This window comes from Luteibacter sahnii (assembly GCF_034063545.1).
Classification (GTDB): Bacteria; Pseudomonadota; Gammaproteobacteria; order Xanthomonadales; family Rhodanobacteraceae; genus Luteibacter; species Luteibacter sahnii.
This window is the reverse complement of the sequence record NZ_JAQLOK010000008.1, coordinates 1-57,671: the sequence shown is the minus strand read 5'-3', so window position 1 is coordinate 57,671 and position 57,671 is coordinate 1. Positions and strand designations below refer to the sequence as shown.

Below are 57,671 nucleotides of genomic sequence, written 5' to 3'. Positions count from 1 at the left end.
ATGCCCTGGGTGCGACGGCACGCTATCGACCGCTCGACGTCGGCGATCGTGCCGCCGTGTTGGCCTGCGTGCGCGATACGGCCGACGCGTTCGGGCTGAGCGGCATCGTGCACAGCGCGGGCGTCTTGCGCGACGGCTTCATCCTGCGCAAGAGCCAGGACGACCTGGCCGCCGTGCTGCGCGCCAAGGTCGCCGGCACGGTGTACCTGGACGAGGCCAGCCGTGACCTGCCGTTGGACGCCTTCGTCTGCTTCTCGTCGCTGGCCGCCACGCGCGGCAACGTTGGCCAGGCCGACTACGCGGCGGCCAACGGCTTCATGGATGCGTTCGCCCACCATCGGGCACGACGCGTCGCCCAGGGCGAGCGTTACGGACAGACGCTGTCGGTCAACTGGCCGTTGTGGGACGAAGGCGGCATGCGCGTCGACGATGCCACCCGACGTTACCTCGCACGGGAGATCGGCATGACGCCCCTGCGCAGCGACGTAGGCCTCGACGCGCTCGCCCAGGCCCTGACGCTCGGGGCGTCGCAGGTGCTGGTGGCCGAAGGCGACCTCACGGCGTTACGCCAGTCGTTGCTCGGTGCGCCGACGCCAGCGCCGGTCACGGCGGTCGCGCCGGCCGCGCCAAGGCCCACGCCGATGCCGGACGACCTGCGCGAACGCACGGTGCGCCACCTCGTGGCCCTGCTCGCCGGCACGCTGAAGCTGCCGCCCGAGCGCATCGATCCGAATGCCCGGCTGGAGGCCTACGGCATCGACTCGGTCATGACACTGGATCTGACGGCACGGCTCGAAGAGACATTCGGCCCGTTGCCGAAGACCCTGTTCTTCGAATACCAGAGCGTGGCCGCCCTCGCGGGCTACGTCATGCAGGCACACCGCGCCGCGCTCGCTACGCTGTTCGGCACATCGCCGTCGCCGTCGCCGTTGCCGCAGCCGGTGCCGTCCCGCGTCACGATGGCGCGCCATGCCTCGCGCTTGGCGACGCGCAGCGCGCCTGTGGCCGATGAGGGCATCGCGATCATCGGTCTTGCGGGCCGCTATCCGCAGGCGGAGAACCTGGCCCAGTTCTGGGCCAACCTCAGCGCGGGTCGCGACAGCATCACCGAGATTCCCGGCGATCGCTGGGACCACACGCTGTACTTCGACGCGGATCGCAACGCGCCTGGCAAGACCTACAGCAAATGGGGTGGCTTCCTCGATGGGGTGGATCGCTTCGATCCGCGCTTCTTCAACATCTCGCCGCGCGAGGCGGAGCTGATGGATCCGCAGGAGCGGTTGTTCCTCGAATGCGTGCACGCCACGCTCGAGGACGCCGGCTACACCCGCGAGAACGTGGCCGAAGACGGCAACGTCGGCGTGTTCGCCGGGGTGATGTACGAGGAATACCAGCTCTACGGCGCGCAGCAGCAGGCCCTGGGTGACGCCATCGCGGCGCCCGGCAGCCCCGCCTCGATCGCCAACCGGGTGTCGTACGTCTGCGATTTCCACGGCCCGAGCATGGCGTTGGACACCATGTGCTCATCGTCGCTGACCGCGATCCACCTGGCCTGCGAGAGCCTCGCGCGCGGTGGGTGCGCCGTAGCGATCGCCGGCGGCGTCAACGTGTCGATCCACCCCAACAAGTATCTGGTACTGGCACAGGGTCGCTTCATCTCCGCCAAGGGCCGTTGCGAGAGCTTCGGCGAGGGCGGGGAAGGCTACGTGCCCGGCGAGGGCGTGGGCGCGGTGCTGCTCAAACCCCTGGCCCAGGCGCAGGCCGACGGCGATCACATCTATGGCGTGATCCGGGGCACCGCGATCAACCACGGCGGCAAGACCAACGGGTATACCGTGCCCAATCCCAACGCCCAGGCGAAGGTGGTGGAGCGGGCCCTGCGCGGCGCGGGCGTTGACGCCCGGCAGGTGAGCTACATCGAAGCCCATGGCACGGGCACGAGCCTGGGTGATCCGATCGAGATCGCGGGCCTGTCGAAGGCGTTCGCCGGCTGGACGACCGACACGGGTTTCTGCGCGATCGGTTCGGCCAAGTCGAACATCGGCCACTGCGAAAGCGCGGCGGGCATCGCAGGCGTCACCAAGGTGTTGATGCAACTTCGCCACGGCCAGATCGCGCCGAGCCTGCATTCGCAGGTGCTCAATCCGAACATCGATTTCACCGCCACGCCATTCGTGGTGCAGCAGACGTTGGCGAACTGGGAGCGTCCGGTCATCGACGGAAAGGCGCGTTCGCGCCTGGCGGGCATCTCGTCGTTCGGCGCCGGCGGCGCCAACGCGCACGTGGTGATCGAGGAGTACGTCGCGCCCGCGCCGGTGGCTGCGGACGGCCCGGCTCTGATCGTGCTGTCGGCCCGTGACGAAGAACGGCTGCGCGAGCGTGTGCGCCAACTGGTGGACCATCTCGCCGTTCTACCGCCCACGGTCACGCTCCACGACCTCGCGTACACCCTTCAGGTGGGCCGCGAGGCCATGGACGAGCGTCTCGGCCTGCTTGTCCATTCGCTCGACCAGCTGCGCGACACGCTCGCCGCGTGGCTTGAGGACAAGCCGGTCGCGGAGGGTGTCTACCGGGGGCAGGCCCGTCGTGGCAAGGAGGCCCTGGCGACGCTCGCCGCCGACGATGACATGGCCGCCACCGTCGACGCCTGGCTGGACAAGGGCAAGTACGGCCGGGTGCTCGACCTGTGGACGAAGGGGCTGGGGTTCGACTGGCATCGTCTGCATGCGCCGGGCGAACGCCAGCGGGTGAGCCTGCCGACCTATCCGTTTGCCCGCGAACGCTACTGGCTGCCGATCGAGACGCACGATACCCCGCCGTCGTTGCCACCCCGGCCGACACCAGGCGACGAACCCACGAGCGAACCGTCGGCGGTACTCGCGTTCGAGCCGCTCTGGACGGCGCAACCGGTGCAGGTCGTCAGCGAGACGCGTGCGTTCGCCTCCCGCCACGTGTGTCTGTCGGGATGGCCCGTGCACGTCGGGGAGAACCTCCGGATCGCTGGCGCGATCCTGTCGTCGTCGCCGGACGATGCCGACCACGCGCGCGCGTACGAAGCGGCCGCCTTGCATCTGCTGGATCGTCTCCAGCAGGTGGCCGCGCAGCCGGGCCATCACCTCGTGCAGGTCGTGGTGCCGACGGACCATCGTTTCATGGCCGGCCTCGCGGGCATGCTCCGCACGGCCGCGCTCGAAAATACGCGGCTGACCACGCAATGGATCGCCGTGACGCGGGCGGACGAGATAGCGCTTGCGTGCGAGGAGAACGCCGGGGAGGGGAACATCGTCGTCCGCTACGCCGGTGCGGGGCGTCACGTGGCGGGATGGACCGAGCAACGTGATCCGGTGACAGGCGTCACGCCCTGGAAGGATCACGGCGTCTACCTCATCACGGGCGGGGCCGGTGGGCTGGGTCTTATCGTGGCCCGCGCCATCGCCGGTGCGGTGCGGCACCCGGTGCTCATCCTCACCGGTCGGTCGGCGATGAACGACGCCATCAAGGGGCATGTCCGCCAGCTCGAGGCCTTGGGCGCCGTCGTGCGGTATCACGCGCTTGACGTCGCCGATACGGCGGCGGTGAACCATCTGGTGGGCAGCATCCCGGAGGAGTTCGAAAGCCTCGACGGCATCGTGCACAGCGCCGGCGTGGTGCGGGACAGCTTCCTCGCCGCAAAGACCCCCGACCAGTTACGGGACGTCTTCCGGGCCAAGGTGGCCGGCACGCTGCACCTGGACGAGGCAAGCCGAGATATCCCGCTCGATGTGTTCGTGTGCTTCGCTTCCATCGCGGGCGCGCTCGGCAGCGTCGGCCAGGCCGACTACGCGGCGGCCAACGCCTTCATGGATGCCTTCGCCCACGACCGCGCGCAGCGCGTCGCCCGCGGTGAGCGGCACGGCCGCACGCTGAGCATCGACTGGCCGCTGTGGGCCGAGGGTGGCATGCAGGTGGACGACGCCACGCGCACGATGATGCGGCAACACCTGGGCATGCATCCGCTGTCGACCGACGACGGCTTGCGCGCGCTGGATCAGGCGTTGTCGACCGCGGCGGCGCAGGTGCTGGTGGTGGCCGGCGAGGCGAGCCGCATCCGTGACAACGTCAAGGGTGTGTCGGGCCCGTCGGCCGCGGCGGTGGGAGCGACGCCGCCGACCGCATCGCCGGGCGAGCCCGTCGACGCACACGTCCGGCAGACGCTGGCGGAGCTGGTCTGCGCGCTGATCAAGGTGAGGCCGGAGGATCTCGACGGCGACACCACGTTCAACGAATACGGTTTCGATTCCGTCTCGCTCACGGAGTTCGGCAACGCCCTTAACCAGCGCTATGGCTTGCGCCTGACACCCACGGTGTTTTTCGAGTACCCATCGCTCGATCGCCTGGCCGCGTACCTGGTACAGACCCACGCGAGCGCCGTCCTCCCGTCTGTTGCCGTGGTGGAGGCGACGCCACCACCGATGGTGCGCGTGGCGCTCGGCCGCCCCGTCGACGAACCGATCGCCGTGATCGGCATGAGCGGGCAGTTTCCGCAGGCGCCCGACCTGGACGCCTTCTGGGACAACCTGCGCGAGGGTCGCGACTGCATCGGCGATGTGCCGGCCTCGCGCTGGGACTGGCGCGGCGAACCCGGCGACCATGCGCGGTGGGGCGGTTTCATCGATGGCATCGACACGTTCGACCCGTTGTTCTTCGGCATCTCGACGCGAGAAGCCGAATTGCTCGATCCCCAGCAGCGCCTGATGATGGTCCATGTCTGGAAAGCGCTCGAAGATGCAGGCTACGCGGCGAGCGCGCTGGCCGGGAGCGACACGGCGATCTACGTCGGCACGGGCGCGACCGGCTACGGCACGCTGGTGCAACGCGCCGGGCTCGCCGGCGAGGCGCACGCCTCCACCGGTGCCGTGCCCTCCGTGGGCCCCAACCGCATCAGTTTTCTGTTCGACTGGCACGGCCCCAGCGAGCCGGTGGAAACCGCCTGCTCGAGTTCGCTGGTGGCGTTGCGTCGAGGTGTCGAGGCCTTGCGTCGCGGCGATGCCAGCCTCGCCGTGGTCGGCGGGGTCAACACCATCGTCACGCCCGACGCGCACGCCAGCTTCGGCAAGGCGGGCATGCTCAGCCCGGACGGTCGCTGCAAGACGTTCTCCGCCGACGCCAACGGTTACGTGCGCGGTGAAGGCGTGGCGATGCTCGTGCTCAAGCCGCTGTCGGCTGCCGAGCGCGACGACGACCTGATCCACGGGCTTGTGCGCGCCGTGGCCGAAAACCATGGTGGCCACGCCAATTCGCTCACTGCGCCGAACCCGACCGCGCAGGCCGACGTCATCCGCAAGGCGCTCGCCGAGGCCGGCGTCGATCCGGCCACGATCGGCTACGTGGAAGCCCACGGCACGGGCACCCGGCTGGGTGACCCGGTCGAGGTGCAGGGACTCAAGGCGGCGTTCGGGCCATCGCAGGCCACGGGCTACTGCGGCCTGGGGTCGGTCAAGACCCAGATCGGCCACCTGGAACTCGCCGCCGGCGTCGCCGGGGTGGTGAAAGTGCTGCTGCAGATGAAACACCGCACGCTGGTGAAGAGCCTGCACGGCGAGCGTATCAATCCGTACGTCGACATCGAGGGCAGCCCGTTCTACCTGCTCGGTGAGTCGCGTGAGTGGACGCCGCTGCGCGATGCGGCGGGCAGGGCGTTGCCGCGCCGCGCGGGTGTCAGTTCGTTCGGTTTCGGCGGCGTGAACGCGCACGCGGTGCTCGAGGAATACGTGCCCGCACCGGTCGCCGCGACGGTCTTTAACGCGCCCGCGCTGGTCGTCCTGTCGGCACGCCACGAGGCACGCCTGCGCGACCAGGCGCGCGCGTTGCTCGCTTTCGTCAGCGATCGCGAGGTCGCGCTGCATGATCTCGCCTACACCTTGCAGGTGGGGCGCGAAGCGATGACACATCGCCTCGGTTTTGTCGCGCAGACGATCGACGACCTGCGCCAGACCCTGTCCCGGCTCGTCGAGACCGAAGATACGGCCGGCGTGATCCGTGGCGTCGCCCCTCGCACGCCGGCCGGCGCGACAGACGAGACGCCGCAGACGCCGACGCAGTGGCTCGAACGGTGGGTGAACGGCGGATCGGTGGACTGGGTGGCGCGGTATGGCGCGACGCGACCGCGTCGCATCCGCCTGCCGACCTATCCCTTTGCCCGCGATCGCTACTGGGTGCCGACGCCCGCCGCGGCGCCGGGCGAGTCGCCGGTGTCGCCCGGCGAGACATGGACGTTGACGCCGACCTGGGAGGTGGCGCCGATCGGTTCGCTCGATCCGCTGCCGTCCGGACGCATCGCCGTGATCGGCGGCACGCCGGCCCGGCGCGAGGCGATGTCGCGCGCGATGCCGAACGCATCGATCCTCAACCTGCCCAGGGATGCGGACATCGAGGACATCCAGGCGCGCCTGCGCGCGCACGGCACGATCGACCATCTCGTCTGGATCGTGGATGAGGCGACGGCGTCGGACGACGACGCATGGCCGGCGGCGCAGCGGGACGGTGTGCTGCGTGCGTTCCGTCTCGCCAAGGCCCTGCTCGCGCTCGGCGCCGGCGAAAGTGCGCTGGGCTGGACGGTGGTCACGACACAGGCGCAGGCGGTGCACGCCAGTGACGCGGTGTGGCCGGGTCACGCCGGCGTGCACGGCTTTCTCGGCGCGATGGCGCGCGAAATCCCGGCGTGGCGGATACGCCTGATCGACATGCCCGTGGCAGGGGACTGGCCGGTCGCCAGCCTGCTGCGCCTGCCCGCGCGCTCGGGCGAAACGACGGCATGGCGCGGTGGCCAGTGGTTCCGCCCCGGCCTGTCGCACGTGGGCAGCCATGATGGCGCCACGCCGCCGCCCTATCGGGAGGGTGGTGTCTGCGTGGTGATCGGGGGCGCGGGTGGCATCGGCCAGGCCTGGAGCGCGCACCTGATCCGCACGCGACAGGCCCAGGTGGTCTGGATCGGTCGACGTCCCGAAGACCAGGCGATCGCGCAGGCGAGGGCGTCGCTCGGCCAGCTCGGCCCGATGCCTCACTACATCGTGGCCGATGCGAGCGACCGCCAGGCCCTGACGCGGGCACGCGACGAGGTGCTGGCCCGATTCGGGCCGATTCACGGCGTGGTGCATGCGGCGTTGTCGCTGCTGGACCGCGGCGTGGTTCAGATGGACGAAGCGCGGCTGCTCGCCGGGTTGTCGGCCAAGGTCGACGCCAGCATGTGCATGGGGCAGGTGTTCGGTGACCTGCCGCTGGATTTCATGCTGTTCTTCTCCTCGCTGGTGAGCGTCATGCGCTCGGCGGGGCAGGCTGCCTATGCGGCCGGATGCTGCTTCAAGGATGCCTACGCCCGACAGCTCGGCCAGCGCCTGCCTTATCCGGTCAAACTCATGCAGTGGGGGTACTGGGGCAACGTGGGCGCCGTCGCGTCGGCGGATTACCGCGAGCGCATGGCGCGCCAGGGTATCGGGTCGATCGAGCCGGTCGAAGGTATGCAGGCCGTCGAGCGCCTCCTGGCGTCGCCGCTGCCGCAGATGGCGTTCCTGAAAACTCTCGCGTCCGACGTGAAGGCCGACGTGTTCGACCGCGTCGGCGACGTCACGGTGGAGGCCCTTCCCGCGAGCAGGCCGGCGTGCATCCTGCCCGAGCGGCGCATCGCTTTCGCGGGCGACGCGCAGCGGCTCGCGATCGAGGCCGATGAGATCGATCGCCTCGCGCTGGCCATCCTGCGTGGCGAGTTGCAGGCGTTGGGCCTGCATGACGCCGACACGGCGGCCGCATGGCATCCCAGGCACGCGCGCTGGCTGCGCCACAGCATGCAGCGGATCGCCGGCATGCCGACGTCCCCGCCGCTGGAGCGCGCGTGGGCCGACTGGCGGGCACGCAAGGTCGAATGGACGGCCGAAGGCCACGTACGACGGGCGCAGGTCACGCTGGTGGACACGATGTTGTCCGCCCTGCCGGCGATCCTCCAGGGCCACGTCGACGCGACCGCCGTCATGTTCCCGGCGTCGTCGATGCACCTGGTGGAGGGGGTCTACCGGGGCAACGCCGTCGCCGACCACTTCAACGACGTGCTGTGCGGGGCCGTGATCGATGCCGTGGCGGCGCGCCTGCGTCGCGATCCGACCGCGCGCTTGCGCATCGTGGAGATCGGCGCGGGTACGGGCGGCACTGCCGCGCACCTGCTGGAGCGCCTCAAACCGTACGCGGCGCATATCGACGAGTACGCGTACACCGACCTGTCGCGGGCGTTCCTGCACCATGCCGAGCAGCGCTTCGGCGCGGACCATCCGTTCCTCGCCTGTCGCCTGCTCGACATCGGTCGTCCGCTGGCGGAGCAGGGCATGGCGCCGGGCCGCTACGACCTCGCCGTCGCCACGAACGTGTTGCATGCCACGCGCGACATCCGCGAGAGCCTGCGCAACGCCAAGGCCTTGCTGGGCACCCATGGCCTGCTCGTGCTCAACGAACTGAGCCGGTGCGACCTGTGGGCGCATCTCACCTTTGGCCTGCTCGACGGCTGGTGGCTTTACGAAGACGAGGCGCTGCGCATCCCGGGATGCCCGAGCCTCGCACCGGAGCGTTGGGCCGCCGTGCTCGGCGAAGAAGGGTATCGCCGTATCCGCTTCCCCGCGGCGGCGGCCCACGACCTGGGCCAGCAGGTGATCGTGGCCGAAAGCGATGGCGTGATCCGGCAGCGTCGCCCTGTCGCTGCCGTGGCATCGGTGCCGCCCCCCGCGGCACCCGTGGTATTCGCGCCCGCGCCCGTGTCGGCCTCGCTGCGCGACGCCTGCCGCGCGCGCCTGGGCATGCTGATCGCACGCTCGCTGAAGATGGCGCCCTCGGCGATCGATACCGCCACCGGGCTGGATCGCTACGGCCTGGATTCCATCCTGGTGCAGGAACTGACGGCCGCCTTACGAACTGCGCTGGCGGACGTCGGCATCGGCGACGTCGTGAGCGCGACGCTGTTCTTCGAGTACCCGACCATCGACGCGCTGGCGGATCACCTCATCGAGACGGCGCCCTCCGCCATCGCCCGCTGGCTCGGCGTCGACGCGGGCGCGGCCGTGCCGCGCCCGCCGCATCCGCTGCTCCATCGCGAGCGTTCTCCCGGCGTGTTCGAAAGCGCCCTTCGGGGCGATGTGTTCGTTCTCGCCGATCATCGCGTGCAGGGGCGCCGGGTGCTGCCCGGCGTGGCCCAGCTGGAGATGGCGTTGGCGGCCGCCCCCGATGGCCAGGCGGTATCGCTGGCCCAGGTCGCCTGGCTGCGGCCCGTCGTGGCCGGCGACGACGGGGTGACCCTGCGACTGGTCGTGGGCGAGGGCGCTTACACGCTGCGTGGCGTGGATGACGTCGTCCACAGCCAGGGACGGATGATCCCGGCGGCGGTTCGTCCTGTCGTGGCGCGGCACGACATCGCCGGGCTGCGTGCGCGATGCGCCGTGGCGCACGCCAGTCATGAACGCTGCTACGACCTGTTCGCGCGCAAGGGCCTGCACTACGGCCCGACGTTCCGCGGGCTCGACGAGCTCTTCATCGGCACGGGGCAGGTGCTGGCGAGGATCGTGTTGCCCGCTACCGCGCCGCTGGACGGTTACACGCTGCCGCCCAGCCTCCTCGACGCCGCGCTACAGGCCTCGCTGGGGCTCTACCTGCGCGTCGCGGACGACGACGTGCCGTTGGCCCTCCCATTCGCGGTCGACGCCGTGGACGTGTTCGCACCCTGCCAGCCGCGCATGTGGGCCGTGGTGCGCGACAGCGACGGCCGCCCGGCCGACGGCGGCATCCGCACCGTCGACATCGACCTCTGCGACGACGGCGGGCAGGTCTGCGTGTGCCTGCGGCAACTCAGCCTCCGCCGATTCGATCCTCCTCCGACACGTGACACGCCGACCGACAGGGACCACGACGACATGAACGATTCCACGGGCATCCATGCCGAGGGCCACGAACGCGCCACGCCGTCGTCGTTCGCGACGAACGCGTTGCGCGACAAGGGCATCCTCCACGTGAGGAAGCTGATGAGCCGCACGCTGTCGCTGCCGCTGGAGGCGATCGAGCCCGGCATCGGCTTCGACGAATACGGCATCGACTCGATCGCCGCGATGGACCTGACCCAGGCCTTGCGCGGCGTGTTCGGCAGCGAGCGCATCGGCACCACGCTGTTCTTCGAGCACAGCGACATCGAGGGCCTCGTCGACCACCTCGCCCAGCTCGACGCCGAGGCGCTCGCGCGCTGGGCCGGCGCCGTTGCCGAGACGCCGACCGCGGTCCCCGCCGACACGCCGCCGCCGGTGCGTGTGACCGCACCGGTCGAGCCCGCCGTGCAGCGGGTGGCGTCGACCGTCGCCAGCGCGCCGGCCGCACCGGTGACGTTTGAGGTCGCCGTCGTCGGCGTGTCGGGCCGTTATCCGGGCGCGAACGACGTGCGGGGCTTCTGGGACAACCTCGCCGCGGGACGCGCCAGCGTGCGCGAGGTACCCGCCGACCGCTGGGACCACGCGTCGTTCTTCGATGCGCGCAAGGGCGAGCCCGGCAAGACCTACACCCGCTGGGCGGGCCTGCTCGACGACGTGCAGGGCTTCGACCGGCTGTTCTTCCACATCGCGCCCCGCGAGGCGCAGCTGATGAGCCCCCAGGAGCGGCTCTTCATGCAGGAGGTCTACGCCGGCATCGAGGATGCGGGCTACACGCCCGGCAACCTCTGCGCGAGCCGCAAGGTCGGCGTGTTCGTCGGCGTCACCAACGAACACTACGCCACCGGCACGCGGTTCTGGTCGATCGCGAACCGCATCTCGCACTTCTGCCATTTCCAGGGGCCCAGCATGGCGGTGGACACCGCCTGCTCGTCGTCGCTGACCGCCATCCACCTCGCCGTGGAGAGCCTTCGCGGCGGTGACAGCGAAGTCGCCATCGCCGGCGGCGTGAACCTCATCGTGGCACCGACGCAGCTCATCGATCTTGCGTCGATGGGCATGCTCTCCGAAGGCGATCGCTGCCGTTCGTTCGGCGCGGGCGGCGATGGCTTCGTCGATGCCGAAGCCGTGGGCGCGCTGGTGCTCAAGCCGCTGCACCGGGCCGTCGCCGATGGCGATCACATCTACGGCGTGATCAAGGGCAGCGCCATCAACGCGGGCGGCAAGACCAACGCCTACCTGGTGCCCAACCCCCACATGCAGGCGCAACTCGTCGGCGACGCACTGCGCCGCGCGGGCATCGACGCCCGCACGGTGAGCTACGTGGAGGCCCAGGGCACCGGCAGCCTGCTCGGCGATCCGATCGAAGTGGCCGGTCTGTCACGGGCGTTCCGCCAGTCGACAAAGGACCGGCAGTTCTGCGCCCTGGGGTCGGCCAAGTCCAACGTGGGCCATAGCGAGAGCGCGAGCGGCTTCGTCGCGGTCAGCAAGGTGCTCATGCAGATGAAGCACGGGATGCTCGCGCCGAGCCTGCACGCGGAGACGCCGCATCCGGAGATCCGCTTCGCCGATACGCCGTTCTTCGTGCAGACCACGCTGTCGCCCTGGCGGCGGCCGGTGCTGGAGTTCGACGGGCAGCGCCAGGAGTACCCGCGTCGCGCGGGCATTTCGTCGTTCGGCGCCGGCGGCGCCAACGCGCACCTGGTGATCGAGGAATACGTGGCGCCCGAACGGGAGGCGCGGGAGGGCGCGGCGCTCATCGTGCTCTCCGCCCGCGACGAGGACCGCCTGCGCGAGCGGGCCCGCCAACTCGCCGGGTACCTCGCCGCGGAAACGCAGGCCGATGCCGTGACACCGCTGCACGATCTGGCGTACACGTTGCAGGTCGGTCGCGAACCGATGGAAGAACGCCTCGCGCTGCGCGTCGAGTCCGCCGACGAACTTCGCGTGGCACTGGACGCCTTCGTGCAGGGCCACACCGACATCGACGGGCTCTATCGCGGCCAGGCCAAACGCACGACCTACGCGATGCTCAACGACGACGAGGACATGCAGGTGGCCGTGCAGGCCTGGGTGGCGAAGGGCAAGTTCGGCAAGCTGCTCGACCTATGGGTGAAGGGCTTCGCGTTCGACTGGAACGTACTCTACGCCGGCACCGCCCGACCGCACCGCGTGAGCCTGCCCACGTACCCGTTCGCACGGGAACGCTGCTGGACCGACGTGCGCTATCCGGACGCGGCCGCTCCACCGCCGCCCGTCGCCGCCGAGGATACCTCCGACGAGGCCATCATGATCGGCCTTTGGAAGGCCCTGCTGGGCCGCCCGTCGGTATCGCTGGACGACGACTTCTTCGACCTCGGCGGTCACTCGCTTTTGGCGACCCAACTGGCGGCACGTATCCGTGATGCCTTCGGTGTCGACGTGGCCGTGGGCGCGATGCTCGAAGCGCCCACCGTGGCCCGACTCGTCGCCCACGTGCGCGCGCTGCAGGCCGCCGCGCCCGCGCCGGTCATGCCCACGGAAGCGGCGCCGGCCACCGGCGAGGTGTTTCCGCTCTCGTTCGCGCAACAACGGCTGTGGTTCCTCGACCAGTTGGAGGGGCAGAGCCCCACGTACAACATCCCGGCCGCCGTGCGCCTGAAGGGGCGGGTCGACGTCGCCGCGCTGCAGGCCGCGCTCGACGATGTCGTGCGGCGCCACGACGCGCTACGCGCCCGCTTCGACAGCGTGGATGGCTCGCCGGTGCAGCGCATCGTCGACGAGGTGAGGTTGCCCCTGGTCCTGCACGACCTCAGCGGTTTCGCGCCGAAGGAACGCGACGCGAAGACACGCTGGCTGATGCTCGACGAAGCGCGCACGCCGTTCGACCTCAAGCACGGCACGCTGATCCGCAGCAGCCTGCTGAAGCTTTCGGCCGAGGAGCACCTGTTGCTGCTCACCATGCACCACATCGCGTCGGACGGCTGGTCGATGGGGCTGCTCGTGCGCGACCTCGGCGCCCTCTACGCCGCCCACGGCTTCGGGGCGCCGGTGTCGCTGCCCACGTTGCCCATGCGCTATGTGGACTTCGCCCGCTGGCAGCGCGAGTGGCTCGGCGACGGCGTGCTCGACCGCCAACTGGCTTACTGGACGAAGCAGCTCGCGGGGAGCCCGGGCCTGCTGGCCCTGCCCACCGACCGACCGCGGCCGGCGGTCCAGGGGCAGGACGGTGCCATGCTGCATTACGCGGTGCCCGCCGAGCTGACGGCGAAGCTCCAGGCCTTCAGCCGTCGCTCGCAGTGCACGCTGTTCATGACGCTCTGCGCCGCGTTCAACGTGCTCCTGGCCCGGTACGCCGGGCAGGACGATATCTGCATCGGCACGCCCATCGCGAACCGCAACCGCAGCGAGATCGAAGACCTGATCGGGTTCTTCGTCAACACGCTGGTGCTGCGGACCCGGGTCGACCTGCGCGCCAGTTTCGACGACCTGCTCAGGCAGGTGCGCGCCACGACGCTCGATGCCTACGCGCACCAGGACGTTCCGTTCGAGCAACTGGTCAACGCCGTGCAACCCGAGCGTCACGCGAGCCATACCCCGTTGTTCCAGGTGATGCTGGTGTTGCAGAACGCGCCGCTCGACCTGGCGCTGCCGGGGCTGGAGCTCGAACTGCTGCCGCATGAGACGGTGACCGCGAAGTTCGACATCACGCTCAGCCTGATGGAATCGCCCCAGGGCGGCCTGAAGGGCTATTTCGAGTACAACACCGACCTGTTCGACCTGGCGACCGTGCAGCGCATGGCCGATCATTTCACCCGCCTGCTCGAGGCCGCGGTCAGCGAGCCGGGCAGGGCGATCGGCGAGCTGCCCATGCTCGGCGAGGCCGAGCGTCGGCAGCTGCTCTACGACTTCAACGATACCGCCCGCACCTACCCCCGCGTGGGGCCGCACACGAACACGTTGCACACGCTGTTCGAGGCCCAGGTGTCGCGCTCCCCGCACCACACGGCGGTGGTCTACGGGGACACCTCGCTTACCTATGCCCAGTTGAACGCGCAGGCCAACCGGCTCGCACGCCACCTGCGCACGCTTGGCGTCGGCCCGGATGGGCTCGTCGGCCTGTGCGCGGAGCGTTCGCTGGCGATGATCGTGGGCCTGTATGCGATCCTCAAGGCGGGCGGCGCGTACGTGCCGCTGGATCCCACGTATCCCTCCGACCGCCTGGCGACCATCGTGGCGGATGCGGCCCCCGCCGCGATCCTGACCCAGCGTCACCTGCGCGAGGTCGCACCGGTGATGGCGGGCGTGCCGGTGGTGGACCTTGACGACGACGCCGCCCTCTGGGCGGCGCAGGACGACGGCGACCTGGCCAACGCGACCGGCCCCGGGCACCTGGCCTATGTGATTTACACGTCCGGCTCCACGGGCAAGCCCAAGGGCGTGGGCATCGAACACCGTGGCATCGTCAATCGCCTGCAATGGATGCAGGAGGCGTATCCGCTCGGTGCCGACGACCGTGTGCTGCAGAAAACCCCCTTCAGCTTCGACGTGTCGGTGTGGGAGTTCTTCTGGCCGTTGCTGGAAGGCGCCACGCTCGTGGTCGCGCGCCCGGGCGGCCACCAGGACGTGTCCTACCTCGCCGACCTCATCGATGCCCAGGCGATCACGACGCTGCATTTCGTGCCGCCGATGCTCGACGTCTTCCTCAACGAGGTCGAACCCGGCTGCGGCCGTTCGCTGCGCCAGGTGATGTGCAGCGGGCAGGCCCTGCCCATGGAACTGCAGCAGCGCTTCTTCGCCACGTGGGATCACGTGGCGCTGCATAACCTCTATGGTCCGACCGAAGCGTCGGTCGACGTGACCTACTGGCCGTGCCGCAAGGACAGCGGGCTGCACTGCGTGCCGATCGGCCTGCCCATCGCGAACATCCAGATCCACATCCTGGACGATGCGCTGCAACCGGTGCCGGTCGGCGTCGTGGGCCACCTGTACATCGCGGGTGTCGGCCTGGCCCGGGGCTATGTCAATCGCCCCGAGCTGACCGAGCAGGTGTTCGTGCCCAACCCGTTCAGCGCCGAACCCGGCGCCCGCATGTACCGCTCCGGCGACCTGGCCCGCTACCTGCCCGGCGGCGTCATCGAGTACCTGGGCCGCAGCGACCACCAGGTGAAGATCCGCGGCCTGCGCATCGAACTGGGCGAGATCGAGTCGACCCTGGCCGCGATCGACGGCGTCCGCGACGTCGTGGTGCTGGCCCGTCCCGACGAGCGCACCATCCCGCGCCTGGTGGCCTACCTCGTGCCGGACGACGGGCGGACGCTGCCCGAGTCATCGGCGTTGCGCCGCACGCTGGCCCAGACGTTGCCCGATTACATGGTGCCCGAACACATCGTGGCGCTGTCAGCGATGCCGCTGACCGCCAACGGCAAGGTCGACCGCAAGGCGTTGCCGGCCCCCGAGACGACGCACGACGCGCCTGGGCAGGTCGTCGCGCCGCGTACAACGACCGAACGGACCATCGCGGCGGTGTGGAGCGACCTGCTGAAGGTCGAGCGCATCGGCGTGACCGACGATTTCTTCGAGCTGGGCGGGCACTCGCTGCTCGCGACGCAGTTGGTCTCCCAACTGCGCAAGCGGAACCTTCCCGACGTCGAGCTGCGCGATCTGTTCGCCTACCCGACGCTCGAGGCGCTGGCCGCTTATGTCGACGGCAGGTCGGCCCCGGCCACCTCTGCGCCCACGTCCGCGGCATCGGCGCCGATACCGGAGGAGGTGTTTCCGCTGTCGTTCGCACAGCAGCGGCTGTGGGTGCTCGATCAGCTCGAAGGGCAGAGCCCGACCTATAACATCCCGTCCGCGGTACGTTTGAAAGGCCACCTGGATACCGCCGCGCTCCAGGCCGCGTTGCACGGCATTACCCGTCGGCACGACGCCCTGCGCGCCCGCTTCGACAGCGTGGACGGTTCGCCGGTGCAGCGCATCGCGGCCGACGTGCCGTTGCCGCTGGTACCGCACGACCTGACGGGCTTTTCGCCGAAGGAGCGCGAGGCTAAGACGCGCTGGCTCATGTCGGAAGAAGCCCGCACGCCCTTCGACCTGCGCCAGGGCCCGTTGGTCCGCGCGCGGTTGCTCATGCTCTCGGCGCACGAGCACCTGCTCCTGCTGACCATGCACCACATCGTCTCCGACGGCTGGTCGATGGGTCTGGTGGTGCGCGACCTCGGCGCCATGTACGCGGGGCTGCGCGCCGGCACGCCCCCGGGCTTGCCCGAGCTGCCGATGCGCTACGTCGATTACGCCCGTCGGCAGCGCGACGCGCTGGAGGGTGAGGCGCTCGATGCCCAGCTGGCGTATTGGACGCGCCAGCTCGCCGGCATTCCCAGCCTCCTGACCCTTCCCACCGATCGCCCGCGCCCGGCGGTGCAGCGGCAGGAGGGCGCGGCGCGGGCCTTCGCGCTTCCGGTGGAGCTCAGCGCCGCGCTGCAGTCGTTGAGCCGCCGCTCGCAATGCACGCTGTTCATGACGCTTTGCGCCGCGTTCAACGTGCTCCTGGCCCGGTACGCGGGACAGGACGACATCTGCATCGGCACGCCCATCGCCGGGCGCAACCAAGCGGAAATCGAAGACCTGGTCGGGTTCTTCATCAACACTCTCGTGCTGCGTACCCAGGTCGACCGGCGCGGCAGTTTCGACGACCTGCTCAAGCAGGTGCGCGCCACGACGCTCGATGCCTACGCGCACCAGGACGTGCCGTTCGAGCAACTGGTCAACGCCGTGCAGCCGGAGCGCCACGCGAGCCACACGCCGCTGTTCCAGGTGATGCTGGTGTTGCAGAACGCGCCGCTCGACCTGGCCCTGCCGGGGCTGGAACTGGAACTGGTGCCGCACGAGACGGTCACGGCCAAGTTCGACCTCACCCTGAGCCTGAAGGAGGGCCCGCACGGCCTGCACGGCTACTTCGAGTACAACACCGACCTCTTCGACCCCGCGACGATCGAACGCATGGCCGGGCACTTTACCCAGTTGCTGAAAGGCATCGCGGCCGATCCCGGACGCCCCGTGGGCGAACTGCCGATGCTCGGCGACGTCGAGCGCAGGCGGCTGCTGCATGGCTTCAACGATACCGCGCGAACCTTCCCGCGCGTCGGACCGCGGACGCCTACCGTCCACCAGCTTTTCGAAGATCAGGTACGGCGTAGCGCCGACCGTACCGCCATCGTTTTCGGCGATGCCTCGCTGACCTACGCCGAACTCAACGCGCAGGCGAACCGGCTCGCCCGGCACCTGCGCGTGCTGGGCGTGGGACCGGACGTGCTGGTCGGGCTATGCGCCGAACGTTCGCTCGAGATGGTCGTGGGCCTGTATGGGATCCTCAAGGCCGGCGGCGCCTACGTGCCGCTGGATCCGTCGTACCCGCGCGACCGTTTGACCGCCATCGTGGAGGACGCGGCACCCGTCGCCATCCTCACCCAGCGCCACCTGCGCCACGTCGCGCCGACATTGCCCGGCGTCCCGGTGGTCGATCTCGATGAACCGGGTCGTTGGGCGGGGCAGGGAGACCACGATCTCGACCACGCGACCGGGCCGGATCACCTGGCCTATGTGATCTACACCTCGGGTTCCACCGGCAAACCCAAGGGGGTGGCCATCGAACACCGGGGCATCGTCAATCGCCTGCAATGGATGCAGGAGACCTATCCGTTGCACGCCGACGACCGCGTGCTGCAGAAAACGCCTTTCAGCTTCGACGTGTCGGTGGGCGAGTTCTTCGGCGCGCCGCTCGAAGGCGCCACGTTGGTCATGGCCCGGCCGGGCGGCCACCAGGACGTGGCGTATCTGGCCGACGTCATCGACGCGCAGCGCGTCACCGTGGCGCACTTCGTGCCGCCGATGCTGGACGTGTTCCTCAACGAACTGGACGCGGGCCGGGCGCGCACGTTGCGCCGGGTGCTGTGCAGCGGGCAGGCGCTGTCGATGGAGCTCCAGCAGCGGGTGTTCGACGCCTGGGACCACGTCGAACTGCTCAATCTCTACGGACCGACCGAAGCTTCGGTCGAGGTCACCCACTGGCCCTGCCGTCGGGACAGTGGCCTGGCCAGCGTGCCGATCGGCATGCCGATCGCCAATATCCAGATCCACATCCTCGACGACGTGCTGCAACCGGTGCCGGTCGGCGTGGTGGGTCACCTCTACATCGCCGGCGTCGGCCTGGCCCGCGGCTACGTCAACCGGCCGGACCTCACCGAGCAGGCATTCGTGCCCAACCCCTTCAGCACGGTGCCCGGCGCGCGCATGTATCGCTCCGGCGACCTGGCCCGCTACCTGCCGGACGGCGCCATCGAGTACCTCGGTCGCAGCGACCACCAGGTGAAGATTCGCGGCCTGCGCATCGAACTGGGCGAGATCGATTCGACGCTGGCCGCCATCGACGCCGTGCGCGACGCCGTGGTGCTGGCCGTGCCCGACGAACGTCGCGTGCCGCGCCTGGTCGCCTACCTCGTGCCCCACGACGGGCAGGCCTTGCCGGACGGCGCGGCCTTGCGGCACACGCTGTCGCAGACCCTGCCGGACTACATGCTGCCCGAGCACGTGGTGGTCCTGCCGGCGATGCCGCTCACCGCGAACGGCAAGGTCGACCGCAAGGCCCTGCCGGCGCCGGACACCACCGGCCCAGCGGCCGAACACGTGGCGCCCCGCACGCCGACGGAACGCGCGCTGGCGACCCTGTGGACTGAACTGTTGCACGTGGCGCGTGTCGGCGCGAACGACGACTTCTTCCACCTCGGCGGCCACTCGCTGCTCGCCACGCAGCTGGTGTCGCAGCTGCGCAAGCGGCAGATCGCCGACATCGAACTGCGCGATCTGTTCACTCACGCCACGCTGGCGTCCCTGGCCTCGTTCATCGACGCCAAGCAGGGCACCGTCGCACACCCCAACCTCGTGCCGATCCGGCCGAAGGGACGCCTCGCGCCGTTGTTTCTCATCCACCCGATCGGCGGCGGCGTGCAGTACGCGTTCGACCTCGCGCCGTACCTCGACCCGGAGCAACCGGTGTATGGCCTGGCCATCGGCGAGAGCGTGCCGGTTAGCATCGGTGCGATGGCGCGCACCTACCTGGAGGCGATGCGACAGGTGCAGCCCAGTGGCCCCTACGCGGTGGCCGGGTGGTCGCTCGGCGGCATGGTGGCCTACGACATCGCCCACCGCCTGCAGGCGGCCGGCGAATCCGTGCGCTTCGTGGGCCTGATCGATACGAGCAGCCCGGCGGTGCGGACGCGGTTGACCGCCGAACATCCGGTGCGCTCGGACGACTGCCGCGCCTTGCTCAACTGGCTGCTCGACATCAACGCGGGTGCCGCCGATCACGCCCTGCATCCGGATTACCCGGAGCTCTCGCGGCTCGCGGGGAACGGCGATCTTGACGCGCTGATCGCCGGTTGCCGCCACGCGGGCTTCCTGCCGGAGCACTTCGACACCACCGACGTGAAGCGTTTCGTGGACATCTACCGCTCGAGCGGCAAGGCCGGCGACGACTACCTGCCGCCGGCGGCCCGGGTGCCGGTGACGTATTTCGCCGCCGAACGCCGCGAGGGTGAGGACGTGAGCCTCGGTTGGCACGACCTCGTCGGCGCGCACCTGGACGTGGTGCGCATCGGCGGCACGCATACCTCCATCGTACGACCGCCGCTCGCCGACCGACTCGCCCGCGAACTGTCGCGGCGCCTGCGCCACGACGCCGCCACCGCCCATCGCACGGCGATCACGCCATGAGCCACGAGGACACCATGAACGACACCCTCGCCGTCGACGCGCCGTCCGCGCTGCGGTACGCACGCACCATCGCCGACCTGCCCAGCCCGAAGGGCCACCCTTTCGTCGGCAACGCGCTACAGCTGGCCGGACGCCAGATGCACCAGAAGTTCACCGGGTGGGTGCGCGAATACGGGCCGATGTTCCGGCTCGACGTGCTGGGCCATCCCGTGGTCATCGTCTCGGACGCGGCCACGGTGCACGCACTGCTGCGCGACCGCCCGGAGGGATTCCGTCGCGCCGGCGGCCTCAAGCAGGTGATGAGCGAGCTGAACATCGGCGGGGTGTTCATCGCCGAGGGCGAGGCCTGGCGCAAGCAGCGCAAGCTGGTGATGAGCGGGCTCAACGTGGAGGTGATCCGGCACTTCTTCCCGACCATGGCGGCCATGACGCAAGGCTTGCACGACCGCTGGACGACCCGTTTGGCGCAAGGCCAGCCGATCGACCTCAAGCGCGATCTCAAGGCGATGGCCCTGGACATCATCGTCGGGCTCGCCATGGGGCACCGGATCGATGCGGTCAACCACGACGGCGACCCGTTGCAGAAGGACATCGACCGCCTTTTCGACCGGCTCGGGCAGCGCACCACCGCCGCGTTCCCCTATTGGCGGCACGTGAAGCTGCCGGCGGATCGCGCGGCGGAACGGGCGTCGGCGGAGATCGAGACGAAAGTGGTGGCGTTCATCCGCGACACCCGCGAACGGATGGACCGCGAACGCAAGCCGTCCACGATGCTCGAAGCCATGATCGTCGCGGCGGAGGATCCCGACTCCGGCTTCACCGATGAGGAACTGGTCAGCAACGCCATCCTCAGCGTGGTCGGCGGCGAGGACACCACCGCCAACTCGATCGGCTGGATGGTCTATCTGCTGGCCCGGCATCCCGAAGCGGCCGCCGCCTTGCGTGCCGAGGTCGATGCCGTGCTGGGTGACGCCACGCTGCCACGGGAGTGGGAGCAACTGAAGCTGTTCACCTACCTCGACGCCGCGCACAGCGAAACACAGCGGTTACGCACCGTGGCGCCTTACATCGGACTGACCAGCAACGCCGATTGCGTCGTCGCCGACACGTTCATCCCGAAGAATACGGCGGTGATCGTCGCCACGGCGGGCGAGGGCTTCGACGACACCCTGTTCCCCGAGGCGGCCGCTTTCCGGCCGGAGCGCTGGATCGCCGAGCACCGCCCCAAACGCGAGGAGGACCCCGCGCGCCGGGTATTTCCGTTCGGCGGCGGCTCGCGGCTTTGCCCCGGGCGATTCCTCGCGCTGACCGAGATCAAGATGGTGGTCGCCATGATCGTGCGCAACTTCGACCTCACGCTGGAGCCTGGCGCGCCCGAACCCACGGAACTGCTGAATTTCTTCATGGCACCGAGTGCCGTCCCCGTGCGCCTGGCACCGCGCGCGCTGAACCGGGAGGCCTCCCGGTGAGCCGTGCCGATGCGACCTCGAACCTCGTCCTGGCCCGGCGCATCCTCGACGTGTCGTTGCCGCTGATGGGCTCGATGATCGGCAACCTCGTGCTGATGCTCGTGGACCGCATCTGCCTGGCCCGGTATTCGAGCGACACGCTGGCGGCCTCCGGTCCCGCGGTCTACACGGCGATGGCGATCGTCGGCTTCTTCGTGGCGGTGGTCGGCTTCTCGCGTTCGTGCGTCGCCCAGGCGTTCGGCCGTTCCGGGCACGACGAAGCGGCTCACCAGGCGGCGCTGGGCATCGCGGTGGGGCTCGTCCTTGCCGCGGTGCTGATGCTGACCGCACCGCTGCTGGCGATGATCCCCTCGTTGAGCAGCCGTCCGCCCGCGTTGACCCGGCTGGAATCGCAGTTCCTGTTCGGGTCGGCGTTCTTCGGCGCCGGCATGACCTTCAACATGGCGCTGTCGTCGTACTTCAACGGCATCGGGCGCACGCGCATCACCCTCATCGCCGGGCTGGTCGGGCAGGCGGTGGGCGTGTTCATGACCATCGGTCTGGTGTTCGGCCGCTTCGGGCTGCCCGAACTGGGCATGCGCGGTTCCGCGCTGGGCACGCTGGCCGGTACGCTGGCGATCACGGCCTGCTACCTCGCCTACGTGCCCGCCACGGTCTGGGCGAGCTTTCGCCGCCTCGTGTTCCACACCGGGATCCGTGTGTCCGAACTGGCGCCGCGCCTGCGCAAGGGCTTCGCGTTGGGCGTGACCGCGGGCGTGGCCAACTTCGGCAATGCGATCTTCATCTGGGTCATGGCCGGGCTGGGCGCCACGGCGCTGGCGGCGAACAACGTCAACCTCACGGTGAGCTACCTGGGCGTGATTCCGTTGCTGGGCCTGGGCATCGGTTGCAGCGTGCTGTGCGGCAACGCGCTGGGCCGTGGCGACTTCGACCAGGTGCCGCGCATTATCGGCGTGTCGCTGGCGATCGAACTGGCCTACGTCGTGGTGACCGCGTTCGTGCAGATCGCGATGCCGGACGTGTTGCTGGGACCGTTCGGTCTTGCAGGCAAGCCGCCGGAGATCCACCATGCGTCGGTCGCCACGGCACGGGTGCTGTGGACGTATTCGCTGGCATTCACTTTTTCGATGACGGGGCAGGCCGTGCTGGAAAGTTTCGGGATCACGCGCTTTGTCTTCGGTGTGCGTTTCGCCCTGATGTGGCTGCTCAGCATCCCCACCATCTACGTGATGAACCAGGCGCACGTGGGCGAGCCGGACTACCTCCCGACAGCGTGGGTCATCGGCTCCAGCTTCGAGGCGGCCATCGGCGTGCTGTACTTCTGGCGCATCGCGCGGGCCGTGCGGCATCGGCAGAACGAGATCGTGCTGGCCCGGGCCGTGGCCTGATGTCCGGCGAGGGCGACGTGCGGCGGATGCCGCTGGCGGGGCATCCGGGCCATCCGCCGGATGCCTTCCTCATGGCGTTCGATCCCAGCAGTGGCGACGACCACGCGTTCGTCCGGCACGGCATCGCCTGTCCGCCCTCGGTACGTCGCAGCGTCGCGAAGCGCCGTGCGGAATACCTGGCGGGGCGCCGAGTGGCGGCCGCCGCGTTGCGCGACGCCGGCAGCGAGGTCGGCGACCTCATGATCGGCCCCGACCGGGCGCCCGTCTGGCCTCCGGCGTTCACCGGCAGCATCACGCACGCCACGGGACTCGCGGCCGCGGTGGCGATGCCTTCGCGCCCAGGTTGGGGCATCGGCATCGACCTGGAACACGTGGCGACGGACAGCGCGCTGGAGGCGATCGCCCAATCGGTGGTCGACGCCAATGAGCGGCGGGCGCTGGACGGGCTGGCGAGGATGCTGGGTGAGGCGACGGCCCTGACCATCGCGTTCTCGGCCAAGGAAAGCTTCTACAAGGCCACCGCGGCCACCGTGGGACGCATCTTCGACTTCAGCGCGCTGAAGGTCGTGGCGGCGTTGGTCGGCGAAGGGCAGCTGACAGCGGAGGTGGCCGAGCCGTTGGCAGTGTCCTTGCCGGCCGGCTTGCGCTTCACGCTGGGCTTCACGACGATCGCGCCGTCCACGGTCATCACCAGTTGCCTGTGGCGTCCCGCATGACGACCGGGGCGTCCAGGCGCAATCCCTACGTCGACGTGTTGCGCGGCCTGTGCATCCTGGTCGTGATGCTGCTTCACTATGCGCTGGCCTACCGGCTACACGACAGCCCGCTCAACCGGTGGGTGTCGGTGGATACGCTGAAGACGATCTTCTTCAACGGCAACTATGGCGTGTCTGTGTTTTTCGTGATCTCGGGGTTCCTGATCACGCTGAACACGATGAGGCGCTATGGCGATCCCCGCGACACCGACATCGGCCATTTCTACAAGCTGCGCTTGTTCCGGCTTTACCCGTCGGTGGTGCTGGCCCTGGCGATCATCACCTCGCTTGGGCTGGCCGGCTGGACACGCTTCGTCAACGCGAACCCGCATACCGATTTCGGCGACGGCTTCTTCGTCCTCGGCAACCTGTCCGTGCTGACGTTCTGGCACAACCTGCTCATGCAGCGGGTGGGCTATTTCAACTACGCGATGAACGTCTATTGGTCGCTTTCGGTGGAAGAGGTGTTCTACCTGGTGTATCCGCTGCTGCTGGTGTTCGTGCGCAGGCGTGGGATGCTCATCGCGCTGGCGTTGGCCGGCGTGGTCGCGGCGCCGGTCTATCGGGCGATCCATCGCGACGACGAGCTGTTTTTCATGTACGGCAACCTGGCCTGCCTCGACATGCTCATCTACGGCTGCGCGGCCGCCGTGGTGGCGGAGCGGGCGCGACTGTCGCCCAAGGTGCGGCAAGGCATCGCTCTGTTGGGGTTGATCGCGATGGGCTGGGTGTACATGCGCGGCATCGGCGGTCACGAGGCATGGGGCGCCACGCAGATCGGCCTCGCGGCGGCGGTGTTTCTCGTGGCGGTTCATCATCTGCCCGCGCGTCGCTGGGCACGACGGGCCATGGCACCGCTGGCGTGGCTCGGCTCACACAGCTACGAGCTCTATCTGTTCCACATCATCGTGCTAGGAGCGATCCAGCAGGCGCTGCCGAAGGCGGCGATGACCACGACGCTGAAGCTTCCCGTGCTTATCTTGTTCCTGGCGTTGTCGGCGCTTGCTGCGTGGGCGGTGGCACGTTTCTATGGCGACCCGCTCAACCGCTTGCTACGACGGCGTTATGCGCGGCGGACGCGCGGTACCGCGCAACGCGCCGTGCCGGCTGGGGAGGACGTGCTCGCGCGGCAGGACCCCGGGTGACCCGGGGTGGGCCAGGTGCACCGCACGCGGTGCACCTGGCCCCGCCGGATCACGCGTCCAGGCCTTTCCAGGCGTGGCGTTCGGCCATCGCCAGGGCGAGCTTGGGGCTGCGGCGGGCGACGCGCTCCCGGACTTCGCGTTCGGCACGGATCGTCGGCCACGCGGCGAGGTAGTCTTTCAGCACGTCAGCGTCGCAGGCGTAGCGCGCGAAGGCATCGGCAGTGGCCGAGCGCAGCGCCACCGCGCCGTTGTAACCGCCGAAGCCCTGCGTGGCGCAGATCGCACCGCCGTCGGCCATCCCTTCGGACGGCTCGGCCTGGAGGGTGAAGTGGCCGGCGACGTCGGCGAGATCGGGGTCGAGCCGACGCAACGTCGGCACGCCCGGCGCCTTGCGGCCCAGCACGAACTGCAGCGCCTGCGCCACGGCCTTCAGGCCCGTTTCGCCCATGGTGTGGCCGTCGCCGACCGCCTTGGGGGTGCCGACGAAGAGCTTCGGCAGGTCGCCCTCCAGGCCCTGGCGCTGGGCGGCACCGCGCAGGCCGGCCAGCGCCGTGCCCAGGTCGGTCTTGGAGTTGGTGCGGGTGCCGGTGGCGTGCGCGGCGAGGTAGTGGAAATCGTGCACGCCGTAGCCGTGCCCTTCGTAGGCCATGTCGAGCGCCTGCACCAGGGCGTTTTCGCCGCCGAAACCGACACCGGCGAAATGCGCCTTGCCGCCGGCCTCCGCGCTCTGGCCCCAGCCGACGATGATCGAGGTGATGTCCAGGTGGTGGCGCAGGGCGAAGTCGAGCGTGGTGACCAGCAGGCCCGAGCCGCCGTGGCCCACGACGGTGCCGTCGGCGTCGATGTCGAAGGGCGCCAGCGAGTCGTGCACGCTGCGCACGACGCCGTCGGCATGCGCGGCGTTCTTCGCGGCGAGCTTGTCGCCGGTCATGAGGGCGCCGCCGCCGAACGCCTCGAGGATGCCGTAGGCGGGTTGCAGCGCGGCATCCGCCGCGGTCCACAGCACCATCTTCGGCTTCTGGAAACCGGGGTAATCGAACAGCAACTGCGGCGCGACGTCGGCCAGCGCCACGAGGCTGGACGCGCACGCGCCCACCGCGGTCAACGGCGTCTGCGGCACGCGCATGAAGCCGACGTTTTCCGAGCGCAGGGACTCGCGCAGTTCGGGGTTCTTCAGCACGCGACTGATGCCATACGCGGGCGAGAGCATGGTGGAAACGAGCGCGGGGCCATGCGAACCCAGCGAGTGCGCGAGGCGCACGGCGAAGGTGTCCTTGGGGAAACCGCCTTCGGGCAGCGGCGCGTCCGGACGCAACCACTGGCCCAGGCCGTCGAGGCCGCCGAACGCCGTGGCCGAGGCCACGCGGAACGCGAACGGATCGCTGACGATCTCCGGCAGCGGACGCGGCAGGCCAGCCAGCGCGCCGAGCGCGCCATACGCGAAAAGTTGCGATTGCAGCGACGGGCTCAGCAGGGGGTCGTTCTGGAACAGGCCGTGCATTTCTTTCAGCCGCGACGCGCGGATGTCTTCGAAACGCAGGCCGGCGAGGCGGCGCAGGCCGACGGTTTCCAGGTCGTGCGGCAGGGGCGCGGCGATGTCGGTCACGACGCGCGGCGCGCGTTCGCGCACGCCGGGCACATGACGAATGCCGCTGTTTTCGCGCAGGGCATCGCCGTGCAGGCGTTCGAGTTCGTCGAGCGACACCGGCTGACCGGCGTGGTCGCCGTCGGCCCAGCGCATGCCGTCGCCCGCGTGCGCGGCGTTTGGATCGAGTTCGACCAGCCCGGCGTCGAACGCCGCGAGCGGCAGCCATTCGTCCGATCCGGCCACCCTGGCCTGGTAGGTTTCGGTAGAACCGACGGCCGACATGCTGCATGCCGTGCCGACGGTGACGAGGACCTGATCGCTTCTCAACATAGTGGGGCGGTACCTTGATGCCTGACCCCTCAGTATAGGCGCTTATCCGCCCGGACGCGTGGCTGCGGGCTTTTGCCGCGTCAGCGCGTCGAGCTCGACGACCTCGGCGATGGCCTTCATGCCTTGGGCATTCGGATGGAGATGATCGCCGGCGTCGTACGCCGTGCGCAGCCGCTGCGGATCGGCCGGGTCGCGCAACGCCTGGTCGATGTCCAGCACGCCGTCGAACGCGCCCGCGTCGCGGATCCACCGGTTGACCGCTTGGCGGATGCCTTCTCCCTTGTCGCTGAAATAACCGGCGCCCTTGTACGGCAACAGGGTGGCGCCGAGGATGCGCAGGTGCGCCGCGTGCGCGCGGGCGATCAAATGGCGGTATCCCTCGATGAGATCGTCCGCCGTAAGCGGGCGCCCGCCGGGCCCGGCGTCGTTGCCGATGTCGTTGATGCCTTCGAAGAGGATGACCGTGCGCACCCGGGGCAGCGAGAGCACGTCGTGATCGAAACGGTGCAGGGCGCTGAGCCCTTGTGTGGGGTTGGGGGCGTCGGTCAGCACGCGGTTGCCGCCGATGCCCGCGTCGATCACCGCGAGCGGGATGCCTGCGGCGGCAAGGCGCCGGGCCAGCGCATCCGGCCAGCGCGCGTTGGCGCCGATCGGCGTGTCGTACCCGTCGGTGATCGAATCGCCGAAGGCCACCACCGTGTCGTGGCCGGGCGCGACAACCGTCAACGCCGACAGCTGGTACCACGAGGTGCTTTGGGCGGTGAACGCGGCCGCGTCGAGGTCGCCCGCGTGATCGCCGGCGTCCGACGCGCTGGCGTATGTCGTGTCGAACGCATCGTGGTGGAAGGTCGAACTGTCCACCGCGTCGGGCAGGTAGAGGCTCACCAGCAGGTTGCGTTGCGTGGTGACGGTCATCCGCACCGGATCGGTCCATACCTCGCCACCGGGCGGCAGGGTGAAGCCGGTCTTGCCGTGCACCGTCAGCGGATGCAGGGAGCCGGGCGCGACAGCCGCCTGCGACGATTGTTCGCCGAGCGTCGCGTGCCCCACGTGGAGCGGGGCGGTGCCGCGGAGGTTGGACAACCGCACGCGCGGCGCGGCGCCGTCCGCCGAGGGATGCACCACCATGCGCAGCGTCTGCGCGCGCAAGGCCGGCCCGCCGGCGGTCACCGACGGGGCCCAGACGGCGACGCGCCCGGAGGCGTCGTCGGCCAGGGCGGCGTGGCACGGCCACAGGCCCAGAAGAAGCAGTGCGATCCGTTTCATAGCAGCACCTTGCTTTCGCCGCGACGCAGCGTGAGGGAAGGGGAACAGCCTTCGCGGTACCGACGACGTGCCGTCTTCGTGAGTCATCGTGATCTCTCAGTCGGCCTGTCTGGTTTGTCGATGGATTTGTACGACAAATATGAAGCTAGGCGCGACGCGCTCGGGCTGTCAACTAAAAACTCACGCCCAGCGGCCTGTCGCAGCGATAGGCATCGTTCATGCGCGCCACGTCGCGCGGGGACAGGTGCCGTTCGGCGAGCGCTTCAGGGGCGAGGCTACGCAGCACCTCGACGTCGATGCAGTGGTGGTTCGTGATACCGAACAGACGTTGCGTGGTGCGCAACACCGCGCCGAGGCCTTGGGACGACGGATCGGTCAACACGATGCCAGGCGCTCGCGGGATGTCCGATCCAGGAACATCGGGGCGGCGCGGCTGCTGTGCGCCTTGCAGGCGCGCGCCGAAACCGCCGTCGCCCAACGAAGGGAGGGGCGCCGCCACAGGAGGTAGGGCGGGTGGGGAATCCTTACGCGGCAAGCCGGTGGGTAAGGGGGCACGGACGCCGTCCTTGGCGCGGGAGGTTTCGTGATGATCCGCAGTAACGATCGCCGTCCGGCCGGGTGGGACGTGCGTTCCGCCGCGAGGGGAATGATCCTGTGCCTTTCGACGAACCGAACGTCGAGTACATCCGGGGCGTATAACGGCGCGGCGAATCTCTCGGACACGGGGATAGCGGGTCGGAGCATCCATGCCACGAGGCAAAGGTGCCCACCCAGCGCGATCGCCGTGGCTATGACCCGGCGGGTGTCGATGCGGCCCTTCGCTGTGCGCACGCCGTTCCCTCCCTGCGGTCTGCACGCTCAGACCCGGAAGGGAAGGAAAGGTTTCCGCTGACGTCAGAGATCGAACGACGCCGAAACGTAATACGTGCGCGGCATGCCCTGGGTCAGGTAGCCACCGTTGGCCGAGGCCCAGTACCCCTTGTTGGTGAGGTTCTGCACGGTGAGCCGGAACGTGACCGGCACGCCTTCGAGGTGGGCCGTCGTGCGTGCGCCGACGTCGTAGGTCGTCCAGGCCGGTACTTTCAGCTGATTGGCGACGTCGAGGTATTGCTTGCCCGTGTGCACGGCGCGGGCACTGACGGTGATGTCCGGCGTATGCGGGATGTCCCATTCCACGCCTGCATTGGCCTGGAAGCGCGGCACGCCGATCGCGTCCTTGCCGTCGTTGACGCCGCCCTGCGTCTTCACCTGATCGGGCTGGATGTAGTTCACGCCGCCGAGCAGGCGCACGCCATCGGTCGGCTGACCGAACACGCTCCACTCGACGCCGCGGTTACGCTGTTCGCCATCCACCACGTACGTGTTGCTGGCGGGATCGACATACGCGCTGGGCTGCTTGATCTGGAACAGTGCCAGCGTGCTGCCGAAGGTGCCCGCGTCCCACTTCACGCCGACCTCGTTCTGCCGGGACTTGTACGGCGCGAACACCTGGCCGGCGTTGGTCACCGGGCGGGTGCCGAACACCACCGGCGCCTCGCCGCCCTGGCTCAGCGCTTCGATGTGGTTGGCGTATACCGACCACTGCTCGGCCACACGGTAGTTCACACCCACGACGGGGCTGGTGGCATAGCGGTCGTATTCGGCGTTCTTCGCACCGTCGACGCCGTTGGTGGCATAGGCGTAGCCAAGCACGTGCAGCTTCTGCCGCCGCGCGCCGAGGGTGACCTCGAGCCGTTCGTCCATGAAGCCCAGCGTGTCGGACACGGCCAGGCTGCGCAGCTGGGTGCGGCCGGTGATGCCGGGGTCGCTGATCGGGCCCACGTCGTAGACGAAACCCGGCACCGACACGTAGGACGGATCGTAGATGTTGGTGTTGATCACGTGCGGATCGGTAAAGCTCGACGAGCCCGCGTACGCGGCCTTCTTGCGAAAGCTCAGCGCCGAGAAGCCGACGTTCACCCGGTGGGTCACCTCACCGGTATCGAACCGGGCGTTGAAACCCGCGTCGCCCGTCGCGGTATCGGCGATGTAAGGCACGGTAAAGCGCGATTCGGTGGCGGCGCCGCTCACGTCGACCAGCGTCGGGCTCACGTAGTCGCCGAATTCGTTGCCGTGGTGCGCACCGGCCGCCATGTAGGCGGTGAGCCAGGGCGCGATGTCGTACTCGGCGCGCACGACGCCGAAGGTGTCCTCCAGCGACGAGTTGGACCAGGGCTGGGCGTAGTTGGTGCTCGCCGAGGGGGCCCGCGGCACCGACGAGAGGCCGCTGGCATAGACCACCGCGCGGCCGCCGGTGATCACCTGCTTCTGGTAACCGAGGTCGGTGGTGACGCGCAGGTCGTCGCCACGGTAATCGAAAGCGACCGAGGCCGCCGTGACGCGGCGCTTTTCGCCGTCGATCGACGTGCCGCCCTCGCGGTGCACGGCATTGATGCGCACGCCGAAAGCGTCGTTGGCACCGAAGCGGCGGCCGATGTCGGCGCTCTCACCGATCTGGCTGTCGCTGCCCCAGTCGAGGCCGACCCGCGTCAACGGCGTGTCATCCGCACGCTTGGGCGCGATGTTGATGTTGCCGCCGATGCCCGAGCCGCCCGGGCTGATGCCGTTGAGGAAGGCACTGGCGCCCTTGAACACCTCGACGCGGCTGACCAGTTCGGGCGCCAGGAGCTGGCGGGGCAGCAAGCCGTAGAGACCGTCGAACGCGATGTCGTCGCTGTAGATCTGGAAGCCGCGGACGGTGAAGACCTGGGAGAAGTTGCCGAAGCCGAAGCCGGTGCGCACGGCCGGGTCGTTGCTGACCACGTCGCCCAGCGAACGTGCCTGTTGGTTGCGGATCAGCGTATCGGTGTAGCTGGTGAGGGCGAACGGCACGTTCATCGCGTCCTGGTTGCCCAGCACCCCGAAGCGTCCGCCCCGGGCGACCTGGCCCCCGGCGTAAGCGGCGGTGGGCGCCACGACGTTGGCCTCCACCTGCACGCCCGAGAGCGTGGTGCTGTTGTCCCGGAGGGTTTTCTGCTCGTCGACGGCGTCGGCATGGGCCGTCGAGGCGGCGATGACGGTGGTGAGCAGGGCGAAGCGGATCGACGTGGAAAGCGCGCGATGGCGAGCGGAACGGACGGGCATGGAGATTTCCTGGGGGCCGGAGCCCTGAACACGTATGCAAATGAGAACGACTCGCAATTATGGCATCGGCGGGCGCCCGTGCCTAGATGCGCGATGTCGCTGGGAACTAGCGGCGTGAGGCCAGGCGGCTGGCGACCAGGGCGACGGTGAGGGCACTGAGCGTGAGTTCGCCCAAGGCATAGACGCTGCCCAGTGCGGGCCCGTCGCGGACGATGGCGAGCACGAACGATGCCGTGAGGCCCGTCCACCCGAGCGCCTTTAGCCGGCGCGACGCGCGGGCCGACAACGATGTTCCGAGCACGTCGCGCTGATGCCGGCCCATGCCCAGGCACAGAGCCGCGAAGCCGGCGATGGCGGTCAACAGGCAGAGCGGCATCATGCGAGAGCCTTCGGCGTCTGCCGCGGCCGGGGCGTGGGTCCGGGTGGACGCCGCCACGCGCGCCAGGCGGCGAAGGCAAACCCGGCGGCGGCCGCCAGCATGCTCATATCGAAGGCGACGAACACGCCATCGCCCTGGCGCAGGCTCGGCCACAGGCCGCGCGACGTGGTGAGCGCGTTGACGGCGGGCACCGCGAGATAGGCCAGCGCCGCAGCCGCCATCGCTTCGACCCACGCCCGCCGCACCGGGCGCAGCAGCGCATAAAGGGCGAGCACGCCCCAGCCGATGAAGAGCGCGTTTGCTTCCCAGGCGGCCCGGTGCGGTATCCCCGTCGCCAGCAGGCGATTGGCGAGAAAATACGTGGCGATGCCGAAGGGCAGGCCGGCGATGGTCGCCACGTTAAGCCGTTCCACCAGCCGGAAACCGACGTGCGGCCGGTTGGGATCGGGCAACTGGAGCCGGCGCTTGGCGGTCCACAGCACCAGACCCGTGGCGACCATCGCACAGCCGAGCAGACCGCAGGCGACATAGAGCCAGCGCAGGGCGAGCGGCGCATAGCGCCCGGCATGCAGGCCCACCATGACACTTTCGGTGAGTGCCGCCGCACCGTGCGTGGGAGGCGGGCTGCGCATGCGCCCGGTCGTGGCGTCGAAGCTCACCGTTTCGCCGCGGGTCGCCATGGACACGGCGGTGCCACGGGTGATCCTGACCACCGCGTTCGCGTCGCCCGGCAGGAGGACCGCGACGAAGCCGGGATCGGCGCCCTGCCAGCGTTGGCGGGCCTGCGCGAGCATGCCCGCGATGGGGGCCATCGGCGCGACCCGGCCCGACCGCGTCGGGAGTCCATCGGGGCCGGCGAGCGCGCGCTGGTAATCGGACGTCTGCGCATACGCGGCCGTGATGCCCCAGGGCATGTACACCCGTTGCAACGTCACCAGGCCGGTGTAGGTGATCATCAGGTGGAACGGCAGGGCCAGCACGGCGCCGAGGTTGTGCGCATCCAGCCACGAGCGTTGCCCCTTGCCCAGGCGCAGCGTGAAAAAGTCCGCGAAGATCTTCTTGTGCGTGATGACGCCGCTGACGATCGCCACCAACATGAACATGGCGGCGACGCCGACGATCCAACGCCCCCATTGCACGGGGATGTAGTGCAGGTCGAAATGCAGGCGGTACAGCAGCCAGCCGCCGGTGGTGTCGCGGGCATCCACGACCTCGCCGCGGCCGTTCACCATGAACGCGTGGTCGCGCCACTGCAGGAAGGTTTCGCCTTTTTCCTTCCAGTAGCCCATGGCGGCCACCGATCGCGCGTCGGGCAACTGGATGGACCAGGCTTCGGCGCCCTGCGCATGGCGTTGCAGGTAGTCGACGGCGCCTTGCGCCGAGGCCGTGAGGTCGCGCTCGCCGGTGATCTCCGGCTGCATCCAGCGGGTGATCTCGTCCTGGAAGTACGCCGTGGTGCCGGTGACGAACACCAGCAGCAAGAGCCAGCCGAACAGCAGGCCGGCCCAGGTATGAAGAAAGGCCATCGACTGGCGCAGGCTGCCCTTCATGCGGCACCGCCGCGCATCGACAGATAAAGGGCCAGGGCCGGGGGCAGGCCGCACACGCCGAGCCAGATCCAGGCGCGCGCCGCGCTGCGCACGGCGAAGGCCATGACGGCGATGGCCGCATAGATGGCGAATGAGGCGATCATGCCGGTGGTGACCGCGTCGGTGCGATCCATCGGCAGCCAGCGCGCCATCGCGGCGGCATAGGCGGCCGCGGTGGCGTAACCCCCGACGAGTGCGACGAACACGCGCGAGAGCAGCGATAACGGAGCGGGAAAAGCAAAGCGCATGGCGACCGGCGGAGCCTCGTGGGGGACGGAGGTGGCCGACGTGGCTTGCGATGGCTGGCTGGTCGAGCGCGTGGATTCTACACCATGGCGCGTTTTCGGCGGAATGCGGACGATTGTCGTCCGAATACGCGCGCTCGTCGCGGCACTGGCGGCGGCAAGCCTATGTTACGGTCGAAGACGCCGTCAATTCGTGGCGGCTCACAACCATTGGAGCGTTCTCATGGAAAAGCTCGACCAGGCTATGCGCGCCGCCAACCCTTTCAACATCCAGTTGGAAGAGCCGATGCAGCCGAGCATGACGGCGATCAAGTACGCACCGAAAATCGACGACGTCGGCGACATCGGCCGCATCGGTTCCACGCATAGCGGCGGCGACTGGGGCTGAGCCTGTCGGATACATCGTCCCCACACGATGTCGACATCGAAGCCGCCTCCTCACGGAGGCGGCTTTTCATTGAGGAAGCCCGCCGTTGATCAAGGCCCAGATCGCGTTATCCGACCTGTCGTTCGACCCCGCGTGGGTGGATGGCGGCGTGTCCGTGGGGGCGAGCCATCTGCGACCGCACGCGCATCCGATGCTCGAATCGTTGTTCGTGCGTGGCGCGGGGCGATGGTTCGTGGTGGTGCGCGAACGCCAGGCGACCGGGCGGGTCGCGACCGACGCGGTCAATGTGGTCGACGGGGTCGATGACGCCGCATTCCACGAGCTCTACCAGGCGAGCCTGCTCTGGCCGCTGGATTACCTGATGGTCGAAGTCGCGCAGGCGGGGCAGCGGGTGCGTGTCCGTGCCGGCCTGCTCGGCTCGGTGCCGGTGTACGCCCGGGTGCTGGACGACCGCATCACGCTGTCCTGGGATGCCGCCGATTTCGCGGATCGCCCGGCGTTTATCGACCTGGAAATCGCCAGCCACCAGCTGGCGCTGCATACGATGTATGCGGCGCGGCAGTTGTACACCGGCGTAGTCATGCTGACCGAGCGCGCATCGATGCACGTGGAGCCGGGCAGGGCGCGCTTTCGCTATCCCGACGCCGTCGCCGCCGCGGAGCCCGCGGCCGACGATGGCGAGGATACGCTTGCGCGCTTCGCAGACGCGTTGCAACGGGTGGTGTCGATGCGTCCGTGGGCAGACGGGCGCACGTCGCTGGAACTCAGCGGCGGCATGGACTCCGCGACCGTCGCCACGGCGTTGACGCGCCGGCATGCCAACATCGACAGCAAGGGCATCCTGCTCCAGGGCGCCGTGCGCGCGCCCCAGGTCACGCGGCGCACGCTCATCGTCGAACGCCTGGGCCTGGCCGATCGCACCGTCGACATCGACGATTACCCGCCGGGGCTCGACCTGCGTCCGCCGCCCGAGCCCTATGGTTTCAGCCGCGAGTTCTACCTGGAGGCCTGCTCGGCGCTGTGGACCACTGCGCGCGAGCGCGGGCGCGACGTGCTGTTCACCGGCATCGGCGGCGACGAGTTGTTCCCCGCGTATGTGGGCGAGCTGTCCGAACGGACGGCCAACGGACCGGTGTGGGCGCGGGACGCGCGTAGCTACGCGGAGGGCCTGATGACCCCGCGTGCCCTCGGTGCCGCACGCAGTCGTCCGATGTTCGACGCCCCGGCCAGTCCCGTGCCGGTCACCTCGCTATTGGCCCACGCCTGCCGTGCGCCCGACCTGCTCAAGCACGGCCAGTGGCCGGTCAATCCCCTGAGCGATCCGCACCTGGCGGCGTTCTGCCACCGCTTGCCCAAACGCAGCCGTGAAGGTCGCGAAGTGATGCGGCGATACCTCGACATGCACCTGGGGCCCGATGTGTTTCCCAAGGGCTACATGAAGGAGACATTCGCCGACGTGCTGCCGCCGCTGGTGGCGAAACACGCCAAGGCCATCGCGACGCAGCTGCGTGATTGTGCCCTGGCTGACCTGGGCCTGGTCGATCGCGACGCGGCGATCGCCTTGCTGGACACGATCGTCCAGACGCGGGCGCACCCGGCCACCTCGGCATTCGCGTCATTCCTGTGGCTGGAGCGTTGCGCCCGACAGGCCAGCGGTTGAACGCAGCGGCCCTTCCGGAGAAGGGCCGCGTTGAAGCCCTTACTTCTTAATGAAGGCCAGGATATCGGCGTTGATCACGTCGGCGTGCGTGGTCATCAGGCCATGCGGATAGCCCGGGTAGATCTTGACCGTGGCGTTCTTGATCAGCTTGCCCTGGCGTTCCGCGGCCTCTTTGTACGGCACCACCTGGTCGTCATCGCCGGCGAGCACGAGCGTGGGCACCGTGATGGCCTTGAGGTCGTCGGTCTGGTCGGTTTCGGAGAACGCCTTGATGCCGTCGTAATGGGCCAGGGTGCCGCCCATCATGCCCTGGCGCCACCAATTCTGGATGATGCCCTGCGAGGGCGTGGCGCCCGCGCGGTTGTATCCGTAGAACGGGCCCGAGGCGACGTCGAGGAAGAACTGCGACCGGTTGTCGAGCAACGCCTTGCGGAAGCCGTCGAACACCGACATCGGCAAGCCGTTCGGGTTCGCGTCGGTCTTGAGCATGAGCGGCGGGATGGCCGCGATCAGCACGGCCTTGGCGACGCGGCCCTGCGGCTGGCCGAAGCGCGCGACGTAGCGGGCGACTTCGCCGCCACCGGTGGAATGACCCACGTGGACGGCGTTCTTCAGGTCGAGGTATTCGGCCACCGCCGAGGCATCGGCCGCGTAATGGTCCAGATCGTGACCTACGTCCACCTGGGTGGAACGCCCGTGGCCACGGCGGTCATGCGCGACCACGCGATAGCCCTGGTGCAGGAAGAACAGCATCTGGTTGTCCCAGTCGTCCGACGACAGCGGCCAGCCGTGGTGGAAGACGATCGGCTGGGCGTCCTTCGGGCCCCAGTCCTTGTAGAAGATCTCGACGCCGTCCTTGGTCAGCACCGTGCCGCTGCTCGGGTGACGGCCCGCACCGTGACCGGGCTTGGATGGGGCGGCCTGCGCGGCGCCTTCGGACGCGAGCAGGGGCATGGCCACCGAGACCGCCGCCACCGCACCGGCGCCGACCATGACCTTGCGCCGCGATTCGCTGACGATGTCGTTCGTATCAATGATGCTCATCTGAGCTCTCCCAGTCGATGATGGATGACGAAACCCTGGCTTGCCGTCGGATTAGACGCCCTGGCACGACGCGACGTATTGCACGTCCATGCGGCGCGGACGTTCTGGCCGGAAAACCACGGCCACGATCGGAGCGGCATGCTAGCGTGCGGGTGCCGTTATCCGACGGCGTGCCCTTGGAGCGTTCTCATGGAACAGCAACCCGCGGGAAAGCGAGACGACACCACCGCCAATCCGTTCGGGGTATCCCTGGATGGCCCGTTGCAGCGCGGCACGCATGCCTGCGCGATCAACCCGAAGGTGGCCGAGAGTACCGACCTCGGTATGTTCGGTACCCGGCATCCCGGCGGTGGGGGCTGACCGGACGGGTGAGCGGTTCGGCCCTTCGCGGGCCGTCCGGGCGGGCAGGCTGGACGTGTGACCGGAGGAGCGTGCTAGCCTCCGCGCCATGACCTTCCTTCGGCCGCGGAGCGACACCACCCGATGTCTCACGACGTGATGGACCGGGCCTCGTCCCGCGGCGTTGCCGAGCCACGGGGCGGCGTCGTTGAGGATCTGTATGTGTCGACCGCGCAGGCGGCATCGCTGCGGCGCGACCTCGGTTCGATGCCCTCGATCGTCCTCGACCACCGTCATCTGTGCGACCTGGAATTGCTCCTCAACGGCGGGTTTTCCCCGTTGCAGGGGTTCATGACCGAGGCCGACTACCACGCCGTGGTCGAGCACATGCGGCTGGCCGACGGCACGCTGTGGCCGATGCCGATCGACCTGGACGTGTCGGAGGCCGAAGCCGCGCACCTCCTGGTCGGTCAGGAGGTCGTGCTGCGCGACGGCCAGGGCACCGCGCTGGCGATCCTGTCGCTGAGCGATGTCTTCCGGCCCGACAAGCGGCGCGAAGCCGAACGGGTGTTCGGCACGCGGGATGCCGGTCATCCTGGCGTAAACGATGTGTTCGCGCGCGGGCCGGTGTATCTCGGTGGGCGTGTGCGGGGTCTTCAAGCTCCCGCGCATCACGACTTCACCGACCTGCGCCTGGATCCCCGCACCTTGCGCACCGGGTTCGCCCAATGCGGATGGGATCGCATCGTCGCGTTCCAGACGCGAAACCCGATGCATCGGGCACACGTGGAGCTGACCCGCCGTGCGATGGACGCGGTCGGCGGTTGCCTGCTCGTGCATCCCGTGGTCGGGCGCACGAAGGAGGGCGACATCGACGCCCACACACGCGTGCGCTGTTACCGGGCGTTGATGTCACGGTATCCCGAAGGCATGGCGGCGTTGGCGGTGCTACCGCTGGCGATGCGCATGGCCGGGCCGCGGGAAGCACTTTGGCACGCGCTCATCCGAAAGAATTACGGCGTGACGCACTTCATCGTCGGTCGCGACCATGCCGGGCCGGGTAAAGACGCCTCCGGGCGACCCTTCTACGATCCGCTCGCGGCCCAGCGCCTGCTCATGGATCACGCCGACGAACTGGGCATCGGCATCCTGCCGTTTCCCCCGATGGTGTATTCGCCGACACGGGACGCCTACGTTGCCACCGACGCCTTGCGCGCCGGTGAAGTGACGGAGGACGTCTCCGGCACGCAGCTTCGCGAACACCTTCGGCAAGGCACGCCGCTGCCCCCGTGGTTTACCTACCCCGAGGTGGACACGATCCTCAGGGAGCGCTTTCCCCAGCCGTCCAGCCGGGGGTGCGCGGTGTTTTTCACCGGTCTCTCCGGCGCGGGAAAGTCGACGATCGCCCAGGCGCTCATGGGCTACCTCCTCGAACACACGGGACGGCGGGTGAGCCTGCTCGACGGCGACGAAGTGAGGAAAACCCTGTCGGCCGGGCTGGGCTTTTCACGAAGCGACCGCGCGGCCAACGTGCTGCGCATCGCCTACGTCGCCGCGGAAGTGGTCCGGCATGGCGGCATCGCCATCTGCGCACCGATCGCGCCCTACGCCGAGGATCGCGCGAAGGCCCGCGAGACGGTCGAGGCACAAGGCGATTTCATCGAAGTCCACGTAAGCACGTCGCTCGACGTGTGCGAGGCGCGCGACACCAAGGGTCTCTATGCGCAGGCGCGGGCCGGGGTGTTGAAGCAGTTCACCGGTATCAGCGATCCCTACGAGATACCCGAACGCCCCGACCTCACCCTGGACGGCGACACCGCCAGCCCCGCCGAACTCGCCTCGCGTATCGTCGCCGAGATGACGCGCCGGGGGCTCGTCGTTTAATGAGCCCTCAAACCCTGACGCCCAGGAGCCACCCCATGGCCTCACGCCACCGCGAACGTCATGTCACCGAACGCATCGGCTGGCTGCGGGCGTCCGTGCTCGGTGCCAACGACGGCATCGTGTCCACCGCCAGCCTGGTCATGGGCGTCGCGGCCGCGCATGCGTCCTCGTCGGCGATCCTGATCGCGGGCATGTCCGGCCTCGTCGCTGGCGCCATGTCGATGGCGGCGGGGGAATACGTGTCGGTGCACTCGCAGGCGGACAGCGAAAACGCTGAACTCGCGCGCGAAACCATGGAACTGCAGACCGACGTGGAAGGCGAGCGCCGCGAACTGGCGGCGATCTACGTCGGGCGAGGTCTCGAGCCCGCACTGGCCCGCCAGGTCGCGGAGCAATTGATGGCGTACGATGCCCTCGGTGCGCACAAGCGCGATGAACTGGGCATCACCGAGACGCTCGAGGCCCGCCCGTTGCAGGCGGCGATGGCCTCGGCCGTAAGCTTTGCGACGGGGGCCGCGTTGCCGCTCGTCGTCGTTACCCTCGCGCCCGCGAGCCACCTTCTGCCGTGGGTCTTCGTGACCGCGCTGGTCTTCCTGGCCGCCCTGGGCGCGCTGGCCGCCTATGCGGGCGGAGCGAACCGACGCACGGGTGCGATGCGCATCACCCTCTGGGGCGCGCTGGCGATGGCGGTCACCACCGGTGTCGGCATGCTTTTCGGTGGCGCCGCCTGACTCAGGCGAGCGTCGTCAGCGCCACCGGCACCACCGCGTCGCCGCTGATCACCTGGGCGTGGCCGTCCTGCACCATGAACTGGATCTGCATCGTCCGCTGCGTCATCGCCGCGAGCGCCTCGACCGTCGCTGGATCGACGTCGATCACCGATACGTTCTTGGTTCGCGCGATCGCGGGCGCGATCTTCTTCCACCACACCTCGGCGCCCCGGCCGCTGTACGTGTAGATGATCACGCGACGGGCCCGGCCGGCCGCGCGGCGGATGCGCTGCTCGTCGGGTTGGCCCAGGTCGATCCACAGGTCGATCTCGCCGGTGAGTTCCTTGCGCCACAGGTCCGGCTCGTCGTCGGCGCTGAGCCCTTTGCCGAACGCCAGCGTGTCGCTGGCATGCAACGCGAAGGCCAGCACGCGCACCATCATCCGCTCGTCGGTTTCCGACGGGTGCTGGGCGATGGTCAGGGCATGGCCCTGGTAGTAATGCCGGTCCATGTCGCTGACCTGCAGGTCGGCTTTGAAGATGGTCGATTTGAGTGCCACGAGAACTGCCGCGTGTCGATGTCGGCCGCCAAGCCTACACGAGCGGGCCCAGGCACGCCCGCGCGCCTCAATCGAGGCGGCGCGGATCGATGACCACGTGCTTGATCCGTTGACGTTTCCAGGTGTAGACGGCATGCACGAGACCGTCCGACGTCTGGATGACCGTGGGATAGGAAAACTCCGCACCCGGGGTGTCTTCCAGGTCGAGCACCTTATGCCAGTGTTGACCGTCCTTCGATATCGCCACTGCCAGCTGGCCGCGACCGTCCCACCATTGCGACCCATGCGAGGTGGGGTTGTAGACGATGAGCGAGCGGCCGTCGGCGAGCACGAGCGCGTCGATCCCCGAGTTGGGGTTGGGCAGGTCGAGCAGCCGCATCGGCGTCCATGTGCGGCCACCATCCTGCGATACCGTGCTGAACACTTTGTCTTGCTTCGTGCGACCTATCGCCTGGAGCGACCCGTCGCGATGCAGAAGGAGGGCCGGCTGGATGGCTTCGATAGGCTGCGGCCCCATGGGCGGCGACACCACCTGCCAGGTCGCGCCCTCGTCGGTCGACCGCTCGACGTGCACGCGCCAATGGTCGCCCTCGGTGCTCGATGGACTGACGACAGTGCCGTCGGCCAGTTGCACCGGCGGGTTCTTGATCGGCCCCAGTATGCCCTGGGGCAGTCGACGCGGCGGTGACCAGTGCGCGCCGTCGTCCATGGACGTCATGAGCATGCCCCACCAGTGCTGGGGATCGGGCCCCACCTTGTAGAACAGCATCAGCGAACCGCGATGGGTGCGGAACAGCACGGGGTTCCACGTGGGCAGGCGCGTGCCGTCCGGCTGGGCGCCGTTGGCGACCTCGATCGGTTCGGACCAGCCGTTGGCCTGCCGGCGCGACACCCAGATGCCCACGTCCGGGTCACGCTCGTGCTTGCCCCCGAACCAGGCGGCGACCAGCCCCGCGGGCGTCTGCGCCAGCGTGGCGGCGTGGCTTTGCGGCGTCGTCTGGCGCGCGCCGACGAATTCGCTGCTGACGAGGGCGGACGCCTGGGTGGCGGCCGCGATCGATGGCACGAGGAGCAGGGCGGTCACGAAACACGTCCACCGCGCGCGACGCTTGAACATCATGGCAACAGGATCCAGAACAAGGAAGGCCGGCAGTGTCGCATGCTGCCCGATGGCATCGCGATGCGCTACGCGTCCGCAGGAATCTACGGCCGTACCTCGATCGACGTACGTGCGCGACCGCGGGATAGACCGTCCGGTGGACTGCCCGCGTTCGGCTCGCTGGGCTGTAATGCCTTCGTCACCAGTTACGGCGGCGCGCATCAGGGGAAAGCTATGAACGTCGTCGACGCCAGATGCGTCCCGGCCATCGTGATGGGGCAGGGAGCCACCGCGCTCGGCATCCTGCGCAGCCTCGCACTGGCTGGCATTCCCGCCTACGTCGCGTGCCCGCCGGACGACCTCGCCACGCGATCGCGCTGGTTCCGTCCTCCGCCGGGCGCGCCGTGGGCCGGCCGGCCGGGCCCGTCGGCCATGGCCGCGCTGCGTGCGATGCCGCTGGACCGCGCCGTGCTGATCCCGGGCGCCGACGACGCGGCGCTATGGCTGTCCGAGTTGCCGTCCAGTGACCTGGGCAGCCGCTTCGCGGTATCCACGGCGACCCGCGGCGTGCAGGCGTTGCTGCAGGACAAGGCGGCGTTCGCCGCGCATCTTGCCGCGACAGGCATCCCCCATCCACGCACGTTCCACCTCGGCTCGTTGAGCGATGTGGCCGCCGTGCCGATGGAGGCGTTACAGCGGGTCTTCATCAAGCCAGTGAACTCGCAGCGTTTCAGCGACGTCGTGGGCGTGAAAGGGGTTTGGGTGCAGAGCCGCGACGAGCTTCGGGAGACCTGGGCCCGTCTGCATGCGCAAGGCTTCTCGTTGATGGCCCAGGAATACCTGCCGGGGCCGGCGACGGAACACGTCTTTATCGACGGGTTCCGCGACGGGAAGGGCGAGTACGCCGGTTTGTTCGCGAGGCAACGCGTGCGGATGTCGCCGCCCGACTTCGGCAACAGTTCGTGCTCGCGCTCGATCCCGCTCGCCGACGTCGGCGAGGCGGTGGGGCATGTACGACACCTGCTGGACGGGCTGGGCTATCGGGGCATCTTCAGCGCGGAATTCAAGCGTGATCCGCGTGACGGGGTGTTCCGCATCCTGGAGGTGAACACGCGCGCGTGGACCTACGTGGAGTTCGCCGCGCGCCGCGGGGTAAACGTGTGCGAGATGGCGTGGCGCGACGCGCTCGGGCAGCCCGTGCCGGCGGCGGTCGAACGCTATCCCGTCGGCAAGCGGTGCATCGATCTCTACCACGACCTGGCGAGCCTGGGCCGCACGCCCGGCCTTGGCGTTGCCGGGCGGGTGCGCGCGGCCTTCGAATGGGCCCGCGCCGACCTGCATGTGTTCCGGCTGGATGATCCCGGTCCCGCGCTGCACGTGCTGGGCGGCTTGGTGCGAAAGCGCCTTGAACGCATGGGGCCGGCCCAGGCCGTGCGTTCGAAGAGCCCTCGGCGATCCTGACGCTACGGCCACCAGCGGCGCGATAACCGACCACCGGGGCCGTAGGCACCGGCCTGCGCCGGTGCGACGGGGTGTTGAGAGGTTGGGGTTTCCGCTATCCCGGCGCGAAGCGATCGTGTCGTGCAAGCGGGCTCCCGGCATTGACGACATGTCGTCGCCCAAGTCCTGCCTACGATGCCTTTTGCGCGACCTCGGTGGTACGAAAGAGGGCCGAATCCGTGCTTCGCAAAAAATAACGGCATGAAGATTTTACCGACGCATGCCACGTCCTGCGACTTGGATTCGTCATATATATAAATATGTATTTCAATAATTTATACGGTATTTCGAACCTTAGTTATGAACTTACGCCAGTGACATCTGAAGCAGTCCTTTCAACTCCCTTTCGCATTCATTCGCAACTTCTTGAATCGCAAGATTTTCCTGTTGCAATGCAACTTGCATCGATTGTAATTAGGCCTATAACGCTGGCGTCACATATATGAAATTTTCATTCTTATATGCACTGCCTTGCGGATAGCCCGAGCAAGGGCCAGGGGAACCGGGCGGGCTCGGCACTACCTTAAACATCGATCGCTCCTGTGGGGGAGACCAGTGAATAGAACCGTTTTCCGGCGTGGAATCATCGCCAGCTCCGTTGCGCTCGCGCTTTGGGCACCTCATCTCATGGCGCAAACCGCGCCTGACAACGCCACCCCGCCAGGTAACGCCAGCAAACCCGACAAGGCCGTCGAGCTCAAGGCCGTGACCGTCACCGGTTCGATGATCCCGCGCGTGGAGGTCGAAGGCCCCGCACCGGTCGTCACCATCACCGGCGAAGAGATCAAGAAGCAGGGCTACACCACGTTGTGGGAGTTCCTCGACTCGCTGCCGCAGGTCGGCCAGCAGGTGTCGGACTCGGCCGCCTGGGGTTCCAGCTCGGTCAACGCCCGCTCCGTGAACCTGCGCGGGCTCGGCCCGGGCTTCAGCCTGCTCATGATCGACGGCCATCGCGTGGTGGACTACCCGCAGCCGCTCAACAAGCAGAGCAACTTCCAGAACTACAACAACATCCCCACCGGGATGATCGATCACATCGAAGTGCTCGCCTCCGGCGCCTCGTCGATCTACGGATCGGACGCCGTGGCCGGCGTGGTGAACGTGATCCTGAAGAAGAACTACAAGGGTGACGACCTGCAGGTGACCGGCGGCGGCGCGACGCGCGGCGGTCGGGCCTATGGCGACATCAACTTCTTCGGCGGCCGGGCCGGCAGCAACTGGCACGTGACGTACAACCTGGAGAAGTCCAACCGCACCGCGCTGTGGGGCATGGACCGGCCCTACCAGGATTCCGTGGCCGATGCCGGCTACGGCTCGTGGGGCCCGGCCGCACGCCAGTTCGGCTACCAGTACGACGCCGCCGGTTCCATCGCGTTGTCGGCCACCGACGCCAATGGCCACTACATCACGCCGCCGTCGGGCACCTGCGAGAAGTTCACCAACTCGCGCCTGGCCCAATCGCATTCGGTGACCACCAACGGCACCCAGATCACGGGCGTCAACGACAACGGTTTTTACTGCGCGCAGCCGGCGCTGTTCCAGAACTGGGTGTTGACCCCGGGCAGCCGCAGCAACAACGGCTATGTGTCGGGCGAGTACGATTTCCAGAACGGCATGCAGCTCTACGGCTCGGCCGCGCTCTACCAGACCGTAGGTATCTCCAACACGCAGCTGAACGTCTTCAGCGCGGGTCCGTTCTACGATCAGACGACCGGGCAGACCGTCAACCAGGTCATCCGCCAGCTCACCCAGAAAGAGATCGGCGTCACCGCCAACACGCACGACCGCGAGCTCAACTGGAACCTGCAGACGGGTCTGCGCGGTACCGTGTTCGATGGCCGCTTCAACTGGGACCTGAACCTCAACAGCCAGAAGTACACCGTTCGCGAAGACTTCACCGGCTACAACGCCCAGGCCACGAGCAATTTCTTCCTCGGCCAGCAGCAGGGCACCACGGCGGACGGCCTGCCGATCTACGCCTTCAACTGGCAGCAGTTCTGGAACCCGATCACGCCGCAGCAGTACAACCAGTTTGCCGTGACCGGCGAAAACACCTCGTCGTCGTGGCTCGACCAGGCACAGCTGCGCCTCAACGGCGACCTGTTCAAGCTGCCCTGGGCCGAGGAGTCGGTGGGCTGGGCCGCGGTGCTCGAAGCCGCGCATAACGGCTTCAAGCTCTCGCCCGATCCGCGTGCGGCTGATCCGTCGACCTTCCAGAACCCGTTCGGCGCCTACCTTACCGGCGCGGGCACCCGCCAGCGTTATTCGCTGGGCACGGAGTTCCGTGTGCCGGTGCTGGACTCGGTGGTCTGGACGATCTCCGGTCGCCTGGACAAGTACAACGACGCCAGCCGGGCCGACGTGGCCCGTACCTGGGGCTCGGCCCTGGAGTGGCGTCCGTACGACGGCCTCCTCCTGCGCGGCAGCTACGGCACCAACTTCAAGGCGCCGGACATGCAGGCCATCTACCTGACCGGCTCGACCTCGCCGGTGGGTTTCTACGCCGATCCGCTGCAGTGCGTGAACGCGATCAAGGCCGGGCAGAACAACAGCACGTGGTGTAATGACGTGCAGCGCCCGAACTCGCAGTACTACACGCTCTACACCAACGGCAGCCGCCTGTTGCTGCCGCAGACCGGCCACTCGTGGACCTACGGCTTCGTGTGGCAGGTGCCGGGCGTGCAGGGCCTCTCCGTGTCCGCGGATTACTGGCACATGGGCGTGGACAACGCCATCCAGTACCTCGGCCAGGACACCGTGCTGGCCGACGAAGCGGGCTGCCTGACCGGCGTGAAGCCGAACGGCACCTCCGGGCTGTCGCCTTACACGGCGCACGTGGCCGGTTCGGCGTACTGCCAGATGGTCACCCAGATGGTGAAGCGTGACGCCAACGGCCAGATCATCTCGGTGCAGTCCGGCCCGATCAACGAAGCCTCGCTGTACGTCGGCGGCATCGACGCATCGCTGGATTACAAGTTCCACACCGACGACTACGGCAACTTCCGCGCCGGCATCAACTACACCGACAACCTGTCGTACAAGCAGCGCGTGCTGGCCTCGGACGAACTGCAGAACACCCGCTACCAGAACGTGGCCAGCCGCATCACCTGGATCGCCGACTGGACCAAGGGCCCGTGGAATGTCTCTATCTCTGGCGTGCGTGACGGCCGCATGCGCGCCCCGAACTACGACGGTTGCAACGTGCTGCCCAACGGCATCCAGCCGGGCATGGTCACGGTGCCGCACGGCGGCGAGACGATGGCCACCGGCATCTGCCAGGTCACCCAGGACGGCAACCAGGTCAACGTGCCCGACACGACCTACAAGGGCCACACGCCCGCGTGGATCACGTGGAACGGTTCGATCGGCCTGCAGATCAACCCGGACACGCACGTGAAGTTCACCGTGTCGAACATCTTCAACAAGGTCAGCACGATTCCTTACTACGCTGGCGGGTTCGAGTTCGTCACCACGGGCCAGACCGCGAGCGAGTACAACGGCCGGGAAATGTTCCTCACGTTCGACTACAAGCTCGACTGATCAGGGCGTGGGACACACGAAAAGGCCGGCGTACTCTGCCGGCCTTTTCGTTTCGCAGGAGCGCGCCTCGCGCGCTGGTGCTTGGTGACCGAATGGATCACGACGCCCTGACCGGTTCCGGCTGCGCCACCTCGACCACCGCCGGCCGCCACCCGCACACCCACGCGGGCGTCCACACCAGCAACAAGGGCTTCGCGTACGGCGTATCCACCGCATGGCGCGCGGCCGACAGCGGCCACCGCGAGCTGGCGGGTCCGCCGTCGATCGAGACGGGCACTTCGCGCGCCCCGTCCGTCACGGTGTAGTTTCCGGCGAGCACGATGTCGACCCCGCGGGCAGCACGGCCCTCGGGCACGGTTTTTCCGGCCATGAACACGTTGGCCATGCCGGGCAGGTAGTTCTGCGCGACGAAGACGTGGGTCGCCGGGGGCAAACGGTCTTCGATCACGGTCATCGTGTGCTGCGCGACGAGCGCGGGGGCGATGTCTTCCGCTTGCAGGCCATGCCTGAAGCGTCGCAGCGCGATGCTTTCGAGCACGGTGTAGTAGGGCCGCCGCCGGAAGATCGCGCCGCTCTTGGCGTCCATCACGGTGTCGTCCGGCGATGTGCAGGCCAGCACGGTGCGTAGCTGTGCTTCCTTGTAGAGCAGCGCGTCGTGCCACGGTGGTGCGTGTTTCACCAGCAACACGAGTTCCAGCGCGATCAGCAACGCCACGAAGCCGACGGCGCGCGCCTGCGACAGCACGCCCGATCGGCTCACCAGCCCGGTGAGGCAAACGATCAGCGTGGGGATGATGGGCAGGAAGTCCTGATCGGTCGGCAAGGGCCACGCGAGCCAGATAAACGACCCGAAGAGCACGCCGTGCAGCCCCACGAAAAGACGCCAACGGGCCGAGGGATCGACCGGGCCGGCACGGCGCAGGCCCGTGGCCACCACGCCGACGATCGCGGCGGCCAGCAGCGCGAAGCGCACCTTGGGCCACGCGTGCGAGGGATCCCCCGTGGGGGCGATGTTATAAGCGACCAGGTTGTACCAGGCCGGGCCGAGGTCGTGGCGGAACGCCAGATAGATCCAGAACGCGCCCGGCACGACAGCGACGCCCGCCAAAAGCGCGAGACCACGCTTGAGGAATCCCTTCGGGTCCGCACGGCACGGCGCGGCCCATATGCACGCGGCGGCCAGCAGAGCCATCAACGACAACGGCACGGTCTTCTGCGACACCGACAGCGCCCCGCCCAGGAGCACGCCCGCGATAAGCCAACGCCCGTTCCACCGTCCGGCATGCGCGGCCACGGCCAGCGCGCATAGCCACAGCGCCGTCCACAGGTCGTCGGTACGGAATTCGCCCATCTTGACGAAGAACACGTAGGCCAGGCCGGTCAATGCCACGGCGGCGTCGGCCACCCCGCGCGAGTAGAGCCGGCGCGCGATGTACCAGGTCGCCACCAGGGCGAGCAGGTACCACGGCACCACCGCCAGCCGCAGCCACACAAGGATGTCCGGGCGCGGGCCCAGCGCATGCATCAGCGGTGCGTAGATCGCGCTGAACAACGGCCCGTGGTTGTCGAACACGTCGCGATAGGGCAGCGCGCCCTCGCCGATGCTCCAGGCCACGTGCGCGTGCTGCGGTTCGTCCGAATTCAGGGGATAGGCCCTGAGCGTGAGCACGCGCAGGGCGAGCAGGGCCAGCAGGCCGAGGCAGCGTCCGAGGGTAGCGATGGAGAGCAGGGGGCGCGAAGACATGCGCGCACCCTAGCGAGGAAGGTTTTCCGGTTGCTTTCACCCCGCGCGCGTCGGCGCACCGGGATGACGCGTTATCGGATCACTTCGGCGTGAGGTGATAAAGCCCGCCCGACGACGCGTCCTCGAGCACCCACAACGAGCCGTCCGGGGCTTCTTCGACGTCGCGGATGCGCTTGCCGAGATTCCAGCGCTGCACCGCCTTGGCGCCCCCCTTGCCGTCGACCGTGACGCGGATCAGGCCCATGCTGACGAGGCCGCTGATCAGGGCGCTGCCGTTCCACTGGGGGAAGAGGTGGCCCTTGTAGAACATGAGATTGCCTGGTGCGATGACCGGCACCCAGTAGATGACGGGTTTGACGAGGTCGGGACGCGTATCGGGACTGGGAACGGGCACGCCGTCGTAGTTGACGCCGTAGGAGACCAGCGGCCATCCGTAGTTCTTGCCCTTCTCGATCAGGTTCAGTTCGTCGCCGCCGCGTGGACCATGCTCCAGCTCCCAGAGCTGCCCGTTCGGCGCGAAGGCGAGGCCATAGGGCGTGCGGTGGCCGATCGACCAGGTTTCGGCCGGTGTGAGGTTGGGGCCGGGGAAGGTATACGTGCTCACGACCGGTGCCGTCTTCGCCGCTTCGGTGTCCTTGGCCGGATCGATCAGCGGAATGCTCCGGGCGCCTTCCTTGCCGGCCCACGGGTTGCCCGGCGCGGGTTTGCCGTCGAGGGTCAGGTGCAGGATCTTCCCCACGGGCTGGTCGGGATCCTGGGCGGGCGTGAAGCGCTGGCGGTCACCCACGGTGAGGAAAAGGGATTTGCCATCCGGTGCAAACGCGATCTGCGCGCCGGCCTGGCCACCCTTGCCGGTCGGCATCTGTTGCCAGAGCACCTTGAAGTCGTCCAGGCGGGCCTGGTCGCCGTCCAGCACGAGTTTTCCGCGCCCCATGGCGAGGCCGCCACCGTACTGCCCGGGCGCGACATAGGTAAGGTAGACGTTATGGTCGGTGGCGTAGTGGGGCGACAGGAACACACCCAGCATGCCGTTCTGGCCTTCGAAATAGACGGCCGGCACGCCCTTCACCTCCGTCTTGGCGCCCTCGGGCGTGACGAGCTGGAGGCGGCCGACCTTTTCGGTCACCAACATGCGGCTATCGGGGAGGAACGCGATGCGCCAGGGCAGTTCGAAACTCGCCACACGGGACACCTTGAAGGGCAGGTCCGGGTCCGGTTTCTGGTCGCCCGCATTGGTTTGTGCCTGGGCGGCGCTCGTGAGCAGGGTCGCCAGGAGAACGCCATGGCCTAGCTTCGTCGGGGTGCGCATCGTCTCGCCTCTGATTGACCGGGAGATATCGACCCGGAGAGTGGCTCCTGCCATGTGACGGCGACATCCACGCCCCCGGGCCGGTGGGTGCCTAGCCGTCGTTTTCGCTGGAGGCGGCGAGCGAAAAGGTGTCGTCGCCCTCGTCGACCACCAGCCGCATGACCATCGGGCGACAGCACACCTGGCAATCTTCGGTATAGGTCTGGCTACCGGCCGAGACGTCCACGGCAACCTCGATGGTTTCGCCGCAGTAGGGGCAGGCGATATCGGTAAATTCGGTCATGCGGGGAGTCTAGCGCAGGAGCGACCACCCCATCAGAGGTTCGAGGAGTAAAGCATCGCGACGATTTTCCAGCCATCGGGCGTGCGCAGCATCTGCCAGGTTTCGGCGCCGCGATTGTCGACCTTGCCCGCGGCGACGAATTCGAAATCGAAATACACCGATGCCACGGTACCGTCGGTGTCGATACGCACGTTGTGGAAGCGCTCCTCGATCGGTTCGCTGGCCTGACTGACATAGGCTGTGAATGCCTGCCAGGTACCCTGCTTATACGGTGGCGCCTCCGGGTGTTTCTCACGCACGTTCCGTAACGCCCCGGGGCCCAGCGCCGTGATCCAGGCGGTACTGCCCGCCAGGAACATCCGACCGAGCGCGGCGCCGTCATGCGCCTTGATGGCGGCCTGGAAACGATCGACGACCGTCTGTATCTCGGCCCGGGACGTATCCTCGCCGAGGAATGGGGTGGACAGCGCGATGAACGCGAACGGCAGCAGCGGGGTGAGTTTCATGGCGGGTAGCCGTGGGAGGGGAGGCCCAAGCACACCAGCCATCCCCGGTTGTCGCCAGTGAAAGGCGACCGTCCGTGCGTGTCGTGCGTTGAATCGCACCGGTATGAAGCTGCGATATTTCTCACATACGACGCGTCGTGTTCCCCGGGCGTTTGGTAAACAAGTCTTGACGGCACAAGGCGTTATGAGCGTCTCGCTTGTCGCGGCCACAAACGCCCACCTAACGTCGCGCCTCAAGCGCGGGGCAGGATCGATAGTCGATGAAGCGGTGGTGGTGGCGGTCATGGGTGGGTCTCGCGGGTGCGTCGATGACGGGGTTGCCGGCCATGGCGGCTGAAGCCGCTCTGGAAAGCGCGCCATACCTCGAAACCCGCTATCGCTACAGCAACCTGCATTCGGACGCCAAGCCGTTACGGGGCCAGGCCCATACCGCGCGCCTCCAGGCCGGCTACCTGTGGGCGATCGGCGATGGCTGGAGCGCTTATGGCGAAGCGATCCGCACGTGGTCCTTGTTCGGCAAGCAATACGACGACGGATCGATCCGGATCACGCCGTATCCCGCCGAGGCCGACCCGGCCTCCACCGGCGTCACCAACGCCTGGGCCGATTACACCCGCGACGGCATCGCCGTGCGCATCGGCCGACAATACGTGAACCTCGACAACGGCCGGTTTTTCGCCAACAACGGCTGGCGGCAGAACCTGCAGTCGTTCGATGGCGTCCGCGTGCGATGGCACGCGGGGCAAGGCAGCACGCTGGACTATCACTGGTATGGCCGGGTCAATCGCACCGTGGGCGCCGATTTTCCCGATCGCAACCAGCGCCGCTGGAAGCTCGACGCCCACCTGCTGCACGCCACGCACGCGCTACCGGTGGGCAAGCTCACCGCTTACGGCTATCTCGTGCGCAATGACACCGTGGCCGCGAACTCGGTGAAGACGCTGGGCATGCGTTTCACCGGTCGAAAGGCTCTCGCGCAGAACGGCCCCTCACTCGGCTGGACGGCCGAGATGGCTCGTCAATACGACTACGCCAACAACCCGGCCGATTTCACGCTGGGCTATCACCTGTTCGACGTGACGTTCGGCTATGCGCCGCTGTCGGTGCGTGCCGGCGAGGAAACGCTCGACGGCAACGGCCGCGAGGCAGTGAACGTGGCCTACGGCGCGGCGCGCGCGTTCAATGGGTGGGTCGTGGCGTTTCGTATTCCCAAGGCAGGCTTGCGCGAGCGTTACGTCGGCCTGCTCGGAAGCATGAACATGGGCGTGCCGATGCAGTGGCAGGTCACTTACCGACACTTTCGCCCGGTGCGGGGCAGGGCGATGCTGGGCGACGAAGTCGACCTGGGCGTGTCGATGGCGATACGTCGGGGATTCTCGCTGGAATTCCAGTACGGCGACTATCGCGCCCACCGCCATGGGGTCGATGAGCGGAAATTCTGGGTGATCGCGGAATATCGATACGGGAAAGCGCCGGAGTAGCTAGAGTCCGCGTCTGTCAGGTGAGCTCAGCTTGACGAACATCCTCGACGATCTTCCCGCCGTCGAGTTTCACGACGCGGTCGGCCACGTGGAAGTAGCGGTCGTCGTGGCTGATCGCGATGATGGTTTTGCCCCGCGCCTTCAACGCCGGCAGCAGCGTGCGATAGAAGTGGTCGCGGAAGTGGGTGTCCTGGTCCGCCGCCCATTCGTCGAAGAAGAAGATCTCGCGATCCTCCGCGTAGCACTGTAGCAAGGCCAGGCGCTTGCGCTGGCCCGTGGACAGGGTCAGCTTCGACAACTCGCCCTGGTTGACCTGCACATGCGCGCCTAGCCCGAGCGTCGTCAGCCACTGCGCGATACGGTCATCCGATACGCGCCGCCCCGTCGCATCGATGACGTGGGGAAAAAGGAAGAAGTCGCCGAAGACCCCCGTGAACCGCTCCCGATAACGATGCACGTTACCATTCAGAGGAACGCCGTCGATCGTGACCCGGCCCGAGTGCGGGGTGAGCAACGAGCTCAGGACAAGCAGAAGCGTCGACTTGCCGCTGCCGTTGCCCCCCACGATGAACACCATCTCGCCGCGTCGTATCTCCAGGCTCACCGGACCCAAGGCGACGCGCGGTTCGGTTTCGCCCGGATAACGGTAGGCGACCTGGTCGAGCCGAATGCACGCCCAGGTGTCCAGCGGCTCTGTTTCGGCATCCGGCACGCGCCCGGCCGTTTCGCCGGCGAGATCCAGTCCCACGCGTTGCAGATGACGCAGGCTCGCGGTGCCCACGCCCACCTGCCGTGCCGCGCTCACGATGAACGCGACGGGTCCGCTGAGGAACAAGGCGCCGATCACGAACGAGACGACCGTTGCCTGCGGCAGCGCGAGTAACGCGTAACCCAGGTAGACGATGACGAAGACCGATCCGTAGACCACCGCCGACGACCAGGCCTCGTTGACGCCCAGCCCGGTGTTGACCTGGACAGACAGGGCGCGTGCCCGCTGGATCGCTGGACCCAGGAGCTCGTCGGCCACGTAGGTGGCCCGGGAGGCGTTCAGCGTCATCTCTTTCTTGCCGTCGCTGAGGTAGCGGAAGTATTCGAAGACCGTATCGCTGGCGTTGCGCAGGCGGTCGAAACGCGTGCGCAGGTAACGCTCGAGCGTGAGCGACACCAGCAGTGTCGAACTCAGGAAGGCCAGCAGGATCCCCAGCAGCGGCAACGAGACGCTGGCGAGGTAACCGGCATACAGCGTCGCCAGCAGGATGTTGTAGGCGAGCAGGGGAGCGACCAGCACCAGCGGGGCGATGCTTGCCACGTCCTCGATCAGCGAGCCGACGATGGAGTGCTTCGTCGTGGCGAGCGTCTCGTAGTCGAGGTCGATGAAGCGATTGGACAGGTCCACGCGCAACTGCGCCACGAGCGACGCGCCCAGACGCGCCAGGATGAACTGCGAGGCGCCGTTGGAGGCCAGGAGTGCGAGCAGCCAGGCGATGCCGGTCGCCAGCGGCTTGGCACCCAGGGCAGGGAGCCCGTTCGCCGCCAGCCGGTTGATGTGCGACAACAAGCCCATCGTCGATACCGCACTCATGGCGGACAGCACGACGGCGGCAAGCAACGCACCACGATGCCGGCGAAGAAAGCGCTTGAGAATCATCGACTCGTCCGTTGGATGGCAACTACGAAACCGGTCCCACCCATGCACTGTCCCATCCAGAGCGCTTCGGTGTACGCCACGTTAGACGCAAATTCGGCATGGTCGGTTCCGGGGCGCGCCATTTCGGACAAGATGTTCGCCGACGACGCGTCCCCGCGGGACCGTCGAACGATCTTGCGTGCTGGTTTCGGTAACGCAGGGACGTCACCGCCGAAGCGCCCGCAGCGGTGGGGTCGCGCGACGTTCGGGCGCCTGCCTGTAACACTTCGTGGAGTACCTCGATATGCAGACCGACAAGATCCTGGCTGGCTGGTTGAGTGGTGCCGATAGCGTCGATGGGTATGACAACCCGGCGGGTTCGCTTTACACCGAAGGGCATGCCACCACCATCGCTGCGTTCACCAGCACCGACATCGCACTCGTTTCCAACTGTAGCTCGTGTACGGCCTCCCGGCCGGGGTTCTGCTGCTGATCCAAGGGCAGTAACGATAGCCGTGGCCAACCCCCACGGCTATTTTTTTGGCCGACGCACGGATTCCACCCATGGCCGACTCGACGCCGAACGATACGTTTGCCACGATCATCGCGTTTCTCACCGTCGACGTAAGGCGACGACTCGCCGACGCACTCGCCGCGCAGCCGGGCCTGGCACCGGCCGAGACGACGGTGTTCATCGACAGCGCCGATCGTGCGTTGTTGGATAACGCGGCACGAAAGCTCAATCGCGTGCTTCTGCTCGAACTGCACGCGGCGAAATTATCCGGCGAACTCACCGCCAGCGACGAACCGGCGAAGTTCGCCCAGTTCGTGGCCAAGGCCACCCGACCTGACTTCGTGCTGGCCCTGCGGCAACGCTATCCGGCGCTCGCGCCACGCCTGGAACGGGCCCTGGCGCAGCAAGGGCAGGGCATCGTGACCCTGGCGTCCCGTCTCGTGGCTGACCGCGACCGGCTGGCGACGTTCATGGGGCAGTCCCTGGGCGAGCTGCGCGCACTCGACATGGGCCAGGGTGACGTCCATGACGGTGGCCAGACGGTCGCACGCGTGACCTTCGCCCACGGCATCGTGATGTACAAACCACGCTCGCTGCGCGTGGATGCGGCGCTGGACACCTTTCTCGACGGTTTGCTCGGCGACGTGTCTCCGCGCATCCGAGTGCCCGCCGTGCTGGATCGCGGTGACTATGGCTGGACACGCTACGTCGAGCATATTTTCTGCGCGGACGACACGGAGCTCGTCGCGTTCTACCGCAACATCGGTCACTGGCTGGCCGTCATGCGCCTGCTGGGTGGTACCGACATCCACCACGAAAACCTGATCGCCTGCGGACCGGTGCCGTATATCGTGGACGTGGAAAGCCTTTTCGTTACGGAAGCGCCGATGGCGCCTACCGGCAAGGGCGACGCCGTCGACCTGGCGCAGGCACTCATTCGCTCATCGGTACTGCGCACAGGGTTGGTGCCGTTCCGCGCACCTGTGCTGGGCCTGGACGGCGTGGATATTTCCGCCATCGGTGCCTTGCAGGGCGAGCAGCCGACCATCCGCGGTCCGGAGATCGTCAACGCCGGGACGAGCGAGGCGCGCGTCGGGCTCGTCGACGTGGAGGTGGGCGAGGCCAAGAATCATCCCTGTCGCCAGCCGGACATCTCCCGTTTCTGGGAAGACATCATCGCCGGCTTCCAGTCACTCAACGCGCGCCTGGACGCCCTGCATCGCGATGGCACGCTCGCCGGACGCGTCGCCGCGTTCCAGGGGAGTCGTATTCGTCGTATCCGTCGGCCCACGCAGTCGTATGTCGAGGTGATGCGCATGCTCTGGCACCCGGCATCGCTTCACGACGAGCCGGCCGCCATCGCACGCGCGACCGACCTGCTCAAGCGCAATGCCGCGGTGTCGCCGGTCGCGCCGGCCGATGCGGCGTCCATCGCGGGCGAAATCGAGGACATGCGCCATGGCGACATCCCCGTCTTCGCCAACGTGCTGGAGCCGCCGCAGATCGACGAGGTGTTCCAGGCGTGGCTCGACATGCGCCCGGAAATGGAAGAGCTGACGATTCGCGGAGCCCTGGTGACCGCGCACCTTAATGTGCGGCTCAACGACGACAAGCGATCGCCTTACGACCTGACGGCCCACCATCCGCATGCCGATGACCTCGATCGGCGGCGCCGCGCAATGGCGAAGGCGACCGTCGAACAGTTGCTGCGGCTGTCCGTACGCGGCCGCGACGGCACGATGACGTGGATCAGCCCGATCCTCGGGCGCGGCGGTTGGACGATGCGCACCCTGCAACCGAACCTCTACGTAGGCCTGTCAGGCATCGCGCTGGCCCTTGCGGGTTACGCGCGGGAGATGACGCTCGGACGTGTCGACGAGGTCGACGGCGTGAGCGAGGCGCTGGACGGCGTGCTGCGCGTGCTACGCAAGGCCGAAGACACCGACGGCGCAGAAGCGATCGGTGGCTTCATCGGCCTCGGCTCCCAGGTGCTCACCTGGCTGACCCTCGACGGCCTTTGTCCGGACGCCGGCATGCTGGCCCATGCCATCACGCAGGGCGCGAGGATGGAACGTTGGGACATCGAGAACGAACGGATGTTCGACATGCTGGAAGGCGTGAGCGGCGCGATCGTGCCCCTGCTGCACCTGGCCGATGCCACGGGCGACGATCGGTGGCTTGCCGTGGCGGCCCGGGCAGGGCGTCGGCTGGAGGCCACGGCCATCCTCGACGCGCGCGGGGCACGCTGGCCCGCATCGATCTTCAGCGAGCCCATCGGTGGGTTCGCCCATGGCGCGACCGGCACCGGCTGGGCGCTGGCCCGCCTCGGCCTCAGCAAGGCCGGCACGGCAGCCGACCGACAGCGCTGGCTCGCGCTCGCGGAGCGCGCCTTCGATTTCGAGGAATCGCTCTATGACGACGAGGGGCGCAACTGGATCGACGTCCGCAAACCCGACAGCCGCGACTTCGCCAACACGTGGTGCCACGGCAGCGTCGGCATCGGTCTAGCCGCGTGCGATCTTTACGCCCGAACCGGGCAAGCGCGTCACTTGAGCGTCTTGCAACGCGCGGTAAGCGCCGCGGTCAAGGGCGGGTGGGGTTACAGCCACACGCTGTGCCACGGCGACCTGAGTACGTGGGAGCTCTTGATGCGCGCCCGCCGGATCGATCCCGCCCTGGTGCCATCGGAGGATATGCCGGGTATCGCGATCATCCTGTCGAGTATCGAGGAACACGGCATCGTGGGCGGGTTGGCACGCGATGCGTTTACACCGGGTTTGATGAGCGGCATATCGGGGTCGATTCACCAGTTGAATCGGATGCATCCGGAGAGCGATATGGCTTCGCCGTTGTTGATGGAGTGTGGGGTGGGGGAGGGGGTTGGGTTTGGGTTTGTGGGGTCTGGCTTGGTGGCTTGTCTGCAGCAGGCCAGCGGGGAGGGTGTGCGTAGCGACTCTTCCGTTACGTCGCTGGGTTAAGCGGGCTGTGTGGATAAGGGGTGCTTTTAAGCTTTCGGCATGTTGTTGCAGAACTGCTGTCACCGGACCTTCGGATACGCAGGTTTAGTCGAACCACTCGATCGGCGTCGCTGATTAGATGGTTATCGGGGTAGGGAGATCGTCTGTAATCGCACCGAAGCGGCCGTTCTCGGCGGACCGAACACCGCTTCGCTGTGTACGGTTACACGCCCACTTGTTCGACGTGTCGGGTAGCCATAATATCGCGCTGTGTGAAGGGGGGCGCCATACAGTGCGCTTTGGATATAACCTGGTCAACGGAACCGACTACAAGATAGTTGGGGCGCGCAATATGCAGATCGCGGATCGGCTTAATTCTGGTGTTAGGCATCACATGGATAGTTCCGCATGCCGTTGAGCAAACTCAACATAAGAGGCAACAGCGCCGCTGCAAACCCGCAAGGCCAACTCATTTTTCATGTGCAAGATACACACGCTTTGATTCAGGCTGCTGGGTATCTGAAGCATGTCAGGGGCAGCAAGAACGCTGAGCTTGTGTACTTTCGCGGAGAATCCAAGCTCTATCGCACACTTTCACCGACAGCCCTCCGCGGCATTTCAAGCCATAGAAGTGTGTCCAAGGCTATTGGTCGCATCCACAACGCTATTACGCAGTTCTCAAGACCACTTAAATCTACTGGTAGCTATGCGCATGAAGCCCTGTTGCAGCATTACGGCCTCAAGACAACTTGGATTGACCTAGTTGACAATATTTGGGTTGCACTTTGGTTCGCCTGTCACAACGCCAGATCGGTTGGCCCTTGCGGCGAATATACTAACTTTGAGCGTCGCTCGCCGCGTAAAGATCCGACTGGCAAGGCCTATGTGCTGCTAGTGGCCGCTGATGCTGTCGCTACTGACGAGAAACATCCTGGGCTATACATTGGGCCAAGAACCGAGCTAATTGACCTTCGCATAGCAGCACCATCGATTTTTGTTCGTCCTCATGCTCAGCACGGGCTCCTCATTCGCCGCAAAGGCGATACGGTTCAACGCCCCACAGATTACGGCGATCAGATTCGCGGGATTCTTGAAATTGATCTGACGGATGCACTTGAATGGCTAGGAAACAGCACGGCATTGAGTCCTCACAGCTTATTCCCGCCCCCGTCTTACGATAATGGCTACGGAGACCTTCTTGCTGTGGGCTTTCAAGGCACAAAGAATGCTGGATGCATCTCGCACATTGGAGCTTGATGCCTAATAATTCATTCAAGCTCGACCGGCTTCGCAGGTCGGCTTGGTACAGGCGTTAGGGAAACTGGACTGCCCCGAGATTTAAGACACTTGCCCGCCTCACACTGACGCCCGTTCAAAGGCCTCGGGACTGACACCGCTCAGGTGACTATGGCGGCGGGTTCGATTGTAGAAGACCTCGATGTAGTCGAAGACATCCGACCGGGCCAGATCGCGCGTTTTGTACACGCGTTTGCGGATGCGTTCTTTCTTGAGACTGCTGAAGAACGATTCGGCCACGGCGTTATCCCAACAGTTGCCCCGTCGGCTCATGCTGG

The 57,671-nt window shown here is 67.7% G+C and carries 32 protein-coding genes (1 of these 32 running past the window's edge); 16 read left to right on the top strand and 16 right to left on the bottom strand.

Annotation, left to right across the window (positions count from 1 at the left end):
* The 5 genes in view from PI246_RS16385 to PI246_RS16365 are tightly spaced (at most 14 nt apart) and all read left to right on the top strand, a layout consistent with a single transcriptional unit that may run on beyond the window.
* Positions 1-19,676 carry the 3' portion of a non-ribosomal peptide synthetase gene (locus PI246_RS16385; RefSeq protein WP_320552395.1) on the top strand. The gene continues 14,785 nt to the left of window position 1, outside the view, so 19,676 of the gene's 34,461 nt are visible here — the last part of the coding sequence; the start codon falls outside the window, past its left edge; the stop codon is at positions 19,674-19,676.
* Positions 19,677-19,690: 14 nt separating this feature from the next.
* Positions 19,691-21,145, top strand: coding sequence for a cytochrome P450 (locus tag PI246_RS16380; protein ID WP_320552394.1), 1,455 nt, complete (start codon positions 19,691-19,693; stop codon positions 21,143-21,145).
* Positions 21,142-22,533, top strand: a complete 1,392-nt coding sequence (locus PI246_RS16375) for an MATE family efflux transporter (protein WP_320552393.1) — start codon at positions 21,142-21,144, stop codon at positions 22,531-22,533. Before PI246_RS16380 ends, PI246_RS16375 begins: the two co-directional genes overlap by 4 nt.
* Positions 22,533-23,249 (top strand): 4'-phosphopantetheinyl transferase family protein, encoded by a 717-nt coding sequence (locus PI246_RS16370; RefSeq protein ID WP_320552392.1) that lies wholly within the window; start codon positions 22,533-22,535, stop codon positions 23,247-23,249. The genes PI246_RS16375 and PI246_RS16370 overlap by 1 nt, the downstream gene beginning before the upstream one ends.
* Positions 23,246-24,433, top strand: a complete 1,188-nt coding sequence (locus PI246_RS16365; protein WP_320552391.1) for an acyltransferase family protein — start codon at positions 23,246-23,248, stop codon at positions 24,431-24,433. Before PI246_RS16370 ends, PI246_RS16365 begins: the two co-directional genes overlap by 4 nt.
* Before the next feature lie 49 nt (positions 24,434-24,482).
* On the opposite strand, the gene PI246_RS16360 is transcribed toward PI246_RS16365, so the two are convergent.
* The 7 genes from PI246_RS16360 to PI246_RS16330 all read right to left on the bottom strand — a co-directional run bounded on the left by PI246_RS16360 (position 24,483) and on the right by PI246_RS16330 (position 32,956).
* Positions 24,483-26,351: a hypothetical protein gene (locus tag PI246_RS16360; RefSeq protein WP_320552390.1), complete on the bottom strand. Its 1,869-nt coding sequence runs from the start codon at positions 26,349-26,351 to the stop codon at positions 24,483-24,485.
* A 42-nt stretch (positions 26,352-26,393) separates the two neighbouring features.
* Complete coding sequence (locus PI246_RS16355; RefSeq protein WP_320552389.1) at positions 26,394-27,617, bottom strand: SGNH/GDSL hydrolase family protein; 1,224 nt, start codon at positions 27,615-27,617, stop codon at positions 26,394-26,396.
* A 172-nt stretch (positions 27,618-27,789) separates the two neighbouring features.
* Entirely contained in the window at positions 27,790-27,999 is a 210-nt protein-coding gene (locus PI246_RS16350; protein WP_320552388.1) for a hypothetical protein, read from the bottom strand.
* 512 nt (positions 28,000-28,511) lie between these two features.
* Positions 28,512-30,740: a TonB-dependent receptor gene (locus PI246_RS16345; protein ID WP_320552387.1), complete on the bottom strand. Its 2,229-nt coding sequence runs from the start codon at positions 30,738-30,740 to the stop codon at positions 28,512-28,514.
* Positions 30,741-30,846: 106 nt separating this feature from the next.
* Complete coding sequence (locus PI246_RS16340) at positions 30,847-31,119, bottom strand: DUF3325 domain-containing protein (protein WP_320552386.1); 273 nt, start codon at positions 31,117-31,119, stop codon at positions 30,847-30,849.
* Complete coding sequence (locus PI246_RS16335) at positions 31,116-32,669, bottom strand: PepSY-associated TM helix domain-containing protein (protein WP_320552385.1); 1,554 nt, start codon at positions 32,667-32,669, stop codon at positions 31,116-31,118. The genes PI246_RS16340 and PI246_RS16335 overlap by 4 nt, the downstream gene beginning before the upstream one ends.
* Positions 32,666-32,956, bottom strand: coding sequence for a DUF3649 domain-containing protein (locus PI246_RS16330; RefSeq protein ID WP_320552384.1), 291 nt, complete (start codon positions 32,954-32,956; stop codon positions 32,666-32,668). Before PI246_RS16330 ends, PI246_RS16335 begins: the two co-directional genes overlap by 4 nt.
* A 220-nt stretch (positions 32,957-33,176) precedes the next feature.
* Between PI246_RS16330 and PI246_RS16325 the strand changes: the two genes are divergently transcribed.
* Together PI246_RS16325 and PI246_RS16320 are read left to right on the top strand one after the other, a co-directional pair.
* Positions 33,177-33,341, top strand: a complete 165-nt coding sequence (locus PI246_RS16325) for a hypothetical protein (protein WP_320552383.1) — start codon at positions 33,177-33,179, stop codon at positions 33,339-33,341.
* Positions 33,342-33,426: 85 nt separating this feature from the next.
* Positions 33,427-35,001: an asparagine synthase-related protein gene (locus PI246_RS16320; RefSeq protein ID WP_320552382.1), complete on the top strand. Its 1,575-nt coding sequence runs from the start codon at positions 33,427-33,429 to the stop codon at positions 34,999-35,001.
* 39 nt (positions 35,002-35,040) lie between these two features.
* Here PI246_RS16320 and PI246_RS16315 read toward each other — a convergent pair whose 3' ends face one another.
* Positions 35,041-35,994: an alpha/beta fold hydrolase gene (locus PI246_RS16315; protein ID WP_407069829.1), complete on the bottom strand. Its 954-nt coding sequence runs from the start codon at positions 35,992-35,994 to the stop codon at positions 35,041-35,043.
* Between the two features lie 240 nt (positions 35,995-36,234).
* Here PI246_RS16315 and PI246_RS16310 point away from each other — a divergent pair, with 240 nt between their 5' ends.
* The 3 genes from PI246_RS16310 (at position 36,235) to PI246_RS16300 (ending at position 38,999) form a co-directional block, all read left to right on the top strand.
* Entirely contained in the window at positions 36,235-36,405 is a 171-nt protein-coding gene (locus PI246_RS16310; protein ID WP_320552380.1) for a hypothetical protein, read from the top strand.
* 123 nt (positions 36,406-36,528) lie between these two features.
* A complete protein-coding gene (locus PI246_RS16305) occupies positions 36,529-38,268 on the top strand; it encodes a bifunctional sulfate adenylyltransferase/adenylylsulfate kinase (protein ID WP_320552379.1) in 1,740 nt (579 codons plus the stop codon).
* A 35-nt stretch (positions 38,269-38,303) separates the two neighbouring features.
* Positions 38,304-38,999 carry a VIT1/CCC1 transporter family protein gene (locus tag PI246_RS16300; protein ID WP_320552378.1) on the top strand — a complete coding sequence of 232 codons (696 nt, stop codon included), beginning with the start codon at positions 38,304-38,306 and terminating at the stop codon, positions 38,997-38,999.
* Position 39,000: 1 nt separating this feature from the next.
* Here PI246_RS16300 and PI246_RS16295 read toward each other — a convergent pair whose 3' ends face one another.
* A complete protein-coding gene (locus PI246_RS16295; protein ID WP_320552377.1) occupies positions 39,001-39,537 on the bottom strand; it encodes a YaeQ family protein in 537 nt (178 codons plus the stop codon).
* 67 nt (positions 39,538-39,604) lie between these two features.
* Entirely contained in the window at positions 39,605-40,621 is a 1,017-nt protein-coding gene (locus PI246_RS16290; protein ID WP_320552376.1) for a sialidase family protein, read from the bottom strand.
* A 75-nt stretch (positions 40,622-40,696) separates the two neighbouring features.
* Between PI246_RS16290 and PI246_RS16285 the strand changes: the two genes are divergently transcribed.
* Positions 40,697-42,097 (top strand): carboxylate--amine ligase, encoded by a 1,401-nt coding sequence (locus tag PI246_RS16285; RefSeq protein ID WP_320552375.1) that lies wholly within the window; start codon positions 40,697-40,699, stop codon positions 42,095-42,097.
* A 666-nt stretch (positions 42,098-42,763) separates the two neighbouring features.
* Positions 42,764-45,676, top strand: coding sequence for a TonB-dependent receptor domain-containing protein (locus PI246_RS16280; protein WP_320552374.1), 2,913 nt, complete (start codon positions 42,764-42,766; stop codon positions 45,674-45,676).
* Between the two features lie 97 nt (positions 45,677-45,773).
* Here the strand turns inward: PI246_RS16280 and PI246_RS16275 are convergent, their stop codons facing one another.
* From PI246_RS16275 to PI246_RS16260, 4 genes are all read right to left on the bottom strand, one after another.
* A complete protein-coding gene (locus PI246_RS16275) occupies positions 45,774-47,420 on the bottom strand; it encodes an ArnT family glycosyltransferase (RefSeq protein ID WP_320552373.1) in 1,647 nt (548 codons plus the stop codon).
* 79 nt (positions 47,421-47,499) lie between these two features.
* Positions 47,500-48,729 carry a PQQ-dependent sugar dehydrogenase gene (locus PI246_RS16270; protein WP_320552372.1) on the bottom strand — a complete coding sequence of 410 codons (1,230 nt, stop codon included), beginning with the start codon at positions 48,727-48,729 and terminating at the stop codon, positions 47,500-47,502.
* 91 nt (positions 48,730-48,820) lie between these two features.
* The gene (locus tag PI246_RS16265; RefSeq protein WP_320552371.1) at positions 48,821-49,012 is read right to left on the bottom strand and encodes a CPXCG motif-containing cysteine-rich protein; all 192 of its coding nucleotides are present in this window, start codon (positions 49,010-49,012) and stop codon (positions 48,821-48,823) included.
* Between the two features lie 32 nt (positions 49,013-49,044).
* Complete coding sequence (locus PI246_RS16260; RefSeq protein ID WP_320552370.1) at positions 49,045-49,518, bottom strand: nuclear transport factor 2 family protein; 474 nt, start codon at positions 49,516-49,518, stop codon at positions 49,045-49,047.
* A gap of 326 nt (positions 49,519-49,844) precedes the next feature.
* On the opposite strand from PI246_RS16260, the gene PI246_RS16255 reads away from it, so the two are divergent.
* Entirely contained in the window at positions 49,845-50,999 is a 1,155-nt protein-coding gene (locus tag PI246_RS16255) for an alginate export family protein (RefSeq protein ID WP_320552369.1), read from the top strand.
* 16 nt (positions 51,000-51,015) lie between these two features.
* Here PI246_RS16255 and PI246_RS16250 read toward each other — a convergent pair whose 3' ends face one another.
* Positions 51,016-52,647: a cyclic peptide export ABC transporter gene (locus PI246_RS16250; protein WP_320552368.1), complete on the bottom strand. Its 1,632-nt coding sequence runs from the start codon at positions 52,645-52,647 to the stop codon at positions 51,016-51,018.
* Positions 52,648-52,930: 283 nt separating this feature from the next.
* Here PI246_RS16250 and PI246_RS16245 point away from each other — a divergent pair, with 283 nt between their 5' ends.
* From PI246_RS16245 to PI246_RS16235, 3 genes are all read left to right on the top strand, one after another.
* Complete coding sequence (locus tag PI246_RS16245; protein ID WP_320552367.1) at positions 52,931-53,119, top strand: DUF6229 family protein; 189 nt, start codon at positions 52,931-52,933, stop codon at positions 53,117-53,119.
* Between the two features lie 71 nt (positions 53,120-53,190).
* On the top strand, positions 53,191-56,118 hold the full coding sequence (locus PI246_RS16240; RefSeq protein ID WP_320552366.1) for a type 2 lanthipeptide synthetase LanM family protein: 2,928 nt from the start codon (positions 53,191-53,193) through the stop codon (positions 56,116-56,118).
* Between the two features lie 387 nt (positions 56,119-56,505).
* On the top strand, positions 56,506-57,354 hold the full coding sequence (locus PI246_RS16235; RefSeq protein WP_320552365.1) for an FRG domain-containing protein: 849 nt from the start codon (positions 56,506-56,508) through the stop codon (positions 57,352-57,354).
* 99 nt (positions 57,355-57,453) lie between these two features.
* Here the strand turns inward: PI246_RS16235 and PI246_RS16230 are convergent.
* Positions 57,454-57,671: IS3 family transposase (locus PI246_RS16230; protein WP_320552364.1), on the bottom strand; the 218-nt coding region annotated here is incomplete at its 5' end.

Bases quoted from the DNA above. Each gene is read 5' to 3' on its own strand.
- PI246_RS16260 (WP_320552370.1), bottom strand. From the start codon at position 49,518: ATGAAACTCACCCCGCTGCTGCCGTTCGCGTTCATCGCGCTGTCCACC.
- PI246_RS16280 (WP_320552374.1), top strand. From the start codon at position 42,764: ATGGCGCAAACCGCGCCTGACAACGCCACCCCGCCAGGTAACGCCAGC.
- PI246_RS16255 (WP_320552369.1), top strand. From the start codon at position 49,845: ATGGCGGCTGAAGCCGCTCTGGAAAGCGCGCCATACCTCGAAACCCGC.
- PI246_RS16380 (WP_320552394.1), top strand. From the start codon at position 19,691: ATGAACGACACCCTCGCCGTCGACGCGCCGTCCGCGCTGCGGTACGCA.
- PI246_RS16355 (WP_320552389.1), bottom strand. From the start codon at position 27,617: ATGAAACGGATCGCACTGCTTCTTCTGGGCCTGTGGCCGTGCCACGCC.
- PI246_RS16345 (WP_320552387.1), bottom strand. From the start codon at position 30,740: ATGCCCGTCCGTTCCGCTCGCCATCGCGCGCTTTCCACGTCGATCCGC.
- PI246_RS16270 (WP_320552372.1), bottom strand. From the start codon at position 48,729: ATGCGCACCCCGACGAAGCTAGGCCATGGCGTTCTCCTGGCGACCCTG.
- PI246_RS16315 (WP_407069829.1), bottom strand. From the start codon at position 35,994: ATGGTCGGCGCCGGTGCGGTGGCGGCGGTCTCGGTGGCCATGCCCCTG.
- PI246_RS16370 (WP_320552392.1), top strand. From the start codon at position 22,533: ATGTCCGGCGAGGGCGACGTGCGGCGGATGCCGCTGGCGGGGCATCCG.
- PI246_RS16310 (WP_320552380.1), top strand. From the start codon at position 36,235: ATGGAACAGCAACCCGCGGGAAAGCGAGACGACACCACCGCCAATCCG.
- PI246_RS16240 (WP_320552366.1), top strand. From the start codon at position 53,191: ATGGCCGACTCGACGCCGAACGATACGTTTGCCACGATCATCGCGTTT.
- PI246_RS16245 (WP_320552367.1), top strand. From the start codon at position 52,931: ATGCAGACCGACAAGATCCTGGCTGGCTGGTTGAGTGGTGCCGATAGC.
- PI246_RS16250 (WP_320552368.1), bottom strand. From the start codon at position 52,647: ATGATTCTCAAGCGCTTTCTTCGCCGGCATCGTGGTGCGTTGCTTGCC.
- PI246_RS16285 (WP_320552375.1), top strand. From the start codon at position 40,697: ATGCTGCCCGATGGCATCGCGATGCGCTACGCGTCCGCAGGAATCTAC.
- PI246_RS16305 (WP_320552379.1), top strand. From the start codon at position 36,529: ATGTCTCACGACGTGATGGACCGGGCCTCGTCCCGCGGCGTTGCCGAG.
- PI246_RS16360 (WP_320552390.1), bottom strand. From the start codon at position 26,351: ATGTTGAGAAGCGATCAGGTCCTCGTCACCGTCGGCACGGCATGCAGC.
- PI246_RS16235 (WP_320552365.1), top strand. From the start codon at position 56,506: ATGCCGTTGAGCAAACTCAACATAAGAGGCAACAGCGCCGCTGCAAAC.
- PI246_RS16335 (WP_320552385.1), bottom strand. From the start codon at position 32,669: ATGAAGGGCAGCCTGCGCCAGTCGATGGCCTTTCTTCATACCTGGGCC.
- PI246_RS16340 (WP_320552386.1), bottom strand. From the start codon at position 31,119: ATGATGCCGCTCTGCCTGTTGACCGCCATCGCCGGCTTCGCGGCTCTG.
- PI246_RS16365 (WP_320552391.1), top strand. From the start codon at position 23,246: ATGACGACCGGGGCGTCCAGGCGCAATCCCTACGTCGACGTGTTGCGC.
- PI246_RS16265 (WP_320552371.1), bottom strand. From the start codon at position 49,012: ATGACCGAATTTACCGATATCGCCTGCCCCTACTGCGGCGAAACCATC.
- PI246_RS16325 (WP_320552383.1), top strand. From the start codon at position 33,177: ATGGAAAAGCTCGACCAGGCTATGCGCGCCGCCAACCCTTTCAACATC.
- PI246_RS16300 (WP_320552378.1), top strand. From the start codon at position 38,304: ATGGCCTCACGCCACCGCGAACGTCATGTCACCGAACGCATCGGCTGG.
- PI246_RS16330 (WP_320552384.1), bottom strand. From the start codon at position 32,956: ATGCGCTTTGCTTTTCCCGCTCCGTTATCGCTGCTCTCGCGCGTGTTC.
- PI246_RS16275 (WP_320552373.1), bottom strand. From the start codon at position 47,420: ATGTCTTCGCGCCCCCTGCTCTCCATCGCTACCCTCGGACGCTGCCTC.